Here is a 56,983-nt window from a genome sequence, read left to right on the forward strand (position 1 = left end):
GGCGAGTTGTTCGGCTTTGAAGGGCATGCCGTTGACCTGGTTGTAGGAGTGGGCGTCGACGAGGTATCTGGCGCGGATGAGGGTGGCGAGCTGGCCGAGGTTCATCTCGGGGATCACGATCTTGTCGTAGCCGGCCAGGAGGGTGCCGAGGTTGCGTGGGAAGGGGTTGAGGTGGCGCAGGTGTGCCTGGGCGATGGGGACGCCCTCGGCGCGCAGGCGTCGTACGGCGGCGGTGACGGGGCCGTAGGTGGAGCCCCAGCCCAGGACGAGGGTGCGGGCGTGGTCGGGGTCGTCTGCCCGGATGTCGGGCACTTCGATGCTGTCGATCTTGGCCTGGCGGGTGCGGACCATGAAGTCGTGGTTGGCGGGGTCGTAGGAGATGTTGCCGGTGCCGTCCTGTTTCTCGATGCCGCCGATGCGGTGTTCCAGGCCGGGGGTGCCGGGCACGGCCCAGGGGCGTGCCAGGGTGTGGGGGTCGCGTTTGTAGGGCCAGAAGACGTCGGTGCCGTCGGGCAGGGTGTGGTTGGGTCCGGTGGCGAAGGGGACGTGGAGGTCGGGGAGTTCGTCGGTGTCGGGGATGCGCCAGGGTTCGGAGCCGTTGGCGAGGTAGCCGTCGGAGAGGAGGAAGACGGGGGTGCGGTGGGTGAGGGCGATGCGGGCTGCTTCCAGTGCGGTGTCGAAGCAGTCTCCGGCGGTGCGGGGTGCGAGGACGGGGACGGGGGCTTCGCCGTTGCGGCCGTACATGGCCTGGAGCAGGTCCGCCTGCTCGGTCTTGGTGGGCAGGCCGGTGGAGGGGCCGCCGCGCTGGATGTCGACGACGAGCAGCGGCAGTTCGAGGGAGACCGCGAGGCCGATCGTCTCCGATTTCAGTGCCACGCCGGGTCCGGAGGTCGTCGTCACGGCCAGCGAGCCGCCGAACGCCGCGCCCAGTGCCGCTCCGATCCCCGCGATCTCGTCCTCCGCCTGGAAGGTGCGTACCCCGAACGCCTTGTGGCGTGAGAGTTCGTGCAGGATGTCGGAGGCGGGGGTGATCGGGTAGGAGCCCAGGAACAGCGGCAGACGCGCCTGCCGGGAGGCCGCGATCAGCCCGTAGGCCAGTGCCAGGTTTCCCGAGATGTTGCGGTACACGCCCGGGGTGAAGGCCCGCGCCGCCGGGGCCACCTCGTAGGAGACGGCGAAGTCCTCCGTGGTCTCCCCGAAGTTCCAGCCCGCCCGGAACGCCGCCACGTTCGCCGCCGCGATCTGCGGGCGCCGTGCGAACTTCGCCTTCAGGAACCGCTCCGTGCCCTCGGTCGGCCGGTGGTACATCCACGACAGCAGTCCCAGCGCGAACATGTTCTTGCTGCGCTCGGCCTCCTTGCGCGACAGGTCGAAGTCCGCCAGCGCCTGCACCGTCAGCGACGTCAGCGGCACCGCGTGGACCCGGAAACCGTCCAGCGACCCGTCATCCACCGGGGAGGCCGCGTAGCCGACCTTCTGCAACGCCCGTTTCGTGAACTCGTCCGTGTTCACGATGATCTCCGCGCCCCGCGGCAGGTCGCCCAGGTTCGCTTTCAGCGCGGCGGGGTTCATCGCGACCAGCACGTCGGGGGAATCACCCGGGGTGAGGATGTCGTGGTCGGCGAAATGCAGCTGGAACGACGACACCCCCGGCAGCGTCCCCGCGGGCGCCCGGATCTCCGCCGGGAAGTTCGGCAGCGTCGACAGATCGTTCCCGAACGACGCCGTCTCCGACGTGAACCGGTCCCCCGTGAGCTGCATCCCGTCACCCGAGTCACCCGCGAACCGGATCACCACCCGATCCACACGGCGGACGTCCTTCGCTCCGGCCGCCCTGCGCTGTTCCCCTACGACGGTTCCGTCGGCCTGTTCCGCTGGACTGCTGACCTGGCTGGTCACTGAACTGGACCTCCTCCGAGGCGGCTGTGGTGAACGGCCTTCCCGAAAGTCCTGGCGAAGACCTTCCCGATGTCAACCCTACGACCGTCAGCTCTGCCCTCCCGGCGGCTGTCGCATGCTGGACGGGCCCGCGCGACGGTCCTGTGCCCTGTTCTGTCACGCCGTTGCGGCCTCGTGGACCTCCTTCAAGGACGTTGCGCCACAGTCGCCCGTCCGGCGTACCCCCGGGGCCCGTGGCGGGCCCCCGCCCCGCTCCGTGTCGGCCGCTCAGGAGTTCAGTGTCGGCCGCTCAGGAGTTCAGATAGGTGAGGACGGCGAGAACGCGCCGGTGATCCCCGTCACTCGGGGACAGGCCGAGCTTGAGGAAGATGTTGCTCACGTGCTTCTCGACCGCGCCGTCGCTGACCACGAGCTGGCGGGCGATCGCCGAGTTCGTCCGCCCCTCGGCCATGAGGCCCAGCACCTCGCGCTCGCGCGGGGTGAGCCCCGCCAGCACGTCCTGTTTGCGGCTGCGCCCGAGCAGCTGGGCGACCACCTCCGGGTCGAGGGCCGTGCCGCCCTGGGCCACCCGGACCACCGCGTCCACGAACTCGCGCACCTCGGCCACCCGGTCCTTGAGCAGATAGCCGACCCCGCGGCTGGAGCCCGCCAGCAGCTCGGTGGCGTACCGCTCCTCCACGTACTGGGACAGGACCAGCACCCCGAGCCCGGGATGCGCCTTGCGCAGCCGGACCGCCGCCCGCACCCCCTCGTCGGTGTGGGTCGGCGGCATCCGCACATCGGCCACGACCACGTCGGGCAGCTCGCCCCGGCCGTGCAGATCGGTGATGGTCTTGATCAGCGCCTCGGCGTCACCGACACCGGCCACGACGTCGTGCCCGCGGTCGGTCAGCAGCCGGGTCAGGCCCTCCCTGAGCAGCACTGAATCCTCGGCGATGATCACCCGCACCCTGTCCTCCACGATCTTCGGCCCCCCACAGCCCATTTCCGGCAGTCCATGCGACTCCGTACGCCCCAGTCCGTGCGACTGGGTACGACACGGCCCAGCATTCCAGGATCCGGGCCCTGACGCGCCGGGGCCCAGGGGGAAACCGCGCGAATCCCGGAGTGTCCGGGGGCGTCCGGGGGCGTCCCGGGGTGCTCCGGGGGAAGGGGGAGGGGGGTATGTGATGTTTGTGCACATCTTCCGGACGGGGCATGGCCATGCCGCGCGGCCTGCCGCCCGCGGCCGGGAGAGGCCGTGGGCGGCAGGCCGCCGCGCGTCCGGTTCCGCCGGTCGTGCCCGCGTGCTCAGCGCCGCCAGGGCAGTTCCGCCGTCACCCGGGTGGGACCGCCGGCCGGCGAGTCGACGACGAGGATGCCGTCCACCGCGTCCAGCCGCTCGGCCAGCCCCGCCAGGCCCGACCCGGCGGACACATCGGCGCCGCCGACCCCGTCGTCCATGACCTGGAGCATCAGCCGGTCCTCGACCCGCCACACGTCCACCGAGGCGGAACCGGCCCGGCTGTGCTTGCTGATGTTCTGGAGCAGCTCGCACACCGTGAAGTACGCGATGCCCTCGATCGCCGCCGCCGGGCGCTCCGCCAGGTCCACGTCCACCTGCACCGGCACCGTGCAGCGCGAGGCGACCGAGGAGAGGGCCGCGTCCAGGCCGCGGTCGGTCAGCACGGCCGGGTGGATGCCCCGCGCCAGGTCGCGCAGCTCCTGGAGCGCGGTCTTCACCTCGCCGTGCGCCTCGTCCACCATCCGGGCCGCCGCCTGCGGGTCCTCGGTCAGCTTCTCCTTGGCGAGACCCAGGTCCATGGCGAGCGCCACCAGCCGGGCCTGCGCGCCGTCGTGCAGGTCCCGCTCGATGCGCCGCAGGTCGGCCGCGGCCGTGTCCACCACGACACCGCGGTCGGACTCCAGCTCCACCACGCGCGCCGACAGCTGCGACGGGCCGAGCAGCCCGTGCACCAGCACCCGGTCCACCGTGGTCAGCGCCCGCAGGATCCACGGCGTGGCCAGGGTGATCACCAGCCCGGCGAGGGCGGTCGCCGTGATCTCGAACGGGTTGTCGAGGAAGATCTGGTGGTGCTCGTCGCCGTAGAGCTGGATGCCGCTCTGCCCGGCCCACGTGGGGAAGATCCAGTACCAGAGCGGATACGTCAGCAGCGACCAGCCCATCGGCCACAGCACCATCGCCACCACGAACGAGAAGACCGCCCACGGGAACTGGAGCCCCGCGTAGAGCAGCGCCCGCCAGGAGGCGCCGCTCTTCAGCACCGCGCCGGTCCAGGCCAGCGGGCCGCGGCCCTTCATCACCAGCGGCTCCGGCTCGCCCACCTCCAGGCCGAGCAGCCCGCGCGCCCGCACCCGCTCCAGCGCGCCGAAGCCCCGGCAGCCCGCCAGCGCGCCCGCCAGCACCGGGATGCCCAGGAAGGTCACCAGCAGACCGGCGCCCAGCGACACCATCGTGACGGCCCAGCAGAAGAGCGTGATGCTGATCGGCAGGCTGAGCAGGACGTACGCCAGCTCCTTCCAGCTGCGCGCCTCGAACGGCGCCCGCAGTCCGGCGGGGAGCCGGTGCCGGCGCGGACCGCGCTCCTGGTCGTGGAACCCGGTCCCGCTGTAGGACCCGTACCCCTGTCCGTACTGCGATCCGTACTGGGTGGTCATCGGCGTCGTCCGTTCCCCTGGTGTGCTGCGCTGTCGGCGGCTGCTGTCGGCTGTTGCTGTCGCGGTGCCTGTCCCGGCGTCCGTCCCGGTGCCGGTTCCGGTGTCTGTCCCGGTGCGGCCGGGCCGCAGGCCGCCGCGGTCTTCCCGGCGTGATTCCAGAGTGCTGGACCGCGGCCCGCGCAACCATGGAGCGCGTCGGCGTCTCGGTCCGGGGGTTTTCCCTACCTCCGGCCGCGCGGGACCGCTGCGCCGCCCGGCGCGGGCGTACGGTCCCGCCAGGGCAGCTCCGCCGTGACCGTCGTCGGACCGCCCGGCGGCGAGTCCACGACGAACAGCCCGTCGACGGCGCCCAGCCGCTCCGCGAGCCCCCGCATGCCCGTACCGCCGTCCAGACTGGCGCCGCCGCGCCCGTCGTCGACGACCTGGAGCATCAGCCGGTCGTCGGCCCGCCACACGTCCACCGAGGCGGAGCGCGCCCCGCTGTGCTTGCTGACGTTCTGGAGCAGCTCGGACACCGTGAAGTAGGCGATGCCCTCGATGGCCTCCGCCGGGCGCGCGGGCAGATCGGCCGTCACCTTCACCGGCACCGTGCAGCGCGAGGCGACCGAGGAGAGGGCCGCGTCCAGGCCGCGGTCGGTCAGTACGGCCGGGTGGATGCCCCGGGCCAGGTCACGCAGCTCCTGGAGCGCGAGCTTCACCTCGCCGTGCGCCTCCGCGACCATCTCGGCCGCCGTGTCCGGGTCCTCCAGCAGCTTCTCCTTGGCCAGACCGAGACCCATGGCCAGGTTCACCAGCCGGGCCTGGGCGCCGTCGTGCAGGTCCCGCTCGATGCGCCGCAGGTCGGCCGCGGCCGTGTCCACCACGACACCCCGGTCCGACTCCAGCTCCGCGATCCGCCGCTCCAGCTCGTCGGAGGGCGACAGCAGACCCCGCACCAGCGCCCGGTCCACGTTCGTCAGGCCCCGCGCGATGAACGGCAGCACCGGCCACAGCACGAACAGCGAGACCAGGGTCACGGAGAAGGTGAGGACACCCCAGGGCAGCCGGATGAAGTCGTAGAGCACCGTGCGCCAGCCCACCGGGTCCTTCAGCATCAGCCAGAACCGGTTGAGCCAGCCCGTCGTACGGCCCATCGGCAGCGGACTCGGCTCGTCGACACGGACCCCGAGCAGGGCGCGCGCCCGCTTGCGCTCCAGCCGGCCCAGCAGCCGGGCGCCCGCCAGGGCGAACGCCAGCAGCGGCAGGCCCACCACCGTGACGGTCAGCGCCGCGCCGACGGACAGCACGGACACCACGTAGACGAAGCCGATCAGGGACACGGGCAGGTTCACCAGGAGATGCGTGATCTCCTTCCAGGTGGGCAGGCCGTAGGCGAAACGAGCCGGCGGCGGCCGGTCGCGGTCGTCCCCGGCGCCGCGCGCCGCCGGGCCGGCGGAGGAGATGGGTGCGCTCATACGGGCTAGCGTGCCGTGCGACGGCCGCGGACGCCATGAGGTCCCCCGCCTTGGTGGACGGGGGAAAACCCCACCCCGCGTCCCAGCGCGCGACGGGCTGCTTACCCGCTCTTTAACAGGGCCTAGACTCCCGTGCGTACAGACCGTCGCACGGGCGACACGGGCAGCATCAGCAGCACAAGCAGCATCGGCAGCACAAGCAGCATCGGCAGCACAAGCAGCATCGGCAGCACAAGCAGCACAGGCAGCACGGACACCACCGGGCACCACGGGTCAGGGAGCGAGGGACGGACGGTGACGCAGACGGTGCGGGGGGCGGCGCACGAGACGGCGCGGGGGCAGGTCGCCGTCGCGTCGGACTACTTCCACTCGTACTCGGTCGTCGGGCTGCTCGCCGTCGTCGGCGTGCTGTTCGTCGCCGTCGCGTTCGGCGCGGGCCGGCTGCTGCGCCCGGTGGTCCCCACGCCCGAGAAGCTCCTGACGTACGAGTGCGGCGTCGACCCCGTCGGCGAGGGCTGGGCCCACACCCAGGTCCGCTACTACGTCTACGCCTTCCTGTACGTGATCTTCGCCGTCGACTCGATCTTCCTGTTCCCCTGGGCGACGGTCTTCGCCGCCCCCGGCTACGGCGCGGCGACGCTGGTGGAGATGTTCGTCTTCCTCGGCTTCCTGGCCATCGGCCTGCTGTACGCATACAAGAAGGGCGTCCTGACATGGACGTGAACCCCGCCGTACCCGAGCCTGTAGTACCTGATCCGGCCGTGCCGGAGCCCGTCGCGCTTCCCGCGCCGCAGCGGCTCGGCGCGCTGTCCCGGCTGGCCCCCGAGCCGATGAAGGTCGTCCTGAACTGGGGCCGCCGCTACTCGCTGTGGGTCTTCAACTTCGGCCTGGCCTGCTGCGCGATCGAGTTCATCGCCGCCTCGATGGCCCGCCACGACTTCATCCGCCTCGGGGTGATCCCCTTCGCCCCCGGTCCGCGCCAGGCCGACCTGATGGTGGTCTCCGGCACCGTCACGGACAAGATGGCACCCGCCGTCAAACGCCTGTACGAACAGATGCCCGAGCCGAAGTACGTCATCTCCTTCGGCGCCTGCTCCAACTGCGGCGGCCCGTACTGGGACTCGTACTCCGTCACCAAGGGCGTCGACCAGATCATTCCCGTGGACGTCTACGTCCCCGGCTGCCCGCCGCGCCCCGAGGCGCTGCTCCAGGGGATCCTCAAGCTCCAGGAGAAGATCGCCAGGGAGTCGCTCGCGGAGCGGTACGGCACCGGGACGGCGCGTCCGTCGGCGGCGGCACTCCAGAGCGGGCTGGTACGGCCGCCGGGTGCCGGTGCGGGTGCTGGCGGCGATGCCGGTGCGGGTGCGGGGAGCGAGCGATGAGCGGGGTGGGGTGGCTGCCCGCGCCCGCCGGGGAACTGTTCGGCGCCGGGGCGACGGCCGAGGAGTCCTACGAGGTCCTGACGGTCGACGTACCCGCCGACTCCTGGGTGTCCGCCCTGCGGACCGCCCGCGACACGCTGGGCTGCACCTACTTCGACTGGCTGAGCGCGGTCGACGAGCCGGGCACGGGCCTGCGGATCGCGGCGCACGTCGTGGCGCTGGGCCCGGTACGGAGGCTGCTGGTCCGTACGACGGTCCCGCACGAGCGGCCGGTCCTGCCCACCGCCGTCGAGGTCTACGCGGGCGCCGCCTGGCACGAACGCGAGACCCACGAGATGTTCGGCGTCGACTTCGCGGGCCACCCCGCCCTGGACCACCTCCTGCTCCCGGACACCTTCGAGGGCCACCCGCTGCGCAAGGACTTCGTCCTGGCCGCCCGGGTCGCCAAGGCGTGGCCCGGTGCGAAGGAGCCGGGCGAGTCGGACCACGGCGGTCCCAAGCGCCGCCAGATGCTGCCGCCGGGCGTCCCCGACCCCAACGAGTGGGGCCCCCTCAAGGGCACCCTCCCGGCCACCCCGGCCCGCCCCGCCAGGGGCGCCGCCCGCCCGGCGGCCGAACGCCCCGCCCGCGCACCCGGCGACCGCCCGGTACGCCGCACCCGCACGGCCGCCGGAGGCTCGGCGAGCCAGACGAGCGGGGACACCGGCGCGGGCACGGGTACGGACACGGGCACGAGTACGGGTGCGGACACGGTGGCGGCCGGGGGAGCGGAGCCGCCCGTGACTCCGGGCGCGGCAGGCGGGGCGACCGCCAGGCCGCGCCGGATGCGGAGCGCGAGCCAGGGCTCGGCGAGCCAGACGGCAGCCGCCGGTGCCACCCCGGCCGCCCCGGCCACCCCGGAGACCCCGAAAACCCTGGAGACCCCGGAGATCCCGACGAAGCCGGAGAAACCGGCGGCTCCGCCGTCCCCGCCGTCCGCCCCGCGCCGTTCGCGCAGCGCGAGCGGCGGCTCCGCCTCGCAGCGGGCGGAGCAGTCGGCGCCCTCACCCGCCCCCGACCCCGCCGCCCAGGAACCGCAGCCGCAGCCGCAGCCACCCACGCCCCCGCGCAGCGCGGACGCGCCCTGGCACCACGCCCGCCCGGCCTTCGACGAACCGGAGAACCCGGAGAACCCGGAGAACCCGGAGAACCCGGAGAACCCGGAGAACCCGCAGAACCCGCAGAACCCGGAGACGCCGAAGCAGCCCCCCGCCCCGCCCGCCCCCGACGACGACCCGGAAGGAGACCAGCGGTGAACGACGTGGCCGACGTCGCCCTGCGACTCCTGATCGTCTTCGTGGCCTTCCTCGTCCTCCCCCTGATCGTCGGTCAGACCGAGCACAAGGTGATGGCCCATATGCAGGGCCGCCTCGGCCCGATGTACGCGGGCGGTTTCCACGGCTGGGCCCAGCTCGTCGCGGACGGCGTGAAGTTCGCGCAGAAGGAGGACGTGGTCCCGGCGGGCGCGGACCGCCGCGTCTTCCAGCTCGCCCCGGCCGTCGCCCTCCTGCCGTACCTGCTGGTGCTGCTCGCGCTGCCGGTCGGCCCCGGCGAGGGCGCGGTCGGCCAGGTGCTGGACGCGGGCCTCTTCTTCGTGCTCGCCGTGATGGGCGTCGGCGTGCTCGGCTCGCTCATGGCCGGCTGGGCCTCCGCCAACAAGTTCTCCCTCCTCGGCGGCCTGCGCACCGCCGCGCAGCTCCTCGCCTACGAACTGCCGATGCTGCTCGCCGCCGCCTCCGTGGCGATGGCCGCCGGAACGGTCTCGCTGCCCGGCATCCTGGACGCGTTCCACTGGTGGTGGCTGCCCTGGCAGATCGTCGGCGCGGTCGTCTTCTTCGTCGCCGGTCTCGCCGAACTGCAACGCCCGCCCTTCGACATGCCGGTGGCCGACTCGGAGATCATCTTCGGCGCGTACACCGAGTACACCGGGCTGCGGTTCGCCCTGTTCCTGCTCGCCGAGTACGCCGGGATCGTCGTCCTGTGCGGCCTGACCACCGTCCTCTTCCTGGGCGGCTGGCACGGCCCCTGGGGCGCGGACGGCCTCGGCTGGGTCTGGACGCTGCTGAAGACCGCCGTCCTCGCCTTCGTCGTGATCTGGCTGCGCGTCACCTACCCGCGGCTGCGCGAGGACCAGCTCCAGAAGCTCTCCTGGACCCTCCTCGTGCCCCTCGCCCTCGCCCAGATCGCCCTCACCGGCATCGTCAAGGTGGTGATCTCCTAGTGGCTCCCCTTCCCGGCTCCGGCCTGGCCAAGGGCCTCGCCGTCACCCTGCGCACGATGACGAGGAAGACCGTCACCGAGCAGTACCCGGACACCCAGCCCGACCTGCCGCCGCGCACCCGCGGTGTGATCGGCCTGTTCGAGGAGAACTGCACGGTCTGCATGCTGTGCGCCCGCGAGTGCCCGGACTGGTGCATCTACATCGACTCCCACAAGGAGACGGTGCCCGCCGCGGTCCCCGGCGGCCGCGAGCGCAGCCGCAACGTCCTCGACCGCTTCGCCATCGACTTCTCCCTGTGCATGTACTGCGGTATCTGCATCGAGGTCTGCCCCTTCGACGCGCTGTTCTGGTCACCGGAGTTCGAGTACGCCGAGACCGACATCCGCGACCTCACCCACGAGCGCGACAAGCTCCGCGAGTGGATGTGGACCGTCCCGGCGCCGCCCGCCCTCGACCCCGGCGCGGAGGAACCGAAGGAGATCGCCGCCGCCCGCAAGAGCGCCGACAAGCTCGCCGCCCAGGAACAGGCCGCCGCCGAGCAGGAAGCCGCCGCCCAGGAGGAAGGAGAAGCGTGACCCTCGCCGCAGCCCACCCCGGTTTCCTCTCGCCGACCGGCGTCGAGACCGCCTTCCTGCTCGTCGGCATCGCCACCTCCGGGGCCGCGCTCCTCACCGTCACCACCCGGCAACTGGTGCACGCCGCCCTGTGGCTGGTGGTCGCCCTCGGCGGCCTCGCCGTCGAATACCTCCTGCTCACCGCCGAGTTCATCGCCTGGGTGCAGGTCCTCATCTACGTCGGTTCCGTCGTCGTCCTCCTCCTGTTCGGACTGATGCTCACCAAGGCCCCCATCGGCCGCTCCGCCGACGCCGACTCCGGCAACCGGTGGGCCGCCCTCGCGGTGGCCCTCGCCGCCGCCGGGACCCTCGTCTGGGTCGTCGCCGACGCCTTCCGCACCACCTGGATCGATCTGGACGGCGCCGCCGCCGGAACCACCCGGGCCACCGGCGAGAGCCTCTTCCAGAACTGGGTCCTGCCCTTCGAGGCCCTCTCCGTGCTGCTCCTGGCCGCGCTGGTCGGAGCGATCGTCCTGTCCCGCAAGGCCAAGGCGGACGCGGCCGCCGGACCCGCCGCCGAGGAGGGCACCCGCTGATGCACCTCGTCTACCCGGCCGTCCTCTCCGCCCTCCTCTTCTGCACCGGGCTCTACGGCGTCCTCGCGCGCCGCAACGCGATCCTGGTCCTCATGTCGGTCGAGCTGATGCTCAACGCCGTCAACCTCAACCTGGTCGCCTTCGACGTCTGGCTCAGCAGGGCCGCCGCCGACACCCTGCACTCCGGCCAGGCCCTGACCCTGTTCACCATCACCATCGCCGCCGCCGAGATCGGCATCGGCCTGGCGATCGTCCTCGCCGTGTACCGCAACCGCGGCACCTCCGACATCGACCGGCTCCGCGACGCCGCCGAGCACCCCGACGACGACTCCGGCGACGACTTCGACGACGGCCCCGACGGCGAAGCCGCCGCGACCGCGCAGGCCGCCGGGAAGGCTGAGGCCACCGCGTGACCACGACCACCCTCGCCGTTCTCGTCCCCCTCCTGCCGTTCCTGGGCGCCGCCGCCGGACTGCTCCTGGGCCGCACCGCCCCCGGCTTCGTCCGCCCGCTCGCGATCCTGCCGACCCTCGCCTCCCTCGTCCTCGCCGTGCTGGTCGCGGCCCGCCAGGGCGGCGGCCGGGCCGTCGACGCCGCCACCGAACTGACCCCCACCGGCTCGGTCCCCGTCGAACTGGCCCTGCACATCGACGGCTACGCCGCGCTCGTCGCCGTCCTCGTCGCCACCGTCGCCACCTGTGTGCAGATCTACTCCACGGGCTATCTGCGCGAGGACCCCCGCTACCCGTCCTACGCCGCGCTCGTCTCCCTGTTCACCTCCGCGATGCTGCTCGTCGTCTACTCCGGCGACCTGATCGTGCTGCTGGTCGGCTGGGAGGTCATGGGCATCTGCTCCTACTTCCTGGTCGGCCACTACTGGGAGACCCCCGAGGCCCGCGCCGCCTCCCTCAAGGCCTTCCTGGTCACCAAGCTCGGCGACGTCCCCTTCCTCATCGGCCTGTTCGCGCTCGCCGCCGACGCCGATTCCTTCCGGATCACCACGGTCCTGACCACCGTCGCGCACGGCGGCCTGCACCACCCCACGCTGGTCGCCCTGCTGCTCCTGGCGGGCGTGGCGGGCAAGTCCGCGCAGTTCCCGCTGCACACCTGGCTGCCCGACGCGATGGCCGGCCCGACCCCGGTGTCCGCGCTGATCCACGCCGCGACGATGGTCGCCGCCGGTGTCTACTTCGTGGCCCGGCTCCTCCCCGTCTTCCAGGCGTCCTCGGCCGCCATGACCGTCCTCGCCGTCATGGCCGCCGTGACCATGGCCGGTTCGGCGCTCGCCGCGCTCGCCCAGGACGACATCAAACGCGTCCTCGCCTACTCGACGATCGGTCAGCTCGGCTACATGACCGGCGCACTCGCCGTGGGCGCCCCCGGCGCCGCCGTCTTCCACCTCCTGTCGCACGGCGCCTTCAAGGCGCTGCTCTTCCTCGCCGCCGGGGTGGTCATCCACGCGGCCGGGACCAACTCGCTGGCCGCCATGTCCCGCACCGGCGGCCTGCGCGAGCGCGTCCCCGACGCGTACTGGACGATGACCGTCGCCCTGCTCGCGCTCGCCGCGATCCCTCCCTTCAGCGGTTTCTTCTCCAAGGAGTCCGTGCTCGGCGCCGCCGAGCGGGTGGCCGACGGCCACACCGGGCACGCCCCCGGCGCGGCCGGCTGGATCGTCCTCGTCGCCGGTCTGCTCACCGCCCTGCTGACCGCCGCCTACGCGCTGCGGCTGTGGCTGCTCGCCTTCCACGGCCGGGGTGCGCAGGCCCCCGACCACGGACGGCAGCCCCTGGCCATGAACGCCGTCCTGTGGGTGCTGGCCGTGCCCTCCCTCGCCTTCGGCGGACTCGCCTTCCGCGTCCTGCCCGACTGGTTCGACGGTGTCTCGCTCGCCCCGACGACGACCACCTCCGTCCTCGGCACCGGCCTGGCCCTGGCCGGCGGTGTGCTCCTCCACGGCGCCTGGCGGCACACCACCGCGCTCGCCGCCCGCACCCCGATGGGCGCGGTCGCCGCCCACCCGGAGGCCGATGCCGGACTGGTCGAGGCCGAGGCCATCGCCACCCACCGGCCGGCCTACGGGGACCTCGCCGGAGCGCCCGACCCCGCCGACCCCGCACGGCTGCTGCTCGGCCCGCTGCACCGCCACGCGGCCACCGGCTTCCACCTCGACGCGGTCCACCGGATCCTGTTCGTCCGCCCGGTCCTGGCCGGTGCGAGCCTCGTCCGGTTCCTCGACCGCGAGGTCGTCGAGACCTACGTACGCGGCGCCGGGGCCGCACCCCGGCTGCTCGGGGCCGCCGTACGGCGCGCCCAGACCGGCAATGTGCAGACCTATGTGAGCGCGCTGCTCGCCGGCACCGTCGTCCTCGCGGTCGCCGTCGTCCTCGTCGCCACGGGAGCGTGAGCAGGCGTGATCGATATCAGCGAGTCAGTGATGCAGTTCCTTCTGGCGTTCCTCGTGGTCGGCCCGCTCCTGGGCGCGGCCGCCGCCCTCCTGCCCGCCCCGCCCGGACTGAAGGGGAAGTCGCCCGAGCAGGCCGTGCTCCGGCACGGGGTGACCGTCAGCGGTGTCCTGCTCGCCGCCGCGCTCGTCCTCGCGCTCGGCTTCGACCACGACCATCCGTCGAAGATGCAGGCCACGACGGACATCAGCTGGATCCCCGCACTCCATGTGCGCATCCACCTCGGCATCGACGGCATCTCGCTCCCCCTCGTCGTCCTGACCGCGCTGCTGACCTTCCTGTGCGCGCTGTACAGCTACTTCAAGCCGCCCGCGGGCCCGAGCCCCAAGGCGTTCGTCGCCCTGCTGCTCCTGCTGGAGTCCGGCACGCTCGCCACCTTCGCCGTCCTCGATCTGGTGCTGTTCTTCCTCGCCTTCGAGACGGTGCTCATCCCGATGTACTTCCTCATCGCCCGCTGGGGCGGCGCGGGCCGGCGGGCCGCGGCCTGGCGGTTCATCCTCTACACCCTCCTGGGCTCGGTCGTCATGCTGCTCGGCCTGCTCCTGATCGGGATCAAGGCGGGCACGTTCGACATGGTGGCACTCGCCACTGACAACGGCCGGTCGCTGACCGCGTCCGTGCAGGTCATCGCCGTTCTGGCGATCGGTCTCGGGCTCGCGGTCAAGACCCCGATGTGGCCCCTGCACAGCTGGCTGCCGGACGCCCACACCGCCGCCCCGACCGTCGGCTCGGTCCTGCTGGCGGGCGTCCTGCTGAAGATGGGGACCTACGGTTTCGTCCGGATCCTGCTGCCCGTCGCGCCGCACGGCTTCCACACCTTCGCGCCCTACCTCGCGGCCTTCGCCGTCGTCGGCATCGTCTACGGCTCCCTGGCCTGCCTCGCCCTGGCCCGGCGCGGTGCCCGGGGCGACCTGAAACGGCTCATCGCCTACTCCTCGGTCGGCCACATGGGCTTCGTGCTGCTCGGCATCGCCACCGCCACCCCGACCGGCGTCAACGGCGCCCTGTTCGCCAACATCGCCCACGGCCTCATCACCGGCCTGCTCTTCTTTCTGGTCGGCGGCCTCAAGGACCGCACCGGCTCCACCGACCTCGACACCCTCGCCGAGGAGTCCGGCGCCGCCCTGTACGGCAGGGCCCCGCGCCTGGGCGGCCTGCTCGCCTTCGGCGCGGTCGCCTCGCTCGGACTGCCCGGACTGGCCGGGTTCTGGGGCGAGATGCTGGCCCTGTTCGGCGCGTTCCGGCCCGCCGACGGCCTCAGCCGCCCCGCCTTCCTCACCTTCATGGCGATCGGCGCGTTCGGCACGCTGCTGACGGCCGCGTACATGCTCGCCGTGGTCCGCCGCGTCTGCATGGGCGCCGCCGCGTCCGAGACCCCGAAACTGCCCGACGTGCGCGGCTTCGAGTTCGCGGCCTGGACCCCGCTCGTCGCGCTGACCGTCCTCGCCGGGCTCTGGCCCAAGGCCCTGCTCGGGCTCACCGACCCGGCCGTGCAGCAACTCCTCGCGGGAGGCACCCGATGAGCGTCCTGGCCCAGTCGCCGGTCGCGTCGGCGGTCCAGTCCGTCGACTGGCTCGCCGTCGCGCCGCCCGCCCTCACCGCGGTGACCGCCCTGGCGGTCCTGGTCGCCGACCTCTTCGTCCCGCGGGCGCGCAAACCACTCCTCGGCTGGGTCTCCGTCGCCGGACTCGCCGCCTCCGCGCTGCTCCTGCTGCCCCTCCTGGACGGCGACCGCGGCACCTTCTGCCGGTACCGGCAGCCCGGCGTGTGCAGCTACACCGCCGACCACTTCACCCTCGTCATCCAGTTCCTGGTGCTGGGCGGCGCCCTGCTGGCGGCCCTGCTGTCGGTCACCGCCCTCAAGGACGCGCGCGGCGGACTCCCCGAAGGGGAGTACTGGTTCCTGCTGCTGTCCGCCACCGCCGGAGCCGCCCTGCTGCCCGCCGCCCGCGACCTGGCCACCCTGATCGTCGCCCTGGAGGTCGCCTCCCTGCCCGCCTTCGCCCTCGTGGGCCTCAGGCACGGCGACCGCAGATCCTCCGACGCGGCCCTGAAGTTCTTCCTGTCCTCGGTCACCGCCACCGCCGTCAGCCTGCTGGGCGTCAGCTTCGTCTACGCCACCACCGGCACCCTGTACCTCACCCAGGTGGCCGACCGCCTCCCGCACGTCGCCGGGCAGTTCCACACCCTCGCCCAGACCGGCGTCGTCCTCACCCTCGTCGGCTTCGCCTTCAAGCTCGCCGCCGTCCCGTTCCACTTCTGGGTCCCCGACACCTATGTGGGCGCGCCGCTGCCGATCGCCGCCTATCTGTCGGTCGTCGGCAAGGCGGTCGGCTTCACCGGCCTGATCCTCGTCACCGTCGTCGCGTTCCCCTCGTACGCCGACGTCTGGGGCCCGGCGCTGGCGGCGCTGGCCGCGCTCACCATGACCGTCGGCAACGCCGGTGCCCTGCGGCAGAGCGCCACGCGCGCGTACGGCGCGGTCCGGCTGCTCGCCTGGTCCTCCGTCGGCCAGGCGGGCTACCTCCTGGTGCCGCTCGCGGCGGCCGGATACACCGACGACCCGCGCGGGACCGTCGGCTCCACCGTCGCGTACGCCCTGATGTACGCCGCCGTGAACCTGGGCGCCTTCGCCGTGGCCGCGCTCGTGGGCCGCGCCCGGCCCGGCAACCGCCTCGCCGACTACCGCGGCCTGTACGCCGCCCACCCGGTGTGCGCCCTGCTGCTGGCCTTCTTCCTGCTGTGCCTGGCCGGGCTCCCGCCCGGGGTCATCGGCCTGTTCGCGAAGGTCACCGTCTTCTCCGCCGCGGTCGGCGCCGGACTCGGCTGGCTCGCCGTCGTCATGGCCGTCAACGTCGTGGTCGCGCTGTACTACTACCTGAGGTGGACGGCCCTGCTGTTCCGCGCGCCCGAGGGCGAACCCGTCCGGCATCGCGTCCCGGCGCCCCTCACCGCCGCGCTCGCCCTGACGGGCGTCCTGGGCGTCGCCCTGTCCGGCGCGCCCCAGCTCGTGCTGCGCTTCGCGGGCGGCGGCCTGTTCTGACCCGCCCGGCCCCGGGCACCCGACGCGCACTCACCCGGACGGCCCGCGCGCCGTCGCACCGACCGGGGAACCCGGGGCGTTCGCCTGGCGTTGACCAGTACGGAAGGGTCCACTGGACGTGACACCACACACCAGTGGACCGCACAGCAAGCGAAGGGTTCCCCTGCCGCACCACTTGGAGGGCGTACCGTGCACCGCCGGCACAACGGGCTCAGGACCGCAGTACTCCTCGGGGGACTGTCCGCACTCATCATCGTCATCGGCAGTTTCTTCGGCCGCACCGGCCTGGTCGTCGCCGTCCTCATCGCCCTCGGCACCAACGCGTACGCGTACTGGAACAGCGACAAGCTGGCCCTGCGCGCGATGCGGGCCCGCCCGGTCAGCGAGTTCGAGGCACCGGCCCTGTACCGGATGGTCCGCGACCTCTCCACCCAGGCCCGCCAGCCGATGCCGCGCCTGTACATCTCCCCGACGGAGGCGCCCAACGCCTTCGCCACCGGCCGCAACCCGCGCAACGCCGCCGTGTGCTGCACGGAAGGCATCCTGCGCATCCTGGACGAGCGCGAACTGCGCGGTGTCATCGGCCATGAGCTGAGCCATGTCTACAACCGCGACATCCTGATCTCCTCCGTCGCCGGCGCCCTGGCGTCCGTGATCATGTTCCTGGTCAACTTCGCCTGGCTGATCCCGGTCGGCCGCTCGGACGACGACGAGGGCCCCGGCATCTTCGGCATGCTTCTGATCATGATCCTCGGCCCGTTCGCGGCGACCCTCATCCAGCTGGCCATCAGCCGCTCCCGGGAGTACGAGGCCGACGCCTCCGGCGCCCGCATCACCGGCGACCCGCTCGCCCTCGCCAGCGCCCTGCGCAAGCTGGAGGCGGGCACCCAGCAGCTCCCGCTGCCCCCGGAGCCGCGCATCGAGACGGCGAGCCACATGATGATCGCCAATCCCTTCCGCCCGGGACAGGGACTGTCGAGAATGTTCTCCACGCACCCGCCCATGGCGGAGCGCATCGCCCGACTCGAACAGATGGCAGGTCGCCGACAGTGAAGACAATCCTGAACGTCATCTGGCTGGTGCTGAGCGGCTTCTGGCTGTTCCTCGGCTATCTGGCGGCCGGGGTGCTGCTGTGCATCACGATCATCGGCATCCCGTTCGGCATAGCGTCCTTCCGCATCGGCGTCTACGCCCTGTGGCCCTTCGGGTACACCACGGTCGAGCGCCGCGACGCGGGCGCGCCGTCCTGCGTCGGCAATGTGCTCTGGCTGGTCCTGGCCGGGTGGTGGCTGGCGCTCGCCCACATCGTGACGGGCGTCATGCTCTGCATCACGATCATCGGTATCCCGTTCGGCATCGCCAACTTCAAGCTCATCCCGGTCTCGCTGCTCCCGCTGGGCCGCGAGATCGTCCGTACCGACCAGCCCTTCGCGACCCGCTGAACCGGCGCATCCCGGCGTGCCGGGACCGCCGCCGGATGCAACCGTGGGGACCGGCCGCGGCGTCTTCCCCGACGACACGGTGCGAACACGCGTGTGGCATTCACGGGCGACGACCGAGGTCGCCGGGAAAGGCAGGTTCGGGACATGGGCGTCATCAGCTGGATCATCCTGGGACTGTTGGCCGGGGCCATCGCGAAGATCCTGCTGCCGGGTCGCGACCCCGGCGGCTTCATCGGCACGACCCTCATCGGCATCGCCGGTGCCTTCGTCGGCGGCTGGATCTCCGCCCGCTGGCTGGACCACCCGGTCACCAAGCACTTCTACGACGGCGCCACCTGGGCGGCGGCCATCGGCGGCTCACTCGTCCTGCTGATCGCCTACCGCCTCCTCTTCGGCAACTCACGCGACTGACGCGAGGCGCTGCCGCGGCGCGGCGGACGCACACAGGGGTGGGCACCGGTACTCCCGGTGCCCACCCCTGTGTGCGCTGTGCTGGTCCTACCGGTAGTTCACGAACTGGAGCGCGAAGTCGAAGTCCTGGCCCTTCAGCAGCGCGATCACGGCCTGGAGGTCGTCCCGGCTCTTGGAGCTGACCCGCAGCTCGTCGCCCTGCACCTGGGCCTTGATGCCCTTGGGGCCCTCGTCGCGGATGAGCTTCGCCACCTTCTTGGCGTTCTCCTGGGAGATGCCCTCCTCGACGGAGGCGAAGATCTTGTACTCCTTGCCGGACAGCTGCGGCTCGCCCGCGTCCAGGGCCTTCAGCGAGATGCCGCGCTTGATCAGCTTGGACTGGAAGACGTCGAGGACCGCCTTCACCCGCTCCTCGGAGTTCGCCTCCATGAGGATCTTCTCGCCGGACCACGAGATCGAAGCGCCCACGCCCTTGAAGTCGTAGCGCTGCGAGATCTCCTTGGCGGCCTGGTTGAGGGCGTTGTCGACCTCCTGCCGCTCGACCTTCGAGACGATGTCGAAACTGGAGTCGGCCATGTCCTGTGGCTCCTTGTATCGGGGTGGGTCGAAGTACGTGACGCGTGCGGGCCGGCGGGCGTGGGGAAGCCGCCTGCCCCCGGCCGGCAGGCCCGGGTCCGCATCCGCCCCAGCCTAGGCCCTGTCGTGGTCTTCCCGCCCGTCCCCGGGGGTGCCTGTCGGCCGTCCCCGGTCCACCGGCCGCGCGCTCCCGGGCGCGGACGGCCCGGCTCCGGGACACCGGTCAATCGGGTGGCGAAGCACCCCTGTGCATCGGGTATTGTTTACGTCGTTGCCACAGAGCACCGCCGAAAGGCAGTGCGACGGCAGCAAACCCCGGCGGTGTGCCCGAGCGGCCAAAGGGAGCAGACTGTAAATCTGCCGGCTCAGCCTTCCCAGGTTCGAATCCTGGCGCCGCCACACTGGGGAAGACCCCCTTCGATCAGCCTTCACGGCGAGTCGGAGGGGGTCTCTTCGTTGCAGGGCGCACTTGAGTGTGTGAGGTCGGCCATAAAGGGCGGACGGGTCCGGCAGCGGCCCTCGGTGCCCGCTACTCCACGGACGGCCAGAAGTAGAGCATCGCGGCTATGGAGCCCGCCAGCGACAGGCCGAGCCACCACACCGACACGGCGTTGAGCGGCACCTTGGTCATGGGGTTGCGCTCCTGTTCCAGGATGTCGGCCGCGACCCTCTTCCGCACGGGCACCAGCATGATGACGAGCATGAGCAGGACGCAGCTGTACAGGTACAGGGTGAGAGCGGCGGAGTACCCCTTCACCAGGGCCGTGGGCACCAGGAAGACGCTGCCGCCCAGCGGGGCGAAGGAGATGCTCCGCTTCGCCCTCGGTGTCGGCATGCACCACCGCGTCGCGCCGAGGTAGACGAGGGTGGTGGCACCGGCGACGACGACCCAGCCGGACGTGGTCAGATGCGGGGACATGAGCGCGGCACCTCCCGGAGGCCGTCGAGGCGCGCCGGTGTCGGCTCGCGGTCCGTGCGCGGGACCGGCCGGACGGCCATGCGCGCCTGACCCGGGGCGCCGACGACGCAACTGGCGGACGTCAGGACCCGGTTGCTGCCCACACGCACTCCGGAGCGGCCGCGTCGGCCGGCGCCGATGCCCGGGCGGACCGTGAAGCCGCGGGTGTGCATGAGGTGTTCCTCCTGCGGGACGAGTGGGGTCATGTGGCCGTGGTATCCCCGGATGTGAGCAGGTGTCGACGGGAGTCGTGCGTGGCTGTGCGTGGCCGCGTGACCTGACGGCGCACCTCTTGGGCGCTGGTGCATCGTAAGGCTGTACGCGCCCTTCGCGCAGGCGGAAGGCCCTCCGGCTCCGGTCGGCCTTCGCGGAGGAAACGGGGGAAACGGAAGATCGGGAGCGCTCGGACGGCCGGAGGGGGCGCCCGGCGGCCCGCTGTCAGTGGGGCCGTGCACACTGGGCACCATGTCCTCGCGCCGCAGATCCTGCCCCGTGTGCCGCCGTGAGATCGCCGTCGTGGCCGGGCGGTTCGCGCGGCACGACCCGCCCGGGGCGCGGGAGTCAGGAGAGCTGGTCTCCTGCCCCGGCTCCCGCTGTACGGCGCAACTGGGTGCCGTGCAGCCGTCGTTGGACGGATACGCCGTCCCCGAGTTCCCCGGGCAGCTCAGCCTGTTCTGACACCGGGGCAGGACGCGCCGGTGCGCAGGACACGGCGGCGCGGCGTCAGTTGCCGGCGACCGACTTCACCGCCACCGGCACCGGGGCCGAACCGCCGATCAGTTCCAGGGTCAGGCCGGCCGTCGCCGGGGTGTCCACCAGCTCGGCCAGGACGGCGGCGACGTCGTCGCGGGGGACCGACCCGCGGCCGGTGTGCGCCTCCAGACGCACCTGGCCGGTACCGGGCCCGTCCGTCAGCGAACCGGGGCGCAGGATCGTCCAGTCGAGGCCGTCCAGGGAGCGGACGTGGTCGTCGGCCTCGCCCTTGGCGCGCAGGTACACGTCGAAGACCTCGTCGCCCCGGTGCGCCGCGTCCGCGCCCATCGACGACACGACCACATGGCGCCGCACACCGGCCCGGACCGCCGCGTCGGCGAACAGCACCGCCGCGCCCTTGTCCACCGTGTCCTTGCGCGCGGTGCCGCTGCCCGGTCCCGCGCCCGCGGCGAACACCGCCGCGTCCGCGCCCCGCAGCCGCTCCGCGACCTCCTCGACCGAGGCCGACTCAAGGTCCAGCACGATCGGTTCGGCACCCGCCGCCCTCAGGTCGTCGCTCTGCTCCGCCCGGCGGATGATGCCCGCCGCCTCGTCCCCGCGCGCCGCGAGCAGCCGCTCCAGCCGCAGCGCGATCTGACCATGACCACCAGCGATGACTATGCGCATGTCTTCGACCGTACGCCCGGACGGCCGTATCCGCCGCACGACTTCGGCCCGCCCCGGCCGGGCTCCGCACCCCTCCCCGCACCCCTTCCCGCGCCCGCGCACACCCCCACGTCTCACGTCCCCGCGCCCGTCGCTCCCCCCCCCGGCTACGACAGCTCGCCCCGCCCCTGCCGGGGCAGCCCCAGTTCCACCGAGGCGGCCGAGTCGCAGAACTCGCGCACCGCGCTGGTACGTGCCACCACGCGCCCCCGGTGCACCACGATCCGGCTGTACGCGAGCGACAGCGCCCCCGCGAGCCGCTCGCCGCGCACCGCGAGGAGTTCGGCCGGGAAGCCCGCCTCCACCCGCACCTCGGGCAGGCCGAGCACCGCGCGGGCCGACGCGCTCACCATCTCGTAGGACTCGCCGGGGCGCAGACCGTAGCGGGAGGCCAGCAGATAGGCGGCCTCCAGCGGATCGCCGCGGCCCACCGGGTTCGACACGTCCCGCAGGGCGCCGCTGCCCGCCGCCACCCGCACCCCGGCCGCCCGCAGCAGCCGTACCGGCGCGCTCCCGGGCCCCTCCGCGCCCGCGCAGCCGCCCTGCGGCAGGCACACCACCGCCACCCCGGCGGCGGCCAGCTGGTCCGCGGTCCGGGCCGCGGCCTCGGCGGGCAGCCGGGCCAGGCCGCCGCAGGGGCTCAGCGTCACGCCGGGGCGCAGCCCGCCCGCCATCGCCGCGAGCCGGGCGAGCCGGGCCGGGTCGGTGGCGTCGGTGTGCAGGTCGACCGGGCAGCCGTGCTCGGAGGCCACCTCCAGGACCGCTTCCACGTAGCCGGTGGGATCGGGGTCCACGTCCGGGCAGCCGCCGACCACGCACGCGCCCATCTTCACCGCGTCCCGCAGCACCGCGAGCCCGTCCGCGCCGGCCACCCCGGTCAGCACGCGCGGCACCGCCACCGTCGACAGCTCGGCCAGCCCGCGCAGCGCCCGCCGCGCCCGCAGCACCGCCGTCAGGGCGCCCAGCCCCTGCACGTCGCCCACGCGCACGTGCGCGCGCAGTGCGGTCGCGCCGTGCCCGAGCTGGAGCAGCGCCGCCTCCGTGGCCCGGCGCTGGACGTCCTCCGGGTCGTAGGAGACCGGGCCGTCCGTGTCGGCGGTCAGGGCGGTGTCGGCGTGGGCGTGCGGCTCGGCCGGGGCGGGCAGCAGCAGGTAGCCGCTGAGGTCGACGCGCGATCCGCCGTCCCCGGGCCCGTCCGCCCCGCGCTCGCCGCCCTGGCCCGCGCCGCCGCCCTGGCCGAGGCTGCCCGCCGTGCCCACCGCCTCGATGCGCTCGCCGGACAGCCGTACGTCCACGGTCCGCCCGTCGGTGAGCCGGGCCCCGCACAGCAGCAGGGTGTCCGGATCCGGCGGCCCGTCCGGGCCGGGGGAGGACGACGAGTGAGGCGGCTGCGGCTTACCGGGGGGCATCGCACTCCAGGTACGACAGAGGGACGGACGGCGGACGACAGGCGGGGCGGGAAGCGGTGGTCGAGCGGGGGCGGACGGTGCCGGGGCGTGGTGCGCGCGGGGGGCCGCGCAAGATCACGCAGAGTGCGTCGAGCCTAGGGCGGCGGCGCGCCGGGAGACGGGAGGAGCGCAATAGTCGTACCGGTGTGGCCGTACGGAGAAGGGTCTCCGGAGCCGTCCGGCGGGGGCCGCGGAACGGATTTGGGCGAACGGCTGCGGACCGTGTAATGTCTTCATCGCTCGCCCCAATAGCTCAGTCGGCAGAGCGTCTCCATGGTAAGGAGAAGGTCTACGGTTCGATTCCGTATTGGGGCTCTGGTGTGAGAGGTTCCCGCCGCGAGGCGGGGCCGATCTCATCAAAGCGGTGTAGCTCAGTCGGTAGAGCAAGCGGCTCATAATCGCTGTGTCACCGGTTCAAGTCCGGTCACCGCTACTGACAGTAGCCGATTGCGGGGTCGGTCCTTCGATCGGCTACTCTTTTCTGCGTTGAAGTAAGTCCATCCGTTCGTCTTAGGAGCACTCACGTGGCTGCCACCGACGTCCGCCCGAAGATCACGCTGGCCTGCGTGGAGTGCAAGGAGCGGAACTACATCACCAAGAAGAACCGGCGTAACAACCCGGATCGCCTGGAGATGAAGAAGCACTGCCCGCGTTGCAACGCGCACACCGCGCACCGCGAAACGCGATAAATCAGGCTCATACGTGAGGCCGCCCCCGCACCATGGGGGCGGCCTCACGTTGTTTCACCACCGTCTTCACCAGCTCCCTCCGCACGACCGCAGCTGACACCAGGAGGTGCCGAGCCATGGCGCTCGACCAGTCCTTCGTGGGGCGTTCCTACCCGCCCACCGCCCCCTACGAGGTGGGCCGGGAGAAGATCCGTGAATTCGCCCAGGCGGTGGGCGACGCCAATCCGGCGTACACGGACCCCGAAGCCGCGCAGGCACTCGGCCACCCCGATGTGATCGCCCCGCCCACCTTCGTGTTCCTGATCACCTACCGGGCCGCCGGAGAGGTCGTCCAGGACCCGCAGCTCGGGCTGGACTACAGCCGCGTGGTGCACGGCGACCAGAAGTTCGCCTACACGCGCCCCGTGCACGCCGGTGACCGGCTCTCCGTCACCTCGACCATCGAGGCGATCAGGACCATGGCCGGCAGTGACATCCTGGACATCCGCGGCGAGGTGCACGACGCGGCGGGTGAGCACGTGGTGACCGCCTGGATCAAGCTGGTGGCCCGCGCCGCCGAGGAGGCGTGAGGATCCGATGACGGCGAAGATCGCCTACGACGACGTCGAGGTCGGCACCGAGCTTCCGGGCCGGACCTTCCCCGTGACCCGCGCCACCCTCGTGCAGTACGCGGGCGCCTCCGGGGACTTCAACCCGATCCACTGGAACGAGAAGTTCGCCAAGGAGGTCGGACTGCCGGACGTGATCGCGCACGGCATGTTCACCATGGCCGAGGCGATCCGCGTCGTCACCGACTGGGCCGGCGACCCCGGTGCCGTGGTGCAGTACGGCGTCCGCTTCACCAAGCCCGTCGTCGTCCCGAACGACGACAAGGGCGCGCGGATCGACGTCGTCGGCAAGGTCGCGGCCAAGCTCGACGACCACACCGTACGGATCGACCTGACCGCCCTGTGCGAGGGGCAGAAGGTCCTCGGCCGCTCCCAGGCTCTCGTCCGCCTGGCCTGAGCCCGGCGGGAGCGTCGGCAAGGCCGTCGGCGGGGTCCCCGTAGTCTTGGGCGCGTGCAGGAACTCCACGACGCGCCCCTCGCCCCGCTGACGACCTTCCGCCTGGGCGGCCCCGCCGCCCGGCTGATCACCGCGACCACGGACGCGGAGGTCGTCGACGCCGTCCGCGCGGCCGACGCCGCCGGCACCCCGCTGCTGGTGATCGGCGGCGGCTCCAACCTGGTCATCGGCGACCAGGGCTTCGACGGCACCGCCCTGCGCATCGCCACCACCGGCTTCGCACTGCGCGGCACCACGCTGGAGCTGGCCGCGGGCGAGGTGTGGACCGACGCCGTCGCCCGCACCGTCGAGGCCGGACTCGCGGGCGTCGAATGCCTCTCCGGCATCCCCGGCTCCGCGGGCGCCACCCCCATCCAGAACGTGGGGGCGTACGGCCAGGAGGTCTCCGCCACCATCACCGAGGTCGTCGCCTACGACCGCGCGGCGGGCGAGACGGTCACCCTCTCCAACGAGGAGTGCGCCTTCTCCTACCGGCACAGCCGCTTCAAGGAGCACCCCGAGCGGTACGTCGTGCTGCGCGTCCGCTTCGGCCTTCAGGACGCGGACGGCCTGTCGGCGCCGCTCAGGTACGCCGAGACGGCGCGCGCCCTCGGCGTGTCGGCGGGCGACCGCGTCCCGCTGGAGCGGGCCCGCGAGACCGTGCTGAAGCTGCGCGCGGGCAAGGGCATGGTCCTGGACCCCGAGGACCACGACACCTGGTCGGCCGGGTCCTTCTTCACCAACCCGATCCTCACGGACACCGAGTTCGGCGCCTTCCGGGCCCGGGTGCGCGAGCGCCTGGGCGAGGACGCCGAGCCGCCCGCGTACCCGGCGGGGGAGGGGCGCACCAAGACCTCCGCGGCCTGGCTGATCGACCGGGCGGGCTTCGCCAAGGGCTACGGCACCGGTCCGGCCCGGATCTCCACCAAGCACACGCTCGCCCTCACCAACCGCGGCGGCGCGAGCACGAAGGACCTGCTGGACCTCGCCCGCGAGGTGGTGGCCGGGGTCCGCGAGGCGTTCGGCGTGACGCTGGTGAACGAGCCGGTGACGGTCGGCGTCAGCCTGTAGCGGCCGGCCTCCGGCGGCGACCGGGCGGGTCCCCCTCCGTACGCGATCCCCTCAGTACGCCACCCCCACGCCCTGCTTCACCGCCGCCGGGTCGTCGGTCAGCGACAGCATCGCGTGGGCCACGTCCGCCCGTGCGATGAAGCGGCCGTGCGGCGGGAAGCCGCCGGTCACCGTGCGGTACGTACCGGTGAGCGGCTTGTCCTGGAGGCGCGGCGGCCGGACCACCGTCCAGTCCGTGGCGCTGCGCGCCAGCTCGGCCTCCATCTCGCGCAGATCCGCGTAGACGTCCTTCAGGACCGCCGAGACCAGGCTCCGGGCCGTCCGGTCGAGGAACCCGTCGCCCTCCGGTCCGGGGCCCACCGGACCGGCGCTCACCACGAGCAGGCGGCGGGTGCCCTCCGCCTCCATCGCGCGCAGCACCGTACGGGTCAGCCGGGCCGCGACCCCGGCGTCCTTGCGGCTGCGGGCGCCCAGACCGGAGAGCACCGCGTCCCGGCCCGCGACGGCCGGGCGCACGGCCTCCGGGTCCACCAGCGCGGACCTGACCACCTCCAGGCGGTCACCGGTCACGGTCAGCCGGTCCGGGTCGCGGACGACGGCGGTGACCCGGTGCCCGGCGTCGAGCGCCTGCCGGACGATCTCCCGGCCGATGCCGCCGGTGGCGCCGAAAACAGTGAGGTTCACGATCCCGCTCCTGCCTGCCTGTCCGGGGACGTCCCGGACCACCGGAGGTGGGTGAGTATTCACTCACCTCGTCTGGTCCTAGAGTGGGTAAGCACTCACCCACCCGTCAAGGCCGACCGGCCGATTGGACGTGACATGGAGACGAGACCGGCCCGCGTCCGCATCCTCGACGCCGCCCACGAGCTGATGCGCACCGTCGGGCTCGCCCGTGCCACCACCAAGGAGATCGCCAGGGCGGCCGGCTGCTCCGAGGCGGCCCTCTACAAGTACTTCGCGAGCAAGGAGGAGCTGTTCATCCAGGTGCTGCACGAGCGGCTGCCCCGGCTCACCCCGCTGCTGCGCGCCCTCGCCGCCGAGCCGGAACGGCGCACCGTGGCCGAGAACCTCACCGAGATCGCCCGCCAGGCCGCCCTGTTCTACGAGCAGAGCTTCCCGATCGCGGCCTCGCTGTACGCCGAGACCCAGCTCAAGCGCCGTCACGACGAGGCGATGCGGCGGATGGGCTCCGGCCCCCACCTGCCCATCGAGGAACTGGACGCCTACCTCCGCGCCGAGCGCTCGCTGGGCCGCATCGCCCCCGGCGCCGACACCTTCGCCGCCGCCTCCCTGCTCCTGGGCGCCTGCGCCCAGCGGGCCTTCGCGTACGACGCGGCGGACGCCCGCCCGGACGCCGACGCGTTCGCCGCCCGTCTGGTGGGCACACTCCTGACCGGCCTCACCACCGGCGGGGCGGGGCGGGTCACGGACATCGCATAGGGTCGGTCCCCGTCCGGACAGGGAGGGGAACAACCATGCGGGGCCTACGAGACCTGCGAGGCAGCCGGGGCATCGTGATCGCGGCCGCGGCCGTACTGGTGGGCACGCTCGCCACCGGGTGCGACAAGGGGGGCGACGACGCCGCGCGCGGCGGCGACGGCGGGAACGGCACCGGCCCCGCCGCCACGGCGAGCCGCGCACCGGGCGCCACCGAGACCCTGGCGGCCGACGGCACCACCGTCCGCGTCGGTTCCGCGAGCGCGAAGACCGTCGTCCAGGTCTACGAGGACCTGCGCTGCCCGGTCTGCAAGAAGTTCGAGACCGAGGGCGGCGGCGAGGCCCTGCGCGAGCTGGTCCGCTCCGGCCAGGTCCGGGTGGAGTACACACTCGCCTCCTTCCTCGACGCCCGGCTCGGCGGCCAGGGCTCCAAGAAGGCCGCCAACGCGCTGCGGGCGGCGCTGGAGGCGGGCCGCTTCGCCGAGTACCACGCCGTCCTCTTCGCCCACCAGCCCGAGGAGAGCGTCGACGGCTTCACCGACGCGTACCTGCTGGAGCTGGCCTCCCGGGTGAAGGGGCTGCGCGGCGCCGACTTCGACCGCGCGGTCAAGGACCTGAAGTACGGCGACTACGTGGCCGCCTCCGAACGCGCCTTCGACGCCTCCGGGGTGACCGGCACGCCCACCCTGAAGGTCGACGGCAAGGCGGTCCCCGCGTCGATGAACGGCTCGCTCTTCGACAAGGAGGCGCTGCCCCTGGTCATCGGGGCGCTGTCGCAGTCCTGACCCGCGGCCGTGCCGCCGCCGCTCAGGCGGCCAGCCAGTCGTCCACGCCCGACAGCAGCTTGGCCCGGACGTCCTGCGGGGCGGCCGAGGCGCGGATGGACTGGCGGGCCAGTTCCGCCAGCTCGGCGTCGGTGAAGCCGTGGTGGCGGCGGGCGAAGTCGTACTGGGCGGCCAGCCGGGAGCCGAACAGCAGCGGGTCGTCGGCGCCCAGGGCCATCGGGACACCGGCGTCGTACAGGGTCCGCAGCGGCACGTCGGCGGGCTTCTCGTACACCCCGAGCGCCACATTGGAGGCGGGGCAGACCTCGCAGGTCACCCCCCGCTCGGCCAGCCGCCGCAGCAGGCGCGGGTCGTCGGCGGCGCGCACCCCGTGGCCCACCCGGTGCGCGTGCAGGTCGTCCAGGCAGTCGCGGACCGAGGCCGGGCCCGCCAGCTCGCCCCCGTGCGGGGCCGCGAACAGGCCGCCCTCGCGCGCGATGGCGAACGCCCGGTCGAAGTCCCGGGCCATGCCCCGCCGCTCGTCGTTGGAGAGCCCGAAACCGACCACGCCGCGGTCGCGGTAGCGCACGGCGAGGCGGGCCAGCGTGCGCGCGTCCAGCGGGTGCTTCATCCGGTTGGCCGCCACCAGGACCCGCATCCCGAGGCCCGTCTCGCGCGAGGCCGAGTCCACCGCGTCGAGGATGACCTCCAGCGCCGGGATCAGCCCGCCGAGACGCGGCGCGTACGAGGTCGGGTCGACCTGGATCTCCAGCCAGCCCGAGCCGTCCCTGATGTCCTCCTCGGCGGCCTCGCGCACCAGCCGCCGGATGTCCTCGGGCTCCCGCAGGCAGGAACGCGCCGCGTCGTACAGCCGCTGGAAGCGGAACCAGCCCCGCTCGTCGGTCGCCCGCAGCTTCGGCGGCTCCCCGCCGAACAGGGCGTCGGTCAGCGCCTCGGGCAGCCGTACGCCGTACTTGTCGGCCAGTTCCAGCAGGGTGGCGGGCCGCATCGACCCGGTGAAGTGCAGGTGCAGATGGGCCTTCGGCAGCTCAGAGACATCACGTACACGCTCCATCCGCCGATCCTGCCGCACTCGGGGCCGTGACCGGAAGCCGTTTCCCCGTTCGTGGTCTTGCCCGAACGCAGGAGCGGGCCGCCTCCCCGGAGGGAGACGGCCCGCACGCGCGCGTGGGAAGCGCCCGGGACGTCAGTCCCGCGCCTCCGCGAGCAGCTTCTGGATCCGGCTCACGCCCTCCACCAGGTCCTCGTCACCGAGGGCGTAGGACAGCCGCAGATAGCCCGGGGTGCCGAACGCCTCGCCGGGGACGACCGCGACCTCGGCCTCCTCCAGGATGAGGGCGGCCAGCTCCACGGAGCTCTGCGGGCGCTTGCCGCGGATCTCCTTGCCGATCAGCGCCTTCACCGAGGGGTAGGCGTAGAACGCGCCCTCGGGCTCCGGGCAGAGCACGCCGTCGATCTCGTTGAGCATCCGCACGATGGTGCGGCGGCGGCGGTCGAAGGCCTCGCGCATCGCCGCGACCGCCTCCAGGTCACCGGAGACGGCGGCCAGCGCGGCGGCCTGGGCGACGTTCGACACGTTCGACGTGGCGTGCGACTGGAGGTTGGTCGCGGCCTTGACCACGTCCTTGGGGCCGATGACCCAGCCCACGCGCCAGCCGGTCATGGCGTACGTCTTGGCCACGCCGTTGACGACGACGCACTTGTCGCGCAGCTCGGGCAGGAGCGCCGGCAGGGACACGGAGACCGCGTCGCCGTACACCAGGTGCTCGTAGATCTCGTCGGTGAGCACCCACAGGCCGTGCTCCAGGGCCCAGCGGCCGATCGCCTCGGTCTCGGCCTCGGAGTACACCGCGCCGGTCGGGTTGGACGGCGAGACGAACAGGACGACCTTGGTGTTCTCGGTGCGGGCGGCCTCCAGCTGCTCGACCGAGACCCGGTAGCCGGTGGTCTCGTCGGCGACGACCTCGACGGGGACACCGCCGGCCAGCCGGATCGACTCCGGGTACGTCGTCCAGTACGGCGCCGGGACGATGACCTCGTCGCCCGGGTCGAGGATCGCGGCGAAGGCCTCGTAGATGGCCTGCTTGCCGCCGTTGGTGACGAGGATCTGCGAGACGTCCGGCTCCCAGCCGGAGTCGCGCAGCGTCTTCGCGGCGATCGCGGCCTTCAGCTCGGGCAGACCGCCGGCCGGCGTGTACCGGTGGTACTTCGGGTTCTTGCAGGCCTCGACGGCGGCCTCGACGATGTAGTCCGGGGTCGGGAAGTCGGGCTCACCGGCGCCGAAGCCGATCACCGGACGCCCGGCGGCCTTCAGGGCCTTGGCCTTGGCGTCCACGGCGAGGGTGGCGGACTCGGAGATCGCGCCGATACGGGCGGAGACCCGGCGCTCGGTCGGAGGAGTTGCAGCGCTCATACCGCCCATCGTTCCAGACCCCGAACGCCGCGGGCACACCGGTTTCACACAGTGGGCGGAGGCGGGTCGGGTGCTGAACACGCGTCCGGATCCGGTCCCCGGCCAGGTGATCTTCCGGACGGATCGGCCCCGGCGGGCGCCGAAGACCATTTTCTGTTCGACGCCCGGCCCCGGACCACGTACACTCTCACCTCGTTGGCCTTCAGCAAGTGGCCGCCGCACCCGGTGCACACCGGACTCGCGGTCGGATGCGGTACGTTGGGGGACACACAAAGGGTCGTAGCTCAATTGGTAGAGCACTGGTCTCCAAAACCAGCGGTTGGGGGTTCAAGTCCCTCCGGCCCTGCTACACACACCTTCGCCAGGATGTGTGCGCATGTACGTACAGCAATGCACCGCCGTGCGGCTCGACCGGGCGCGGCACGGCCACGACCCGGAATCAGGTGAGGACGAATGACGGACGCCGTGGGCTCCATCGACACGCCTGATGCCCAGGACGAGGTGGCGGAGTCCAAGAAGCCCCGCAAGGGCGGCAAGCGCGCCAAGAAGGGCCCGCTGAAGCGTCTCGCCACCTTCTACCGGCAGATCATCGCCGAGCTGCGCAAGGTCGTCTGGCCCTCGCGCAACGAACTGACGTCGTACACCACTGTGGTGATCTGCTTCGTCGTCGTCATGATCGCCCTGGTGACCGTGATTGACTATGGGCTCAACCACGCGGCCAAGTACGTCTTCGGCTGAGCCCAGAGCGAAGGGCGCCGTGGTTACCGGCGCCCGTTTTCGCATGTTCCACCCCTATGTACCAGGAAGAAGCAGCCACCGTGTCTGACCCGAACCTGAACGACGCCATCGAGCCGACCGAGTCCGTGGATGACGAGCTCGACATCGTCGAGGGTGCGGACGAGGCGGACGGGGCCGAGGCTGCCGACGCCGCCGCGGGCGAGCCGGCCGAGGAGGCCGCCGTCCACGTCGAGGACGAGACCCTTGAAGGTGCTGAGGGCGCCGAGGACGCTGCGGACGTCGAGGACGACGACGCCGCCGAGGACGCTGCCGACGCCGAGGAGACCGACGAGGACGAGGCGGCCGCCGAGGACGAGACCGAGGCCGTCGAGGAAGAGCCCGACGTCGACCCGGTCACCAAGCTGCGCGAGGAGCTGCGCACGCTGCCCGGCGAGTGGTACGTCATCCACACCTACGCGGGCTACGAGAAGCGCGTGAAGGCCAACCTGGAGCAGCGCGCCGTCTCGCTGAACGTCGAGGACTTCATCTACCAGGCCGAGGTCCCCGAGGAAGAGATCGTCCAGATCAAGAACGGCGAGCGCAAGACCGTCCGGCAGAACAAGCTGCCCGGTTACGTCCTCGTCCGCATGGACCTGACGAACGAGTCCTGGGGCGTCGTCCGCAACACGCCGGGCGTCACCGGCTTCGTCGGCAACGCCTACGACCCCTACCCGCTGTCCCTGGACGAGATCGTGAAGATGCTCGCCCCGGAGGCCGAGGAGAAGGCCGCCCGCGAGGCCGCCGAGGCCGAGGGCAAGCCGGCCCCGCAGCGCAAGGTCGAGGTCCAGGTGCTGGACTTCGAGGTCGGCGACTCGGTCACCGTCACCGACGGTCCGTTCGCCACCCTCCAGGCGACCATCAACGAGATCAACGCCGACTCGAAGAAGGTCAAGGGCCTCGTCGAGATCTTCGGCCGCGAGACCCCGGTCGAGCTGAGCTTCGACCAGATCCAGAAGAACTAGTTCTTTCTGGGTGTACTGCTTCCGCGCAGGTCAGGCGGGCTGGTGACAGCCGGTCTGACCTGCTCGGTTTTCAGCCGCGCATCTATACCCGTTATCGTTGTGCGGTATGCCTGCGTCCGGGTGGTCCCCGAGCGCGGGCATGGACCCGAACCGAAAGGACCCGGAGAGCTATGCCTCCCAAGAAGAAGAAGGTCACGGGGCTCATCAAGCTCCAGATCAACGCCGGTGCGGCGAACCCGGCTCCGCCGGTCGGCCCGGCGCTGGGCCAGCACGGCGTCAACATCATGGAGTTCTGCAAGGCGTACAACGCCGCGACCGAGTCGCAGCGTGGCTGGGTCATCCCGGTGGAGATCACGGTCTACGAGGACCGTTCCTTCACCTTCGTGACCAAGACCCCCCCGGCCGCCAAGATGATCCTCAAGGCCGCGGGCGTGGAGAAGGGCTCCGGCGAGCCGCACAAGACCAAGGTCGCGAAGATCACCGACGCGCAGGTCCGCGAGATCGCCCAGACCAAGATGCCCGACCTCAACGCCAACGACCTGGACGCCGCCGCGAAGATCATCGCCGGCACCGCCCGTTCCATGGGCGTCACGGTCGAGGGCTGAACCCCAGCCTCCGTCCCACCCTCGTAGAACCGTGGCAGGGCCTGCTCGGCCCGTACCACGACTCCTTTCAGAACCCACAGGAGCAGTTGTGAGCAAGCGCAGCAAGGCTCTCCGCGCTGCGGACGCCAAGATCGACCGGGAGAAGCAGTACGCCCCGCTCGAGGCCGTCCGTCTCGCCAAGGAGACCTCCACGACCAAGTTCGACGGCACCGTCGAGGTCGCCTTCCGTCTGGGTGTCGACCCGCGCAAGGCCGACCAGATGGTCCGTGGCACCGTGAACCTCCCGCACGGCACCGGTAAGACCGCCCGGGTCCTGGTCTTCGCGACCGGTGACCGTGCCGAGGCCGCGCGTGCCGCGGGCGCCGACATCGTCGGCGCCGACGAGCTGATCGACGAGGTGGCGAAGGGCCGTCTGGACTTCGACGCCGTCGTCGCCACCCCGGACCTCATGGGCAAGGTCGGCCGCCTGGGCCGCGTCCTCGGCCCGCGTGGTCTGATGCCGAACCCGAAGACCGGCACCGTGACCCCCGACACCGCCAAGGCCGTGACGGAGATCAAGGGCGGCAAGATCGAGTTCCGCGTCGACAAGCACTCGAACCTGCACTTCATCATCGGCAAGACGTCGTTCGACGACAGCAAGCTGGTGGAGAACTACGGCGCCGCGCTGGAGGAGATCCTCCGTCTGAAGCCGTCCGCCGCCAAGGGTCGCTACATCAAGAAGGCCGCCATCAGCACCACGATGGGCCCCGGCATCCAGCTCGACCCGAACCGCACCCGGAACCTCCTCGTCGAGGAGGACCCGGCCGCGGTCTGAGCCATCGGCTCACCCAGGTCGGCGACGAGCCCCGCATCCTCCGCGCGAGCGGAGGGGCGGGGCTCGTCCCGTTCCGTCGCGAACCGGCCGATCCCCACGGCGTGCGCCCCTGCTGTCGGTGCCCTGCGCTAGCGTGCACGGCACACAGACCGCTCAGGGGTGGGGGACCGGATGAAGAGCACGACCGTGCGCCGTACGGCATCGGTGGTCGCGGTGACGGCCGCGCTGGCGGGCGTGGCCGCCTGCGGCGCGGGCGGGTCCTCCGGGGGAGCGGCGCACCGGGACGGCAAGGCGGCGGCGGGGGAGACCGCCCGGGGCGGCGCCGACACCCCGGCCGGCGCGCTGACGGCCCTGCGCACCGCCGCCGACTCCACCGGCCGCGCGGACTCCGCCCGGGTCGACATGACGGTCAGCATGGGCACGCTGATGTCGATGAAGGGCCACGGCGCCCTCTCCTGGGGCCACGGCCTGTCCGGCACGCTCACCCTCACCTACACGGGCGGCACCGTGGCCGACACCATGCGCGCCACCGGCACCACCTCGGTCCAGGCCCGCTATCTGCCGGACGCCTACTACGCGAGGATGAGCGACGCGTTCGCCGCGCAGGCCGGCGGCAAGCACTGGATCAGGTACGGGTACGACGACATGGCCCGGCTCGGCGGCGGCTCCGGCGCGTACCTCAAGGACCAGATGCAGAACAACACGCCGAACCAGGCCGTGAAGCTGCTGCTGGCCTCCGGCGACGTGAAGAGGGCGGGCGAGGAGCGGATCGCGGGCGTGCACACCACGCACTACCACGGCACGGTGAATGTCGCGGACCTCGCCGCCCGCACCGGTCACAGCCTCACCGCCGCCCAGCTCGCGGACATGAAGCGTCAGCTGACCGACTCCGGCATCACGACGGACACCGTCGACCTCTGGATCGACGACCGGAACCTGCTGGTCAGGAAGGTCGAGTCGGCGGACACGGCCAAGGGCGCCCTGACCACCACCGCCACCTACGGCGACTACGGGGTCAAGGTCGCGGTCGGCGCACCGCCGCGCGGCGACACGGCGGACTTCAAGGAGCTGCTGGCCGCCCAGGGGGCCGGTGCCGGCGCCTCCTGAATCAAAGAATCCCCCAAGACCGGATGATCAGCGCTCGGATAAGCTCACCGGAACTGTGCGCAAGCCATCCGTTCCTTGGGGGGAAACCATGGACACCTCTGTACGTACGCCCCGCTCGTCCCGCACGCCCGCCCGCGCTCTGTCCGGACGCAGGGTCGCGACGGCCTCGCTGGCCGCGCTGCTCCTCGCCGCGGGCGCGGTGGGCTGTTCGGGGGACGACTCGAAGAGCGATTCCAAGAGCGACCCGAAGAGCGCGGGCAAGAGCGGAGCGGCCGAGACGCCGCAGCTCACCCCGGCCGCGGCCGTCGCCAAGGCCGCCAAGAACTCGCAGAACATCACCTCGCTGCGCTACCGCATGACCGGCCAGGTGCCGGAGCAGGGCCACATCAAGGCCGACGCCGAGATGCAGATGAAGCCCACCATCGCCATGAGCATGAAGATGACGATGCCCGACCAGCCCTCCACCGGCACCGTGGAGATCCGCCTCGTCGACAAGGTCATGTACCTCAACGGCGGGGCCGAGGCCGCCAAGGAGATGGACGGCAAGAGCTGGATGAAGTTCGACCTGTCCGGGACCGACGCGGGCAAGCAGATGGACCAGCTCGGCGGGGGCGGCGCGGCCCAGGCCGAGCAGAACCCGGCGACCGAGTCCACCTTCCTCACCGGCGCCAAGGACCTGCGCAAGGTCGGCTCCGAGACCGTGGAGGGCGTCGAGACCACCCACTACACGGGCACCGTCGCCCTGGCCGACCTGGGCAAGCCGCAGCCGGGCGAGAGCCCGGAGGTCGCCAAGACCCGTGAGAAGAGCCTGGAGCAGTACAAGGGCATGGGCGTCGACAAGGTCACCATGGACGCCTGGATCGACGGCAAGGACCAGACCCGGCAGTTCCGGATGCGCGGCACCGCCGCCAAGGGCCCGCTGGACATGACGATCACCTTCCTGGACACCAACAAGCCGGTGAAGGTCGCCGCCCCGCCGGCCGGTGAGACCGTCGACCTGGCCGAGATGATGAAGGGCGCCGGCGCGGACCAGAGCTGACCGCGGGCCGCCGCGGGAGCGGATTTGCTCCGCGGCGGCACGGTCCCGTACTCTCCTACAGAAGCCAAAGACCGCTGGTCGTTGCCGTGCACTCAGATGAGGACGCGGTGGCCGAAGGATCCGCTGAATGCGGACGACCCGCGCAGGTGACTGTGGAAGAACTCCCGGAGTGTGCACGCCCACGGTGTGCGGACGACCGGTCGAGTCCGCCCCGAGCGCCTGCGCCGGGGCGTTTCGTTTTCCCCAGACCTCCTTCGGGTCCGCGCGGTCAGAATCACCCGGAAGGAGGCCGAGGCTCTATGGCGAGGCCCGACAAGGCTGCCGCAGTGGCGGAGTTGACGGAGCAGTTCCGCAACTCCAGCGCTGCCGTGCTGACCGAGTACCGCGGTCTCACCGTGGCGCAGCTCAAGACGCTGCGTCGTTCGCTCGGTGAGAACGCCCAGTACGCCGTGGTGAAGAACACGCTGACCAAGATTGCGGCCAACGAGGCCGGGATCACCACGCTGGACGACCTCTTCAACGGTCCGACGGCTGTCGCCTTCGTCACCGGTGACCCGGTGGAGTCGGCGAAGGGTCTCCGTGACTTCGCCAAGGACAACCCGAATCTCGTCATCAAGGGCGGTGTCCTTGACGGCAAGGCGCTGTCCGCCGACGAGATCAAGAAGCTTGCGGACCTCGAGTCCCGCGAGGTTCTGCTCTCCAAGCTGGCGGGTGCCTTCAAGGGCAAGCAGTCCCAGGCTGCTCAGCTCTTCCAGGCGCTTCCCTCGAAGCTCGTCCGCACCGTGGACGCTCTTCGTGCCAAGCGGGACGAGCAGGGCGGTGCCGAGTAATTCGGCTCGCTTTCTGACCCTGGCCGTCTAGGCGGCACGGGTCGCAGCGGGCCGACGTACGCCCGCCACACCCAGTACATCCGGCACCTGCCGAATTAGTGGAAGGATCGCCCATCATGGCGAAGCTCAGCCAGGAAGACCTGCTCGCGCAGTTCGAGGAGATGACCCTCATCGAGCTCTCCGAGTTCGTGAAGGCGTTCGAGGAGAAGTTCGACGTCACCGCCGCCGCCGCGGTCGCCGTGGCCGGCCCGGCCGGTCCGGCCGCCGCCGCCGAGGCCGTCGAGGAGCAGGACGAGTTCGACGTCATCCTCACGGGTGCCGGCGACAAGAAGATCCAGGTCATCAAGGTCGTGCGTGAGCTGACCTCCCTCGGCCTGAAGGAGGCCAAGGACCTGGTCGACGGTGCGCCGAAGCCGGTTCTGGAGAAGGTCGCCAAGGACGCCGCGGAGAAGGCCAAGGAGTCCCTCGAGGGCGCCGGCGCCTCCGTCGAGGTCAAGTGACCTCACGAGTCTCTGCTGATCGGGCAGGACTCACCCGCGCGAGCTGAACGCGGCCCGAAAGGGCTGTAACGCGAACGCACCGAAGAGCGATCATCCATCCGGGTGGTCGCTCTTCGGCGTTCCCGGGGGTGGCTGTGGCGGCCTTGCACCCGAGACCGGGAGGGGTATGGTGATCTTCGTTCGGCCTCGAGAGGCCCCCGGAGACAGGCCGCGAGTGACGATGGCAGCATCCGGTTCGGGTAGGGGGGCCTTGACGAACCGCACGCAGCGCGCAATTCTCAGGACGCGTCGTCACAACGATCCGAATCCGAGGCATGGATCGACGGCGAAGAGGGCAGTATCAACGTGCGTTGAGGGTGACAGGCCGTAGGCGGTGACGACGACGAGGGTTCCCAAAACCCGGCACTGGACATCAGTGGGCCAAGTGGCTACACTGACCCTTTGCGCTGCCTGTTAGCTGTCCCCTGCCCGTCACCAGGGGCATGCCCTCCCCCGAGCATCGACGACCGGACCGCACCTGACCTGGCCTGACGGCCCTGTCGGGGACCGTCCGTCCCGTTGTCCGAGAGAGGGGCCGGTACGCGCGTAGTGAGTCCGAGCCCTCGGAAGGACCCCCTCTTGGCCGCCTCGCGCAATGCCTCGACCGCGAATACGAACAACGCTGCCAGCACCGCCCCGCTGCGCATCTCCTTTGCAAAGATCAAGGAGCCCCTCGAGGTTCCGAACCTTCTCGCGCTGCAAACCGAGAGCTTCGACTGGCTGCTCGGCAACGACGCGTGGAAGGCTCGCGTCGAGGCGGCTCTGGAATCCGGTCAGGACGTCCCCACCAAGTCCGGCCTCGAGGAGATCTTCGAGGAGATCTCCCCGATCGAGGACTTCTCCGGGTCGATGTCGCTGACGTTCCGCGACCACCGCTTCGAGCCGCCGAAGAACAGCATCGACGAGTGCAAGGAGCGCGACTTCACGTACGCCGCCCCGCTCTTCGTCACGGCCGAGTTCACCAACAACGAGACCGGCGAGATCAAGTCCCAGACCGTCTTCATGGGCGACTTCCCGCTCATGACGAACAAGGGCACCTTCGTCATCAACGGCACCGAGCGTGTCGTCGTCTCCCAGCTGGTCCGCTCGCCCGGTGTCTACTTCGACTCGAGCATCGACAAGACGTCCGACAAGGACATCTTCTCCGCCAAGATCATCCCGTCCCGGGGTGCCTGGCTGGAGATGGAGATCGACAAGCGCGACATGGTCGGTGTCCGCATCGACCGCAAGCGCAAGCAGTCGGTCACCGTGCTGCTGAAGGCGCTCGGCTGGACCAACGAGCAGATCCTCGAGGAGTTCGGCGAGTACGAGTCGATGCGCGCCACCCTGGAGAAGGACCACACCCAGGGCCAGGACGACGCGCTGCTCGACATCTACCGCAAGCTGCGTCCGGGCGAGCCCCCCACGCGCGAGGCCGCGCAGACGCTGCTGGAGAACCTGTACTTCAACCCCAAGCGCTACGACCTCGCCAAGGTCGGCCGCTACAAGGTCAACAAGAAGCTGGGCGCGGACGCGCCGCTGGACGCCGGCATCCTGACCGTCGAGGACATCCTCTCGACGATCAAGTACCTGGTGAAGCTGCACGCCGGTGAGACCGAGACCGCCGGGGACAACGGCGGCACGATCGTCGTCGAGACCGACGACATCGACCACTTCGGCAACCGCCGCCTGCGCAGCGTCGGCGAGCTGATCCAGAACCAGGTCCGTACGGGTCTCGCCCGTATGGAGCGCGTCGTGCGCGAGCGCATGACCACCCAGGACGTCGAGGCGATCACGCCGCAGACCCTGATCAACATCCGGCCGGTCGTCGCCTCCATCAAGGAGTTCTTCGGCACCAGCCAGCTGTCGCAGTTCATGGACCAGAACAACCCGCTGTCGGGTCTCACCCACAAGCGCCGTCTGTCGGCGCTGGGCCCCGGTGGTCTCTCCCGTGAGCGGGCCGGCTTCGAGGTCCGTGACGTGCACCCCTCGCACTACGGCCGCATGTGCCCGATCGAGACGCCCGAAGGCCCGAACATCGGTCTGATCGGCTCGCTCGCCTCCTACGGCCGGGTCAACGCGTTCGGTTTCGTCGAGACCCCGTACCGCAAGGTCGTCGACGGCCAGGTCACCGACGAGGTCGACTACCTGACCGCCGACGAGGAGGACCGCTTCGTCATCGCGCAGGCCAACGCCGGCCTCAACGACGACATGCGCTTCTCCGAGAACCGCGTCCTGGTCCGCCGCCGCGGCGGTGAGGTCGACTACGTCGCCGGTGACGACGTCGACTACATGGACGTCTCGCCGCGCCAGATGGTGTCGGTCGCGACCGCCATGATCCCGTTCCTCGAGCACGACGACGCCAACCGCGCCCTCATGGGCGCGAACATGATGCGCCAGGCCGTGCCGCTCATCAAGAGCGAGGCCCCGCTCGTCGGCACCGGCATGGAGTACCGCTCCGCCGTCGACGCCGGTGACGTCGTCAAGGCCGAGAAGGCCGGTGTGGTGCAGGAGGTCTCCGCCGACTACATCACCACCGCCAACGACGACGGCACGTACATCACGTACCGCCTGCACAAGTTCTCCCGCTCCAACCAGGGCACCTCGGTCAACCAGAAGGTCATCGTCAACGAGGGCGACCGGATCATCGAGGGCCAGGTCCTCGCCGACGGTCCGGCCACCGAGAACGGCGAGATGGCGCTCGGCAAGAACCTGCTGGTCGCGTTCATGCCGTGGGAGGGCCACAACTACGAGGACGCGATCATCCTGTCGCAGCGCCTCGTGCAGGACGACGTCCTCTCCTCGATCCACATCGAGGAGCACGAGGTCGACGCCCGTGACACCAAGCTCGGCCCCGAGGAGATCACCCGGGACATCCCGAACGTCTCCGAGGAGGTCCTCGCCGACCTCGACGAGCGCGGCATCATCCGCATCGGTGCCGAGGTCGTCGCCGGTGACATCCTGGTCGGCAAGGTCACGCCCAAGGGCGAGACCGAGCTGACCCCGGAGGAGCGGCTGCTGCGCGCGATCTTCGGCGAGAAGGCCCGTGAGGTCCGCGACACCTCGCTGAAGGTGCCGCACGGCGAGATCGGCAAGGTCATCGGTGTCCGCCTCTTCGACCGCGAGGAGGGCGACGAGCTGCCGCCGGGCGTGAACCAGCTGGTCCGCGTCTACGTTGCGCAGAAGCGCAAGATCACCGACGGTGACAAGCTCGCCGGCCGCCACGGCAACAAGGGCGTCATCTCCAAGATCAACCCGATCGAGGACATGCCGTTCCTGGAGGACGGCACCCCGGTCGACATCATCCTCAACCCGCTGGGTGTCCCGTCCCGCATGAACCCGGGGCAGGTCCTGGAGATCCACCTCGGCTGGCTCGCCAGCCGCGGCTGGGACGTCTCCGGCCTGGCGGAGGAGTGGGCGCAGCGCCTCCAGGCGATCGGCGCCGACCAGGTCGACCCCGGCACCAACGTCGCGACCCCGGTCTTCGACGGTGCCCGGGAGGACGAGCTGGCGGGTCTGCTCCAGCACACCATCCCGAACCGGGACGGCGAGCGCATGGTGCTCCCGACCGGCAAGGCGCGGCTGTTCGACGGCCGCAGCGGTGAGCCGTTCCCGGACCCGATCTCGGTCGGCTACATGTACATCCTGAAGCTGCACCACCTGGTCGACGACAAGCTGCACGCCCGTTCGACCGGCCCGTACTCCATGATCACCCAGCAGCCGCTGGGTGGTAAGGCCCAGTTCGGTGGCCAGCGGTTCGGCGAGATGGAGGTGTGGGCCCTTGAGGCGTACGGCGCCGCCTACGCCCTCCAGGAGCTGCTGACCATCAAGTCCGACGACGTCACCGGCCGCGTGAAGGTCTACGAGGCCATCGTCAAGGGCGAGAACATCCCTGAGCCCGGCATCCCCGAGTCCTTCAAGGTGCTCATCAAGGAGATGCAGTCGCTCTGCCTGAACGTGGAGGTGCTGTCCAGCGACGGTATGTCCATCGAGATGCGTGACACCGACGAGGATGTCTTCCGCGCCGCGGAGGAGCTCGGCATCGACCTGTCCCGGCGCGAGCCGAGCAGCGTCGAAGAGGTCTGACGGGAGTCCGGTAGGGGCCTCACCGCCGTGTGAGGCCCCCGCCGACCCCCAGGCCCCCGTTTCAGACCACAGACTTACGACCCTGAGAGGGATTGACGCATAGTGCTCGACGTCAACTTCTTCGACGAGCTCCGGATCGGCCTGGCCACCGCTGACGACATCCGTCAGTGGAGCCACGGCGAGGTCAAGAAGCCCGAGACGATCAACTACCGCACCCTCAAGCCGGAAAAGGACGGGCTCTTCTGCGAGAAGATCTTCGGCCCCACCCGGGACTGGGAGTGCTACTGCGGCAAGTACAAGCGCGTCCGCTTCAAGGGCATCATCTGCGAGCGCTGTGGCGTCGAGGTCACGCGTGCCAAGGTGCGCCGTGAGCGGATGGGCCACATCGAGCTGGCCGCCCCCGTCACCCACATCTGGTACTTCAAGGGCGTCCCGTCGCGGCTGGGCTACCTGCTCGACCTCGCCCCGAAGGACCTGGAGAAGGTCATCTACTTCGCGGCGTACATGATCACGTACGTCGACGAGGAGCGCCGCACCCGCGACCTGCCCTCGCTGGAGGCGCACGTCTCCGTCGAGCGCCAGCAGATCGAGAACCGGCGCGACGCCGACCTGGAGGCCCGCGCCAAGAAGCTCGAGACCGACCTGGCCGAGCTGGAGGCCGAGGGCGCCAAGGCCGATGTGCGCCGCAAGGTGCGCGAGGGCGCCGAGCGTGAGATGAAGCAGCTGCGCGACCGCGCGCAGCGCGAGATCGACCGCCTCGACGAGGTCTGGACCCGGTTCAAGAACCTCAAGGTCCAGGACCTGGAGGGCGACGAGCTGCTCTACCGCGAGCTGCGCGACCGCTTCGGCACCTACTTCGACGGCTCGATGGGTGCCGCGGCGTTGCAGAAGCGCCTGGAGTCCTTCGACCTCGACGAGGAGGCCGAGAAGCTCCGCGAGATCATCCGCACCGGCAAGGGCCAGAAGAAGACCCGTGCGCTCAAGCGCCTCAAGGTCGTCTCCGCGTTCCTCCAGACCAGCAACAGCCCCAAGGGCATGGTGCTGGACTGCGTGCCGGTCATCCCGCCGGACCTGCGTCCGATGGTGCAGCTGGACGGTGGCCGCTTCGCGACCTCCGACCTGAACGACCTGTACCGCCGTGTCATCAACCGCAACAACCGCCTGAAGCGGCTTCTCGACCTCGGCGCGCCCGAGATCATCGTGAACAACGAGAAGCGCATGCTCCAGGAGGCCGTCGACGCGCTCTTCGACAACGGCCGCCGCGGCCGCCCGGTCACGGGCCCCGGCAACCGTCCGCTGAAGTCGCTGTCCGACATGCTCAAGGGCAAGCAGGGCCGTTTCCGTCAGAACCTGCTCGGCAAGCGAGTCGACTACTCGGCGCGTTCCGTCATCGTCGTCGGCCCGCAGCTCAAGCTGCACCAGTGCGGTCTGCCCAAGGCCATGGCGCTGGAGCTGTTCAAGCCGTTCGTGATGAAGCGCCTGGTGGACCTGAACCACGCGCAGAACATCAAGTCCGCCAAGCGCATGGTGGAGCGCGGCCGCACCGTCGTGTACGACGTCCTCGAAGAGGTCATCGCCGAGCACCCGGTGCTGCTGAACCGTGCTCCCACCCTGCACCGCCTCGGCATCCAGGCCTTCGAGCCGCAGCTGGTCGAGGGCAAGGCCATCCAGATCCACCCGCTCGTGTGCACCGCGTTCAACGCGGACTTCGACGGTGACCAGATGGCCGTGCACCTGCCGCTGTCCGCGGAGGCGCAGGCCGAGGCCCGCATCCTGATGCTGTCCTCGAACAACATCCTCAAGCCGGCCGACGGCCGTCCGGTGACGATGCCGACCCAGGACATGGTCCTCGGTCTGTTCTTCCTCACCACCGACGGCGAGATGCGGAACGTGAAGGGCGAGGACCGCTCCTTCGCGTCCGTGGCCGAGGCGATCATGGCGTTCGACGCCGGTGAGCTCTCGCTCCAGTCGCGCGTGGACATCCGCTTCCCGGTGGGCACCATCCCGCCGCGCGGCTGGACCCCGCCGGCCCGCGAGGAGGGCGAACCGGAGTGGCAGCAGGGTGACAGCTTCCGGCTGAGGACCACCCTGGGCCGCGCGCTCTTCAACGAGCTGCTGCCCGAGGACTACCCGTTCGTCGACTACGAGGTCGGCAAGAAGCAGCTCTCGGAGATCGTCAACGACCTCGCCGAGCGCTACCCGAAGGTCATCGTGGCGGCGACGCTCGACAACCTGAAGGCGTCCGGCTTCTTCTGGGCCACCCGCTCCGGTGTCACCGTCGCCATCTCCGACGTCGTCGTCCCCGACGCGAAGAAGGAGATCGTCGCCGGGTACGAGGCCAAGGACGAGAAGGTCCAGAAGCAGTACGAGCGCGGTCTGATCACCAAGGAAGAGCGCACGCAGGAGCTCATCCAGATCTGGACCCAGGCGACCAACGAGGTCGCCGAGGCGATGAACGAGAACTTCCCGAAGACCAACCCGATCTTCATGATGGTGAACTCGGGTGCACGAGGCAACATGATGCAGATGCGTCAGATCGCCGGTATGCGTGGTCTGGTGTCGAACGCGAAGAACGAGACGATCCCGCGTCCGATCAAGGCGTCGTTCCGTGAGGGCCTGTCCGTGCTGGAGTACTTCATCTCCACGCACGGTGCCCGTAAGGGTCTGGCGGACACCGCCCTGCGTACCGCCGACTCGGGTTACCTCACCCGTCGTCTGGTGGACGTCTCGCAGGACGTCATCATCCGCGAGGAGGACTGCGGCACCGACCGCGGCCTCAAGCTGCACATCGCCTCCCGCGACGCGGACGGCGTGCTGCGCAAGGCGGAGGACGTCGAGACGTCCGTGTACGCGCGCTGCCTCGCCGAGGACATCGTCGTCGACGGCAAGGTGCTGGCCCCGGCCGGTACCGACCTCGGTGACGTGCTCATCGACGAGCTGGTCAAGCACGGCGTCGAGGAGGTCAAGACCCGCTCGGTCCTGACCTGCGAGTCCGCCGTCGGCACCTGCGCCATGTGCTACGGCCGTTCGCTGGCCACCGGCAAGCTGGTCGACATCGGTGAGGCGGTCGGCATCATCGCCGCCCAGTCCATCGGTGAGCCCGGTACCCAGCTGACGATGCGTACCTTCCACACCGGTGGTGTGGCCGGTGACGACATCACCCAGGGTCTGCCCCGTGTCGTCGAGCTCTTCGAGGCCCGTACGCCGAAGGGTGTCGCCCCGATCTCCGAGGCCCAGGGCCGCGTGCGGATCGAGGAGACCGAGAAGACCAAGAAGATCGTCGTCACCCCGGACGACGGCAGCGACGAGACGGCGTACCCGATCTCGAAGCGCGCCCGTCTGCTGGTCGGCGAGGGCGACCACGTCGAGGTGGGCCAGAAGCTCACCGTGGGTGCCACCAACCCGCACGACGTGCTGCGCATCCTGGGTCAGCGTGCCGTCCAGGTCCACCTGGTCGGCGAGGTCCAGAAGGTCTACAACTCGCAGGGTGTGTCGATCCACGACAAGCACATCGAGATCATCATCCGGCAGATGCTCCGCCGGGTGACGATCATCGAGTCCGGCGACGCCGAGCTGCTGCCCGGCGAGCTGGTCGAGCGCTCGAAGTTCGAGCAGGAGAACCGTCGTGTGGTCCAGGAGGGCGGACACCCGGCCTCCGGCCGTCCGCAGCTGATGGGTATCACCAAGGCCTCGCTGGCGACGGAGTCCTGGCTGTCGGCCGCCTCCTTCCAGGAGACGACCCGAGTGCTGACGGACGCGGCGATCAACGCCAAGTCCGACAGCCTCATCGGCCTCAAGGAGAACGTCATCATCGGTAAGCTCATCCCGGCCGGTACGGGTCTGTCCCGCTACCGCAACATCCGGGTGGAGCCGACCGAGGAGGCCAAGGCCGCGATGTACTCGGCCGTCGGCTACGACGACATCGACTACTCGCCGTTCGGCACCGGCTCCGGCCAGGCCGTTCCGCTGGAGGACTACGACTACGGTCCGTACAACCAGTAAGCGAGCAGCAGCATGAAGGGCGGTCACCCCGGTGGGGTGGCCGCCCTTCGGCGTTCCCGGCGTCCGCCGGGGCGGGAGCCGGTCTACGGGACGCCCAGCTCGAAGAGGACGTAGTGGGCGTACCAGCCGGAGGCCAGGGCCGCCGTGGCGAAGAAGACCGCGAGGCTGCCGTTCTTCAGGCGGCCCAGCGCGGCGGCCGGGGCGAGCAGCAGCGGGAAGGCGGGCAGCAGATAGCGCATGGTGTTGCCGAACATCTGCTGGGTGCCCAGCACGGTGACGATCGTGGCCAGGGTGTAGGCGACGAGCACCAGCGGGGGCCGCTTGCGCAGCATCAGGGCGATCAGGAACGGCAGGGCCAGCACCAGCTGGAGCGAGAGCACGTCGGGGACGTCGAAGGCGAAGACGTAGTCGTGGCGGCCGACGGCCAGGTTCTTCAGGACCCGCAGGGTGTAGGCGCCGTAGTCGAAGTAGTGGGCCCAGCCCTCGCGCTGGAGGGTGAAGTAGGCGGTGGGCTCGCCGGTGGCGTACCCGACCCAGGCGACGTAGCCGAGCAGGCCGAGCGGGGCGACGAGGATCGCGTACAGGGGGCCGCCCACGCCGTGCTCGCGCCGGCTGTCGCGGCGTGCCAGCGTCACCAGCGCGGCCAGGCCGACCGCGCCGATCAGCACCGCGGAGGTGGGCCGGTTCAGCCCGGCCGCGCAGGCGAGCAGTCCGGCCGTGATCCAGCGCCTGGTCATCACGGCGTAGCAGCACCAGGCGGCGAGCGCGACGAACACGGACTCGGAGTAGACCGCCCACTCCACGCCCGCGCCCGGCGCCACCGCCCACAGCCCGGCCGCGACGGTGCCCGCGCGGACCCCGGCCAGCGTCTTGACCACGGCGTAGATCCCGGCGGCGGCGACGAACGACGACACGACCGAGACCAGGATCGCCGCGCCGTACGGGCCGAGGCCGGTCACGGCGGACACCATCCGTATCAGCGCCGGGTACAGCGGGAAGAAGGCGACCGAGTTCTGCTGGACGGTGAAGAGACCGTCGCCGCCGAGCCGCTCCAGCTTGGGGTCGTAGCCGTGCTGGGCGACCTGGAGGTACCACCAGCCGTCCCAGGTGGACAGGACGTCCCACCAGTGGGCGCCGCCGCCGAAGCGGGGCTCCTTCTTGTGGTAGTCCCCGGCGTGCTCCAGCAGCCAGGCGAAGACGGCGAGGCCGGTGAGTTTGGCCACGCCGTACAGGAGGAGCGGGGGCAGGTAGGGGCGGGCGGCGGCGCGCAGCGCGTCCGGGTCGAACCGGCCGGGCCCGGACGCGCGCCCGGACTCGCGCGGCGGCCGCGCGGGCGGTTCCTGGGCGTCCTGCGCGGCATCCGCCGGGGTGCCGGTCACCGCGTTGTCCGAACCCGTACTCATGCCCGTGTGCTTCCCCTCGGTCCCCCGGCCCCGGCCGCGTCCGCCCGGCGTGGTCGCGCGGGGCCGGGGGCCTGTGAACCGACTGTCATAAGATCGCACCACGGTCGCACATCGGCGCGGGCCGAGGGGAGGCCCGGGTGGCACAAGAGGTGGACGGCACGCACGGGACGACCGTGCTGTCGGTCGTCATACCCATGTACAACGAGGAAGAGGCGCTGCCCGCGCTGGTCAACCGGCTGCGCCCGGTCCTGGACGGCCTCGGCGCCGGCTACGAGGTCGTCGCCGTCGACGACGGCAGCCGCGACCGCACCGCCGCGCTCCTCGCCGCCTTCCGGCTCGGCTGGCCCGAGCTGCGGGTGATCGGCCTGCGCCGCAACTCCGGGCACCAGGCCGCGCTCACCGCGGGACTCGACCGGGCGGCGGGCGCGTACGTGGTGAGCCTGGACGCCGACTGCCAGGACCCGCCCGAGAAGATCCCCGAGATGCTGGCGCTCGCCCGCGAACAGGGGCTCGACGTCGTCTACGGCGTCCGGGCCGACCGCAGCAGCGACAGCGCCTTCAAGCGCTGGACCGCGGGCGGCTACTACCGGCTGCTGCGGCGCCTGGCGGGCCCTTCGGTGCCCGCGCACGCCGGGGACTTCCGGCTGCTCAGCAGGGCCGCCGTGGACGCCCTGAAGGCCCTGCCCGACCAGCAGCGGGTCTACCGGCTGCTGGTGCCGTGGCTGGGCTTCCCCAGCGGCCAGGTGCGCTACGAGCGCGAGCTGCGCTCGGCCGGCCGGACCAAGTATCCGCTCGGGCGGATGATCCTGCTCGCCGCCGACAGCATCACCGGCTTCTCGGCGGCGCCGCTGCGGCTGGCCACCTGGCTGGGCGGGGGAGCGTTCGTCGTCTGCCTGGGGCTGCTGGTGTACACCCTCACCGGGTACGCGCTGGGGCACACCGTGCCCGGCTGGACCTCGCTGCTCACCGCGGTGGTCTTCATCGGGGCGGTGCAGCTGGTGTGCGTGGGGCTGCTCGGCGAGTACGTCGCCCGGATCTACACCGCGGTGCAGAACCGGCCCTCGTACTACGTGGGGCACGACACGGCGGACGGCGCGGGGGAGCAGCCTTCCGCCCCCTGCCCGGTTCCCCGCTCGCGCACCCGTGCGGAGCCGTGACCGCGGTGACCGCGCGGCCGTGAACACGACACGACCGGGTGCTGGCGCGAAGTGGAACAAAGTGGTAGAGAACCGGCGGGAGCGCCGGTCACACGCATTTGTTTTGACCGCAGCGAATGCGATAGGTACGCTCAGACCTTGTGCCTGGGGTGTGCCCTGGCTCTCGTGCGTGCCTACAACCGCCAGGGAGCCGTCACAAGGCCACCGCGATCCGCGCTTCCTTCTGCCTCGCGGCGGAAGTCCGCGCGATCCGACACACCCGACCGCGTGGGTCGGCGATGTTCCAGGTTAGCTGTACCCATCGGCACACAGAAACCGGAGAAGTAGTGCCTACGATCCAGCAGCTGGTCCGCAAGGGCCGGCAGGACAAGGTCGAGAAGAACAAGACGCCGGCACTCGAGGGTTCGCCCCAGCGTCGTGGCGTCTGCACGCGTGTGTTCACGACCACCCCGAAGAAGCCGAACTCGGCCCTGCGTAAGGTCGCGCGTGTGCGTCTGACCAGTGGCATCGAGGTCACCGCTTACATTCCGGGTGAGGGACACAACCTGCAGGAGCACTCCATCGTGCTCGTGCGCGGCGGCCGTGTGAAGGACCTGCCGGGTGTTCGCTACAAGATCATCCGTGGCTCGCTCGACACCCAGGGTGTCAAGAACCGCAAGCAGGCCCGCAGCCGTTACGGCGCCAAGAAGGAGAAGTAAGAATGCCTCGTAAGGGCCCCGCCCCGAAGCGCCCGGTCATCATCGACCCGGTCTACGGTTCTCCTCTGGTCACGTCGCTGATCAACAAGGTGCTGCTCAACGGCAAGCGCTCCACCGCCGAGCGCATCGTCTACGGCGCCATGGAGGGTCTGCGTGAGAAGACGGGCAACGACCCGATCATCACGCTGAAGCGCGCGCTGGAGAACATCAAGCCGACCCTCGAGGTCAAGTCCCGCCGTGTCGGTGGTGCGACGTACCAGGTTCCGATCGAGGTCAAGCCCGGTCGCGCCAACACGCTCGCGCTGCGCTGGCTGGTCGGTTACTCCCGCGCCCGTCGCGAGAAGACCATGACCGAGCGTCTGCTCAACGAGCTTCTCGACGCTTCGAACGGCCTCGGTGCGGCCGTCAAGAAGCGCGAGGACACGCACAAGATGGCCGAGTCCAACAAGGCCTTCGCGCACTACCGCTGGTAGTCGCTACCCACATCGAGACCGAGAGAAGACTGAAGCCTTATGGCTACCACTTCACTTGACCTGGCCAAGGTCCGCAACATCGGGATCATGGCCCACATCGACGCGGGCAAGACGACCACCACCGAGCGGATCCTGTTCTACACCGGCGTGTCGTACAAGATCGGTGAGGTCCACGACGGCGCCGCCACCATGGACTGGATGGAGCAGGAGCAGGAGCGTGGCATCACGATCACGTCTGCTGCGACCACCTGTCACTGGCCGCTCGAGGACAACGACTACACCATCAACATCATCGACACCCCCGGGCACGTCGACTTCACCGTAGAGGTGGAGCGCTCCCTGCGCGTGCTCGACGGTGCCGTGACGGTGTTCGACGGTGTCGCCGGTGTCGAGCCGCAGTCCGAGACGGTGTGGCGTCAGGCCGACCGCTACGGCGTGCCGCGCATCTGCTTCGTCAACAAGCTGGACCGCACCGGCGCCGAGTTCCACCGCTGCGTCGACATGATCAGCGACCGCCTGGGTGCGCAGCCGCTGGTCATGCAGCTGCCGATCGGTGCCGAGGCCGACTTCAAGGGCGTCGTGGACCTGGTCCGCATGAAGGCGCTCGTGTGGTCCGCCGAGGCGGCCAAGGGCGAGATGTACGACATCGTCGACATCCCGGACACCCACACCGAGGCTGCCGAGGAGTGGCGCGGCAAGCTGGTCGAGGCCGTCGCGGAGAACGACGAAGAGCTGATGGAGCTGTACCTGGAGGGCACCGAGCCCACCGAGGAGCAGCTGTACGCGGCCATCCGCCGCATCACCATCGCCTCCGGCAAGTCCAGTGAGACCACGGTCACCCCCGTGTTCTGCGGCACCGCGTTCAAGAACAAGGGCGTCCAGCCCCTGCTCGACGCGGTCGTGCGCTACCTGCCGACCCCCCTGGACGTCGAGGCCATCGAGGGCCACGACGTCAAGGACCCCGAGGTCGTCGTCAAGCGCAAGCCGTCCGAGGACGAGCCGCTGTCGGCCCTCGCGTTCAAGATCATGAGCGACCCGCACCTGGGCAAGCTCACCTTCGTCCGGGTGTACTCCGGCCGCCTGGAGTCCGGCACCGCCGTGCTGAACTCCGTCAAGGGCCGCAAGGAGCGCATCGGCAAGATCTACCGCATGCACGCCAACAAGCGTGAGGAGATCGACGCGGTGGGCGCCGGCGACATCGTCGCCGTCATGGGCCTGAAGCAGACCACCACCGGTGAGACGCTCGCGGACGAGAAGAACCCGGTGATCCTGGAGTCCATGGACTTCCCGGCGCCGGTCATCGAGGTCGCGATCGAGCCCAAGTCCAAGGGCGACCAGGAGAAGCTGGGTGTCGCCATCCAGCGGCTCGCGGAGGAGGACCCCTCCTTCCAGGTCAGCACCAACGAGGAGACCGGCCAGACCGTCATCGGCGGTATGGGCGAGCTGCACCTCGAGGTGCTCGTCGACCGGATGAAGCGCGAGTTCAAGGTCGAGGCCAACGTCGGCAAGCCGCAGGTCGCCTACCGCGAGACGATCCGCAAGGCCGTCGAGCGCGTGGACTACACCCACAAGAAGCAGACCGGTGGTACCGGTCAGTTCGCCAAGGTGCAGATCGCGATCGAGCCGATCGACAGCGGTGACACGGCGTACGAGTTCGTGAACAAGGTCACCGGTGGCCGCATCCCGAAGGAGTACATCCCTTCGGTCGACGCCGGTGCGCAGGAGGCCATGCAGTTCGGCATCCTGGCCGGCTACGAGATGACGGGCGTCCGCGTCACGCTTCTCGACGGCGGCTACCACGAGGTCGACTCCTCCGAGCTCGCCTTCAAGATCGCCGGTTCGCAGGCCTTCAAGGAGGCCGCGCGCAAGGCCAGCCCCGTGCTGCTCGAGCCGATGATGGCCGTCGAGGTCACCACGCCCGAGGACTACATGGGTGAGGTCATCGGCGACATCAACTCCCGCCGTGGCCAGATCCAGGCCATGGAGGAGCGGGCGGGTGCCCGCGTCGTGAAGGGTCTCGTGCCCCTCTCGGAGATGTTCGGCTACGTCGGAGACCTCCGCAGCAAGACGTCGGGTCGCGCAAGCTACTCGATGCAGTTCGACTCCTACGCCGAGGTTCCGCGGAACGTCGCCGAGGAGATCATCGCGAAGGCCAAGGGCGAGTAACTCTCCCGAGTTCCAGCCCGTAGGCTTGACTCCGGAGCCTCGTGGGGCATTCCGCCGGAACCGACAGGAACCGGCCGGAGTGCCCCCGGGATCCGGGCCATCCAGCAAAGATCACCTGGCGCCGATGAAGTAAGGCGTACAGAACCACTCCACAGGAGGACCCCAGTGGCGAAGGCGAAGTTCGAGCGGACTAAGCCGCACGTCAACATCGGCACCATCGGTCACATCGACCACGGTAAGACGACCCTCACGGCCGCCATTACCAAGGTGCTGCACGACGCGTACCCGGAGCTCAACGAGGCCACCGCGTTCGACAACATCGACAAGGCGCCCGAGGAGCGTCAGCGCGGTATCACCATCTCCATCGCGCACGTCGAGTACCAGACGGAGACCCGTCACTACGCCCACGTCGACTGCCCGGGTCACGCGGACTACATCAAGAACATGATCACCGGTGCCGCGCAGATGGACGGCGCGATCCTCGTCGTCGCCGCCACCGACGGTCCGATGCCGCAGACCAAGGAGCACGTGCTCCTGGCCCGCCAGGTCGGCGTTCCGTACATCGTCGTCGCCCTGAACAAGGCCGACATGGTGGACGACGAGGAGATCCTGGAGCTCGTCGAGCTCGAGGTGCGTGAGCTCCTCTCCGAGTACGAGTTCCCGGGCGACGACGTTCCGGTCGTCAAGGTCTCCGCGCTGAAGGCCCTCGAGGGCGACGCGAAGTGGACCCAGTCCGTCCTGGACCTCATGAGCGCCGTCGACACCGCGATCCCGGAGCCGGAGCGCGACGTCGACAAGCCGTTCCTGATGCCGATCGAGGACGTCTTCACGATCACCGGTCGCGGTACGGTCGTCACCGGCCGTATCGAGCGTGGTGTCCTCAAGGTCAACGAGACCGTCGACATCATCGGCATCAAGACCGAGAAGACCACCACCACGGTCACCGGCATCGAGATGTTCCGCAAGCTGCTCGACGAGGGCCAGGCCGGTGAGAACGTCGGTCTGCTCCTCCGTGGCATCAAGCGCGAGGACGTCGAGCGCGGCCAGGTCATCATCAAGCCGGGCTCGGTCACCCCGCACACCGAGTTCGAGGCGCAGGCCTACATCCTCTCCAAGGACGAGGGTGGCCGCCACACGCCGTTCTTCAACAACTACCGCCCGCAGTTCTACTTCCGTACGACGGACGTGACCGGCGTCGTGACCCTCCCCGAGGGCACCGAGATGGTCATGCCGGGTGACAACACCGAGATGACGGTGGAGCTCATCCAGCCCGTCGCCATGGAAGAGGGCCTGAAGTTCGCCATCCGCGAGGGTGGCCGCACCGTGGGCGCCGGCCAGGTCATCAAGATCAACAAGTGACCCAGGTCCTGTAGCACCAGCACCAGCTGAGCTACGGGAAGGGCCCGTACGACTCCGGTCGTACGGGCCCTTCCGCATGTCCGGATCCGGTGGAGCACCGCCCGTGGGCCACTACGGTGTACTTCGATCACCGCACCGGCGGGTATGTACGGGGAACGGGGAGGGCGTCCGCGCATGGCGTGGAACGAGTGGAACCAGGTCAAGGCCGCGGCGGTCGCCCGGCAGTCCGCCCGGACGGAGCTGAACGGCGCGCCGTCCGCTCCCGGCGACCCGGGCACGCTGGTGTCCGACCGGCCCGCGTGGTCCCGCGCCGGACACAGGGTCGGCTCGCTGCGCACGGATCTCGCCAAGGGCCTGGGACAGCTGGCCGACGGCCAGGAGGGGCTGGGGCCGGGCGAGGACGCGGGCTGTCTGACCGCCGCGGCGCAGAAGGATGTGTACGGCTCCTGGGAGAAGTACCTCCGCAAGGTGAGCGAGCGCTGCAGGAAGCTGACGGACGTCCTGGAGAGGGCCGGCCGCGACGAGCTGCGGACCGAGGAGGCGATCAAGGCGGAGATCGCCCGGATGAAGGCCGCCTACGCGGACACGCCCGCCGACGGCCGGGGGAAGTGACCCGCGGGCATGGATCTGGCCACCCTCAGGGCCCTGCGGCCCACCCGGTACACCGACGCGGCCGACGGGTACCGCGCCGCGAGCGGCATGGCGTCCACGGCCAGGGAGCGCATCGACGACGAGATCGCCCGCTCCCTGCGGCAGTCGCTGAAGGGCGAGGCCGCGACCGAGGCGCTGGGCCAGCTCCAGGCGCTGTCCGGGAACTTCCACTACGTCCAGGTCGAATGCGGGCTCGCCGCCACGGCGCTGGACGCCTTCGCCCATGAGATGACGGCCGCCCGGAGGAAGCTCGAAGCGGCGCTGGAGGACGCGCGGGCGGCTGATTTCACGGTCGGCGCGGACGGATCGGTGACCTATCCGGCGGGCGGCGAGGAGAGCGGCGGCGAACGGCCGCACGGCGGCTCGGCCGCCGGGCTGACCGATCCCACGGCGGCCGCCCTGGGCCGCCAGGCCGGTGCCCTCGACCCGAACCCCGCCCACCGGCGTGCCCAGGACATCGCCGACCGCATCGCCGCCGCCCTCCAGGACGCCACCGAGGCCGACGAGAAGTGGGCCCCGAAACTGCGCGCCCTGAAGGCCGACGACGACCTCACCGTCTCCGCGGACGACTGGACCGACGCGAAGAAGGACACCGAGGGCGTCCTCGAAGGCGCCGCCGGCTACCTGGACTCCCTCCCGCACCCACCCGCCCACGGCACCCCCGTGAACCACGCCGCGGACCTGAACATCCCGGCGGACCGCGTCTGGGCCGCCACCGCCAAGAACGACCTCGTGAACCTTGCCCCGCCGCCCGCGGGGACACTGGCACCCCTCAATCCGAAGGCGTACATGCGGCTCTTCGACGATCATTCGATCATGTACGGCTACGATCCGACGTCCGATGATTTCGGCGGGCAGAGGTTCAAGGTCGCCGACGGAAAGCTGCCGGGTTCGGACGGGCCGATGCCCGCCCACTCGCAGTACTGGGAGGGCGCCTCCTTGACCAGCATGGCGAAGATCGCGACGGGAGGAACTCCATGAGGCTGCCCCGGGCGATGCCGGTCCTGGCGGTGCTGGCCCTGGCGGTGACGGTGGCGGCGTGTGGATCGGGGCAGACAGGACACCAGGGCGCCGCCGCACCGACGAAGCAGGGCACCATGAACGAGCAGCAGGCAAGCAAGCGCGCAGAGGCGATCGTCCACGAGGCCGTGGACGGCATGTCCCCCCGGCCGGCCCTCAAACGCACTCCGCTCAGGCAACTGGGGCCCTGCCTCGCGGACGAGCACAGCTCGGGCGAGCGGGTACAGGTCCGCCTGACGTACCAGCTGACCGGGGTGCCGGGCGGGGCGGCGAAGAAGCTGGTGCGCCAGGCGCGGGACGCGTGGGTGGAGCGCGGCTACCCCTTCCAGGACGCGGACGCCGACTGGTCCCAGCCCTTCCCGTCCGTGAGCATGCGCACCGTGCCCGACGACTTCTGGATGACCGCGCTCACCGGTGTCGTCGACAGGGCCAAGGGCGACGGGCTGGCGGCCATCAGTGTGACGTCCCCCTGCTTCGCGGCGGCCGGCGGTGGCACGGCCGACGGTGCGGCAGGCCCGGCGGCCCACCACCCCACCGCCGTCGCCGCCGACGAGCGGGCCGAGCGCCGGGCCCTCCGGCATTCGAGCCGGATCTACGACGTACTGCGGGTGCCGCACGCTCCCGCACGGGAGGGCGAAGGACTCGCCACCTACCAGGAGGGCCGGGACGCCTACGCCCATCACGCCTGGTCGACCCGGCCGCTCACCGAAGCGGAGACGGTTCAGGCGCTGGAACGCGCCAAGGTCCACCTCGAGAGCACGGGCTGGACGGTCCGGCATGTCCCGGCGGCGGCCGGTGCCCCCGTGCTCGTCGCCCGCAACACCGCGGACGCGAGCGTGGCCCGACTGGCACCGTCGGCCGACGGCACGCTCCGCGTGGCGGTGACGACTCCGGTGACGACTCCGGTGACGGGGCCGGACTCGGCACGGGCCTGAGGCAGCGGCACACGCCGGAGCGGGCCCGGACTCGCCCTGGGTTGGGTGGTCCGGGCCCGTTTTTCCCCCTCGGGCGGGCAGTGGTTCAGGTGGGGTGGTGGTTGTCGTGGGGGCCGGGAGCCGGGGTCGGGCTCAGGACTGGGCCCACAGGGCCGGGACGTTCGGGGGCTCCCAGCCGGGCTGGGCCTGGTGGCCCTGGAGGCAGCGGTAGGTGGAGCCGCCGTAGGTGACGGTGTCGCCGGGCTGGTAGACCGTGCCGGCCGCCCAGGTGCCGCTGGGGTCGCCGGGGCCGGGGCCGGGGCCGTCACCGGTGGTCTTCAGGGTGAGGCCGTAGTTGGACAGGATCGGGTTGATCGGCTGGAAGTAGGTCGTCCCGCCGCTGGAGCAGTTGCCGGAGCCGCCCGAGGTGACGCCCTGCGCCTGGCTGCCGGAGATGAAGGAGCCGCCGGAGTCACCGGGCTCGGCGCACACCGAGGTGCGGGTGACACCGGAGACGGTGCCCTCCTGGTAGGTCACGCTGGAGTTCAGCTGCTGGACGGTGCCGCAGTGCCAGCCGGTGGTCGAACCCGAGCGGCACACCGAGGAGCCGACGGTCGCCACCGTGGACCCGGTCACCTGGAGGTTCTGGCCGTTCTGGTTGACGTACGGCGTCGCGGTCCAGCTGGAGTTGGTGGCCACCCACGACATGTCGTTGCCGGGGAAGATCGACGCCTGGAACGTGCCCTGCGACACCTGGTTGGAGCCGGTGGTGGTGGAGCCCGCCTGCCCGCAGTGCCCGGCCGAGGCGAAGCCCTGCTGCGTCCCCCGGGTGATGGGGAAGCCGATCGAGCAGCGCGTGTTGCCGTTGATGTAGTACGCGTCGCCGCCCCGCAGGTCGTACAGCGGCCGGGGCCGCTCGGACGTCTTCACCACCTTGGCCAGCGACCGGTCGACCCCGGCGGCGGCCAGCAGGTCACGGGCCGCGGCGGGCCGCAGGGCCTGTACGACCAGCGTGTTGGTGGGTACGTCGACGTACCACGCGGGGGCGTCGCGTGTGTCGCGGTGGGCGGCGGCGCGGTCCAGGCGCGCCTTGGCCGCGTCCAGCGAGGCGAGGGAGTGGCGGACCACGACCGCCTCGGCGCCCCCCGCCCTGATCGCCGCCGCGTCGGCGGCGTCGGTGGTGGCCACGCTCAGCCTGCCGGAGTCCGCGCCGTGCACCCACGCGCCCGCGTAGTCCGCCCCGAGGGCGGCGCGCAGCCGGCCCGCGGTGGCCCCGGCCCCGGCCTCGTTGGCCAGCCGGTGTTCGGCCTGCTGCCGGTCGATGCCCAGGTCGCGCTGCATGGCGTCGAGGACGGCCGCGGAGGTGTCCGCGGTGTGCAGGGTCCGGGCGGCCGACTGCACCGCTGCCCGCGACTGCGTGGTGGCGGCTGCCTGGGCACCGGCCTGTCCGCTGAGCCCGGTCAGGACCAGTGCGCCCGTCGCCACCACCGCGGCGCACGCGGCTCTCGTATGTCTGTGGGGCATGGGGGATCTCCTCGGATTCGGGTGGGGGTGCCGAAACCGTAGGAGGGCCGACAGGGGGGCGTAAGACCTCGGTTGACCCCCTTGCCCGGCGTTATGGAACCGGTCGGTCCGGCGTGCCGCGGCGTTCGCGGCGGAGGCGCCGGTGCCGTACGGGCACGGGCGGGGTCACGGAAGGGTGCTGCTCGTCCGGCCGCCGCCCGCGAGCCAGTCGGCGTAGCTGTCGCTGCGCGCCGCCACGGCGGAGTGGGCGCGGCGGACCTGGGCGAGGACGGTGTCCGCGGTGCCGGCGCGCTGGGTCGCCGGGTGCCAGCCCAGCAGGTGCCGCCACAGGAGCGGGGTGCCGGCCAGCGGCCTGGTGGTGAGGCCGGGCGTGGTCGGGAAGGTGGCCCGGCACAGCCCCACCGCCCGGCCCACCTGGACCAGGTGCACACAGGAGGCGATGTCCGTCTCGTACATCCGGCCGGGCGCGAACCCGGCGCGGGCGCAGGCGGCGGTGAAGCAGTCGGCGAAACAGCCGTCGCCGGGCACGCAGGCCCACTCCTCGTCGGCCAGCTTGGCCAGCTCGACCTCGCAGGTGCGGGCGAGCGGATGGTCGTCGGCGAGCATGACGAACACCGGGTCGACGGCGAACTCCTCCCACGCCAGGTGTTCGCTGTCCGGTGGCGCGGCGGTGCCGCAGGCCCCGGTGACGGCGAAGTCGAGGCGGCCCTCGGCGAGCAGCGTCGCCAGTTCGCGTTCCGACCAGGAGGCCTGGGTGGACACCTGGACGTCGGGCGCGGCCGCCGCCAGCAGGTCCACGAGGGCGCCCAGCAGCGGCCCGTGTGTGGCGCCCAGCCGCAGCCGCTCGGCCTCCCGGCCGGCCCGCGCGCGGGCGAAC

General features: G+C 70.9%; 52 protein-coding genes and 4 tRNA genes (1 of these 56 cut by a window edge). 42 read left to right on the forward strand and 14 right to left on the reverse strand.

The genetic code is table 11. The annotated features are described in order from the left end of the window. From B086_RS0101975 to B086_RS0101990, 4 genes are all read right to left on the reverse strand, one after another. The coding region (locus tag B086_RS0101975; protein ID WP_037872715.1) for a 2-oxoacid:acceptor oxidoreductase subunit alpha at positions 1–1,899 on the reverse strand (1,899 nt) is incomplete at its 3' end. A 289-nt stretch (positions 1,900–2,188) separates the two neighbouring features. Beyond that, positions 2,189–2,884 (reverse strand): LuxR C-terminal-related transcriptional regulator, encoded by a 696-nt coding sequence (locus B086_RS0101980; RefSeq protein WP_078530949.1) that lies wholly within the window; start codon positions 2,882–2,884, stop codon positions 2,189–2,191. A gap of 305 nt (positions 2,885–3,189) precedes the next feature. Further along, positions 3,190–4,557, reverse strand: coding sequence for a sensor histidine kinase (locus B086_RS0101985; RefSeq protein WP_018564748.1), 1,368 nt, complete (start codon positions 4,555–4,557; stop codon positions 3,190–3,192). Between the two features lie 221 nt (positions 4,558–4,778). Next, on the reverse strand, positions 4,779–6,011 hold the full coding sequence (locus tag B086_RS0101990; protein ID WP_018564749.1) for a sensor histidine kinase: 1,233 nt from the start codon (positions 6,009–6,011) through the stop codon (positions 4,779–4,781). 294 nt (positions 6,012–6,305) lie between these two features. Between B086_RS0101990 and B086_RS0102000 the strand changes: the two genes are divergently transcribed. The 13 genes from B086_RS0102000 (at position 6,306) to B086_RS0102060 (ending at position 18,161) form a co-directional block, all read left to right on the forward strand. Next, the gene (locus B086_RS0102000) at positions 6,306–6,734 is read left to right on the forward strand and encodes an NADH-quinone oxidoreductase subunit A (protein WP_018564751.1); all 429 of its coding nucleotides are present in this window, start codon (positions 6,306–6,308) and stop codon (positions 6,732–6,734) included. Beyond that, entirely contained in the window at positions 6,725–7,393 is a 669-nt protein-coding gene (locus B086_RS0102005) for an NADH-quinone oxidoreductase subunit B (RefSeq protein WP_026252013.1), read from the forward strand. Before B086_RS0102000 ends, B086_RS0102005 begins: the two co-directional genes overlap by 10 nt. Beyond that, positions 7,390–8,688 carry an NADH-quinone oxidoreductase subunit C gene (locus tag B086_RS0102010; RefSeq protein ID WP_018564753.1) on the forward strand — a complete coding sequence of 433 codons (1,299 nt, stop codon included), beginning with the start codon at positions 7,390–7,392 and terminating at the stop codon, positions 8,686–8,688. Before B086_RS0102005 ends, B086_RS0102010 begins: the two co-directional genes overlap by 4 nt. Continuing rightward, complete coding sequence (locus B086_RS0102015) at positions 8,685–9,653, forward strand: complex I subunit 1/NuoH family protein (RefSeq protein ID WP_018564754.1); 969 nt, start codon at positions 8,685–8,687, stop codon at positions 9,651–9,653. The genes B086_RS0102010 and B086_RS0102015 overlap by 4 nt, the downstream gene beginning before the upstream one ends. Then, positions 9,653–10,228, forward strand: coding sequence for a NuoI/complex I 23 kDa subunit family protein (locus B086_RS0102020; protein WP_018564755.1), 576 nt, complete (start codon positions 9,653–9,655; stop codon positions 10,226–10,228). Before B086_RS0102015 ends, B086_RS0102020 begins: the two co-directional genes overlap by 1 nt. Beyond that, a complete protein-coding gene (locus B086_RS0102025) occupies positions 10,225–10,803 on the forward strand; it encodes an NADH-quinone oxidoreductase subunit J (protein ID WP_018564756.1) in 579 nt (192 codons plus the stop codon). The genes B086_RS0102020 and B086_RS0102025 overlap by 4 nt, the downstream gene beginning before the upstream one ends. Continuing rightward, positions 10,803–11,216 carry an NADH-quinone oxidoreductase subunit NuoK gene (gene nuoK, locus B086_RS0102030; protein ID WP_018564757.1) on the forward strand — a complete coding sequence of 138 codons (414 nt, stop codon included), beginning with the start codon at positions 10,803–10,805 and terminating at the stop codon, positions 11,214–11,216. The genes B086_RS0102025 and nuoK overlap by 1 nt, the downstream gene beginning before the upstream one ends. Further along, a complete protein-coding gene (locus B086_RS0102035) occupies positions 11,213–13,207 on the forward strand; it encodes an NADH-quinone oxidoreductase subunit L (RefSeq protein ID WP_018564758.1) in 1,995 nt (664 codons plus the stop codon). The genes nuoK and B086_RS0102035 overlap by 4 nt, the downstream gene beginning before the upstream one ends. A gap of 6 nt (positions 13,208–13,213) precedes the next feature. Further along, positions 13,214–14,788, forward strand: coding sequence for a complex I subunit 4 family protein (locus B086_RS0102040; RefSeq protein ID WP_026252014.1), 1,575 nt, complete (start codon positions 13,214–13,216; stop codon positions 14,786–14,788). Continuing rightward, a complete protein-coding gene (locus B086_RS0102045) occupies positions 14,785–16,308 on the forward strand; it encodes an NADH-quinone oxidoreductase subunit N (RefSeq protein ID WP_018564760.1) in 1,524 nt (507 codons plus the stop codon). Before B086_RS0102040 ends, B086_RS0102045 begins: the two co-directional genes overlap by 4 nt. A gap of 189 nt (positions 16,309–16,497) precedes the next feature. Next, a complete protein-coding gene (gene htpX, locus B086_RS0102050) occupies positions 16,498–17,361 on the forward strand; it encodes a zinc metalloprotease HtpX (RefSeq protein ID WP_018564761.1) in 864 nt (287 codons plus the stop codon). Further along, the gene (locus B086_RS0102055) at positions 17,358–17,750 is read left to right on the forward strand and encodes a YccF domain-containing protein (protein ID WP_018564762.1); all 393 of its coding nucleotides are present in this window, start codon (positions 17,358–17,360) and stop codon (positions 17,748–17,750) included. The genes htpX and B086_RS0102055 overlap by 4 nt, the downstream gene beginning before the upstream one ends. 144 nt (positions 17,751–17,894) lie before the next feature. Then, a complete protein-coding gene (locus B086_RS0102060) occupies positions 17,895–18,161 on the forward strand; it encodes a GlsB/YeaQ/YmgE family stress response membrane protein (RefSeq protein WP_018564763.1) in 267 nt (88 codons plus the stop codon). 87 nt (positions 18,162–18,248) lie between these two features. Here B086_RS0102060 and B086_RS0102065 read toward each other — a convergent pair whose 3' ends face one another. After that, on the reverse strand, positions 18,249–18,737 hold the full coding sequence (locus B086_RS0102065; RefSeq protein WP_018564764.1) for a YajQ family cyclic di-GMP-binding protein: 489 nt from the start codon (positions 18,735–18,737) through the stop codon (positions 18,249–18,251). Positions 18,738–19,054: 317 nt separating this feature from the next. Between B086_RS0102065 and B086_RS0102070 the strand changes: the two genes are divergently transcribed. After that, positions 19,055–19,136 (forward strand) — tRNA-Tyr (locus B086_RS0102070). A gap of 130 nt (positions 19,137–19,266) precedes the next feature. On the opposite strand, the gene B086_RS41795 is transcribed toward B086_RS0102070, so the two are convergent. Continuing rightward, positions 19,267–19,656, reverse strand: coding sequence for a hypothetical protein (locus B086_RS41795; protein ID WP_018564765.1), 390 nt, complete (start codon positions 19,654–19,656; stop codon positions 19,267–19,269). A 504-nt stretch (positions 19,657–20,160) separates the two neighbouring features. On the opposite strand from B086_RS41795, the gene B086_RS0102085 reads away from it, so the two are divergent. Then, entirely contained in the window at positions 20,161–20,373 is a 213-nt protein-coding gene (locus B086_RS0102085; protein WP_037872721.1) for a hypothetical protein, read from the forward strand. 45 nt (positions 20,374–20,418) lie between these two features. Here the strand turns inward: B086_RS0102085 and B086_RS0102090 are convergent, their stop codons facing one another. Together B086_RS0102090 and B086_RS0102095 are read right to left on the reverse strand one after the other, a co-directional pair. Continuing rightward, positions 20,419–21,075 (reverse strand): SDR family oxidoreductase, encoded by a 657-nt coding sequence (locus tag B086_RS0102090; protein ID WP_018564768.1) that lies wholly within the window; start codon positions 21,073–21,075, stop codon positions 20,419–20,421. Between the two features lie 146 nt (positions 21,076–21,221). After that, the gene (locus B086_RS0102095) at positions 21,222–22,523 is read right to left on the reverse strand and encodes an amidohydrolase family protein (protein ID WP_018564769.1); all 1,302 of its coding nucleotides are present in this window, start codon (positions 22,521–22,523) and stop codon (positions 21,222–21,224) included. 281 nt (positions 22,524–22,804) lie between these two features. Between B086_RS0102095 and B086_RS0102100 the strand changes: the two genes are divergently transcribed. The 6 genes from B086_RS0102100 (at position 22,805) to B086_RS0102125 (ending at position 25,366) form a co-directional block, all read left to right on the forward strand. Beyond that, positions 22,805–22,877: transfer RNA gene (locus B086_RS0102100), tRNA-Thr, on the forward strand. 45 nt (positions 22,878–22,922) lie between these two features. Next, positions 22,923–22,995 (forward strand) — tRNA-Met (locus B086_RS0102105). Positions 22,996–23,086: 91 nt separating this feature from the next. Further along, on the forward strand, positions 23,087–23,251 hold the full coding sequence (gene rpmG / locus B086_RS0102110; protein ID WP_003948671.1) for a 50S ribosomal protein L33: 165 nt from the start codon (positions 23,087–23,089) through the stop codon (positions 23,249–23,251). Positions 23,252–23,367: 116 nt separating this feature from the next. Beyond that, positions 23,368–23,820 carry a MaoC family dehydratase N-terminal domain-containing protein gene (locus B086_RS0102115; protein WP_018564770.1) on the forward strand — a complete coding sequence of 151 codons (453 nt, stop codon included), beginning with the start codon at positions 23,368–23,370 and terminating at the stop codon, positions 23,818–23,820. Positions 23,821–23,827: 7 nt separating this feature from the next. Then, positions 23,828–24,256: a MaoC family dehydratase gene (locus B086_RS0102120; protein ID WP_018564771.1), complete on the forward strand. Its 429-nt coding sequence runs from the start codon at positions 23,828–23,830 to the stop codon at positions 24,254–24,256. A gap of 54 nt (positions 24,257–24,310) precedes the next feature. Beyond that, positions 24,311–25,366: a UDP-N-acetylmuramate dehydrogenase gene (locus B086_RS0102125; protein WP_018564772.1), complete on the forward strand. Its 1,056-nt coding sequence runs from the start codon at positions 24,311–24,313 to the stop codon at positions 25,364–25,366. A 51-nt stretch (positions 25,367–25,417) separates the two neighbouring features. Here B086_RS0102125 and B086_RS0102130 read toward each other — a convergent pair whose 3' ends face one another. Further along, the gene (locus B086_RS0102130) at positions 25,418–26,050 is read right to left on the reverse strand and encodes an NAD(P)-dependent oxidoreductase (RefSeq protein WP_018564773.1); all 633 of its coding nucleotides are present in this window, start codon (positions 26,048–26,050) and stop codon (positions 25,418–25,420) included. A 135-nt stretch (positions 26,051–26,185) separates the two neighbouring features. On the opposite strand from B086_RS0102130, the gene B086_RS0102135 reads away from it, so the two are divergent. Both B086_RS0102135 and B086_RS0102140 read left to right on the forward strand, forming a co-directional pair. Further along, a complete protein-coding gene (locus tag B086_RS0102135; RefSeq protein WP_018564774.1) occupies positions 26,186–26,806 on the forward strand; it encodes a TetR/AcrR family transcriptional regulator in 621 nt (206 codons plus the stop codon). Positions 26,807–26,841: 35 nt separating this feature from the next. Then, on the forward strand, positions 26,842–27,588 hold the full coding sequence (locus B086_RS0102140) for a DsbA family protein (protein WP_051115741.1): 747 nt from the start codon (positions 26,842–26,844) through the stop codon (positions 27,586–27,588). Between the two features lie 22 nt (positions 27,589–27,610). Here the strand turns inward: B086_RS0102140 and B086_RS0102145 are convergent, their stop codons facing one another. Beyond that, positions 27,611–28,642 (reverse strand): adenosine deaminase, encoded by a 1,032-nt coding sequence (locus B086_RS0102145; protein WP_018564776.1) that lies wholly within the window; start codon positions 28,640–28,642, stop codon positions 27,611–27,613. 132 nt (positions 28,643–28,774) lie between these two features. Then, positions 28,775–30,001, reverse strand: coding sequence for a pyridoxal phosphate-dependent aminotransferase (locus B086_RS0102150; protein WP_018564777.1), 1,227 nt, complete (start codon positions 29,999–30,001; stop codon positions 28,775–28,777). Between the two features lie 273 nt (positions 30,002–30,274). On the opposite strand from B086_RS0102150, the gene B086_RS0102155 reads away from it, so the two are divergent. The 11 genes from B086_RS0102155 to B086_RS0102205 all read left to right on the forward strand — a co-directional run bounded on the left by B086_RS0102155 (position 30,275) and on the right by B086_RS0102205 (position 44,741). Then, a tRNA-Trp gene (locus B086_RS0102155) sits at positions 30,275–30,347 on the forward strand. A gap of 107 nt (positions 30,348–30,454) precedes the next feature. Beyond that, complete coding sequence (gene secE, locus B086_RS0102160; RefSeq protein WP_018564778.1) at positions 30,455–30,739, forward strand: preprotein translocase subunit SecE; 285 nt, start codon at positions 30,455–30,457, stop codon at positions 30,737–30,739. Between the two features lie 80 nt (positions 30,740–30,819). Next, positions 30,820–31,740, forward strand: coding sequence for a transcription termination/antitermination protein NusG (gene nusG, locus B086_RS0102165; RefSeq protein ID WP_018564779.1), 921 nt, complete (start codon positions 30,820–30,822; stop codon positions 31,738–31,740). A 170-nt stretch (positions 31,741–31,910) separates the two neighbouring features. After that, the gene (gene rplK / locus B086_RS0102170; RefSeq protein WP_018564780.1) at positions 31,911–32,345 is read left to right on the forward strand and encodes a 50S ribosomal protein L11; all 435 of its coding nucleotides are present in this window, start codon (positions 31,911–31,913) and stop codon (positions 32,343–32,345) included. Between the two features lie 88 nt (positions 32,346–32,433). Continuing rightward, a complete protein-coding gene (rplA, locus tag B086_RS0102175) occupies positions 32,434–33,159 on the forward strand; it encodes a 50S ribosomal protein L1 (RefSeq protein ID WP_018564781.1) in 726 nt (241 codons plus the stop codon). 171 nt (positions 33,160–33,330) lie between these two features. Next, a complete protein-coding gene (locus B086_RS0102180; RefSeq protein WP_018564782.1) occupies positions 33,331–34,266 on the forward strand; it encodes a hypothetical protein in 936 nt (311 codons plus the stop codon). An 88-nt stretch (positions 34,267–34,354) separates the two neighbouring features. Continuing rightward, entirely contained in the window at positions 34,355–35,305 is a 951-nt protein-coding gene (locus B086_RS0102185) for a hypothetical protein (protein ID WP_018564783.1), read from the forward strand. Between the two features lie 299 nt (positions 35,306–35,604). Next, positions 35,605–36,135, forward strand: a complete 531-nt coding sequence (gene rplJ, locus B086_RS0102190) for a 50S ribosomal protein L10 (protein WP_018564784.1) — start codon at positions 35,605–35,607, stop codon at positions 36,133–36,135. Positions 36,136–36,251: 116 nt separating this feature from the next. Continuing rightward, positions 36,252–36,635, forward strand: coding sequence for a 50S ribosomal protein L7/L12 (rplL, locus tag B086_RS0102195; protein WP_018564785.1), 384 nt, complete (start codon positions 36,252–36,254; stop codon positions 36,633–36,635). A 618-nt stretch (positions 36,636–37,253) separates the two neighbouring features. After that, positions 37,254–40,739 (forward strand): DNA-directed RNA polymerase subunit beta, encoded by a 3,486-nt coding sequence (rpoB, locus tag B086_RS0102200; protein ID WP_018564786.1) that lies wholly within the window; start codon positions 37,254–37,256, stop codon positions 40,737–40,739. 102 nt (positions 40,740–40,841) lie between these two features. Beyond that, on the forward strand, positions 40,842–44,741 hold the full coding sequence (locus tag B086_RS0102205; protein WP_018564787.1) for a DNA-directed RNA polymerase subunit beta': 3,900 nt from the start codon (positions 40,842–40,844) through the stop codon (positions 44,739–44,741). Positions 44,742–44,824: 83 nt separating this feature from the next. On the opposite strand, the gene B086_RS38945 is transcribed toward B086_RS0102205, so the two are convergent. Then, positions 44,825–46,144 carry a glycosyltransferase family 39 protein gene (locus tag B086_RS38945; protein WP_018564788.1) on the reverse strand — a complete coding sequence of 440 codons (1,320 nt, stop codon included), beginning with the start codon at positions 46,142–46,144 and terminating at the stop codon, positions 44,825–44,827. Between the two features lie 137 nt (positions 46,145–46,281). Here B086_RS38945 and B086_RS38950 point away from each other — a divergent pair, with 137 nt between their 5' ends. From B086_RS38950 to B086_RS44430, 8 genes are all read left to right on the forward strand, one after another. Beyond that, a complete protein-coding gene (locus B086_RS38950) occupies positions 46,282–47,301 on the forward strand; it encodes a glycosyltransferase family 2 protein (RefSeq protein WP_267880879.1) in 1,020 nt (339 codons plus the stop codon). A 326-nt stretch (positions 47,302–47,627) separates the two neighbouring features. Beyond that, positions 47,628–47,999 (forward strand): 30S ribosomal protein S12, encoded by a 372-nt coding sequence (gene rpsL, locus B086_RS0102220; RefSeq protein WP_003948652.1) that lies wholly within the window; start codon positions 47,628–47,630, stop codon positions 47,997–47,999. Positions 48,000–48,001: 2 nt separating this feature from the next. Beyond that, a complete protein-coding gene (gene rpsG / locus B086_RS0102225; RefSeq protein WP_003992340.1) occupies positions 48,002–48,472 on the forward strand; it encodes a 30S ribosomal protein S7 in 471 nt (156 codons plus the stop codon). Between the two features lie 39 nt (positions 48,473–48,511). Further along, positions 48,512–50,638, forward strand: coding sequence for an elongation factor G (gene fusA, locus B086_RS0102230; protein ID WP_018564790.1), 2,127 nt, complete (start codon positions 48,512–48,514; stop codon positions 50,636–50,638). A 165-nt stretch (positions 50,639–50,803) separates the two neighbouring features. After that, on the forward strand, positions 50,804–51,997 hold the full coding sequence (tuf, locus tag B086_RS0102235) for an elongation factor Tu (protein ID WP_018564791.1): 1,194 nt from the start codon (positions 50,804–50,806) through the stop codon (positions 51,995–51,997). A 174-nt stretch (positions 51,998–52,171) separates the two neighbouring features. Continuing rightward, on the forward strand, positions 52,172–52,609 hold the full coding sequence (locus B086_RS0102240; RefSeq protein ID WP_018564792.1) for a hypothetical protein: 438 nt from the start codon (positions 52,172–52,174) through the stop codon (positions 52,607–52,609). Positions 52,610–52,618: 9 nt separating this feature from the next. After that, positions 52,619–53,629 carry a hypothetical protein gene (locus tag B086_RS38955; RefSeq protein ID WP_020573044.1) on the forward strand — a complete coding sequence of 337 codons (1,011 nt, stop codon included), beginning with the start codon at positions 52,619–52,621 and terminating at the stop codon, positions 53,627–53,629. Next, positions 53,626–54,603, forward strand: a complete 978-nt coding sequence (locus tag B086_RS44430; RefSeq protein ID WP_018564793.1) for a hypothetical protein — start codon at positions 53,626–53,628, stop codon at positions 54,601–54,603. The genes B086_RS38955 and B086_RS44430 overlap by 4 nt, the downstream gene beginning before the upstream one ends. Positions 54,604–54,735: 132 nt before the next feature. Here B086_RS44430 and B086_RS0102255 read toward each other — a convergent pair whose 3' ends face one another. Together B086_RS0102255 and B086_RS0102260 are read right to left on the reverse strand one after the other, a co-directional pair. Further along, positions 54,736–56,106, reverse strand: coding sequence for an alpha-lytic protease prodomain-containing protein (locus tag B086_RS0102255; RefSeq protein ID WP_086024145.1), 1,371 nt, complete (start codon positions 56,104–56,106; stop codon positions 54,736–54,738). Between the two features lie 165 nt (positions 56,107–56,271). Continuing rightward, a protein-coding gene (locus B086_RS0102260; protein ID WP_037872661.1) for a LysR family transcriptional regulator crosses the window boundary here: on the reverse strand, positions 56,272–56,983 show its 3' portion. The gene runs 257 nt beyond the window's last position; 712 of the gene's 969 nt are visible here — the last part of the coding sequence; the start codon falls outside the window, past its right edge; its stop codon occupies positions 56,272–56,274.

Source organism: Streptomyces sp. PsTaAH-124, from assembly GCF_000373685.1.
Lineage (GTDB): Bacteria > Actinomycetota > Actinomycetes > Streptomycetales > Streptomycetaceae > Streptomyces > Streptomyces andamanensis.

Bases quoted from the DNA above. Each gene is read 5' to 3' on its own strand.
- B086_RS38945 (WP_018564788.1), bottom strand. From the start codon at position 46,144: ATGAGTACGGGTTCGGACAACGCGGTGACCGGCACCCCGGCGGATGCC.
- B086_RS0102240 (WP_018564792.1), top strand. From the start codon at position 52,172: ATGGCGTGGAACGAGTGGAACCAGGTCAAGGCCGCGGCGGTCGCCCGG.
- B086_RS0102045 (WP_018564760.1), top strand. From the start codon at position 14,785: ATGAGCGTCCTGGCCCAGTCGCCGGTCGCGTCGGCGGTCCAGTCCGTC.
- B086_RS0102095 (WP_018564769.1), bottom strand. From the start codon at position 22,523: ATGCCCCCCGGTAAGCCGCAGCCGCCTCACTCGTCGTCCTCCCCCGGC.
- B086_RS0102120 (WP_018564771.1), top strand. From the start codon at position 23,828: ATGACGGCGAAGATCGCCTACGACGACGTCGAGGTCGGCACCGAGCTT.
- rplL (WP_018564785.1), top strand. From the start codon at position 36,252: ATGGCGAAGCTCAGCCAGGAAGACCTGCTCGCGCAGTTCGAGGAGATG.
- B086_RS0101980 (WP_078530949.1), bottom strand. From the start codon at position 2,884: ATGGGCTGTGGGGGGCCGAAGATCGTGGAGGACAGGGTGCGGGTGATC.
- rpsG (WP_003992340.1), top strand. From the start codon at position 48,002: ATGCCTCGTAAGGGCCCCGCCCCGAAGCGCCCGGTCATCATCGACCCG.
- secE (WP_018564778.1), top strand. From the start codon at position 30,455: ATGACGGACGCCGTGGGCTCCATCGACACGCCTGATGCCCAGGACGAG.
- B086_RS0102060 (WP_018564763.1), top strand. From the start codon at position 17,895: ATGGGCGTCATCAGCTGGATCATCCTGGGACTGTTGGCCGGGGCCATC.
- B086_RS0102065 (WP_018564764.1), bottom strand. From the start codon at position 18,737: ATGGCCGACTCCAGTTTCGACATCGTCTCGAAGGTCGAGCGGCAGGAG.
- B086_RS0102115 (WP_018564770.1), top strand. From the start codon at position 23,368: ATGGCGCTCGACCAGTCCTTCGTGGGGCGTTCCTACCCGCCCACCGCC.
- B086_RS41795 (WP_018564765.1), bottom strand. From the start codon at position 19,656: ATGTCCCCGCATCTGACCACGTCCGGCTGGGTCGTCGTCGCCGGTGCC.
- B086_RS0102145 (WP_018564776.1), bottom strand. From the start codon at position 28,642: ATGGAGCGTGTACGTGATGTCTCTGAGCTGCCGAAGGCCCATCTGCAC.
- B086_RS0102255 (WP_086024145.1), bottom strand. From the start codon at position 56,106: ATGCCCCACAGACATACGAGAGCCGCGTGCGCCGCGGTGGTGGCGACG.
- B086_RS0102180 (WP_018564782.1), top strand. From the start codon at position 33,331: ATGAAGAGCACGACCGTGCGCCGTACGGCATCGGTGGTCGCGGTGACG.
- B086_RS38955 (WP_020573044.1), top strand. From the start codon at position 52,619: ATGGATCTGGCCACCCTCAGGGCCCTGCGGCCCACCCGGTACACCGAC.
- rplK (WP_018564780.1), top strand. From the start codon at position 31,911: ATGCCTCCCAAGAAGAAGAAGGTCACGGGGCTCATCAAGCTCCAGATC.
- B086_RS0102140 (WP_051115741.1), top strand. From the start codon at position 26,842: ATGCGGGGCCTACGAGACCTGCGAGGCAGCCGGGGCATCGTGATCGCG.
- nuoK (WP_018564757.1), top strand. From the start codon at position 10,803: ATGCACCTCGTCTACCCGGCCGTCCTCTCCGCCCTCCTCTTCTGCACC.
- B086_RS44430 (WP_018564793.1), top strand. From the start codon at position 53,626: ATGAGGCTGCCCCGGGCGATGCCGGTCCTGGCGGTGCTGGCCCTGGCG.
- B086_RS0101985 (WP_018564748.1), bottom strand. From the start codon at position 4,557: ATGACCACCCAGTACGGATCGCAGTACGGACAGGGGTACGGGTCCTAC.
- B086_RS0102010 (WP_018564753.1), top strand. From the start codon at position 7,390: ATGAGCGGGGTGGGGTGGCTGCCCGCGCCCGCCGGGGAACTGTTCGGC.
- B086_RS0102005 (WP_026252013.1), top strand. From the start codon at position 6,725: ATGGACGTGAACCCCGCCGTACCCGAGCCTGTAGTACCTGATCCGGCC.
- rplJ (WP_018564784.1), top strand. From the start codon at position 35,605: ATGGCGAGGCCCGACAAGGCTGCCGCAGTGGCGGAGTTGACGGAGCAG.
- fusA (WP_018564790.1), top strand. From the start codon at position 48,512: ATGGCTACCACTTCACTTGACCTGGCCAAGGTCCGCAACATCGGGATC.
- B086_RS0102150 (WP_018564777.1), bottom strand. From the start codon at position 30,001: ATGAGCGCTGCAACTCCTCCGACCGAGCGCCGGGTCTCCGCCCGTATC.
- B086_RS0102185 (WP_018564783.1), top strand. From the start codon at position 34,355: ATGGACACCTCTGTACGTACGCCCCGCTCGTCCCGCACGCCCGCCCGC.
- B086_RS0102135 (WP_018564774.1), top strand. From the start codon at position 26,186: ATGGAGACGAGACCGGCCCGCGTCCGCATCCTCGACGCCGCCCACGAG.
- B086_RS0101990 (WP_018564749.1), bottom strand. From the start codon at position 6,011: ATGAGCGCACCCATCTCCTCCGCCGGCCCGGCGGCGCGCGGCGCCGGG.
- B086_RS0102085 (WP_037872721.1), top strand. From the start codon at position 20,161: ATGTCCTCGCGCCGCAGATCCTGCCCCGTGTGCCGCCGTGAGATCGCC.
- B086_RS0102090 (WP_018564768.1), bottom strand. From the start codon at position 21,075: ATGCGCATAGTCATCGCTGGTGGTCATGGTCAGATCGCGCTGCGGCTG.